Genomic DNA, 56,581 nt, shown 5'->3' with positions numbered 1-56,581 from the left:
CTTCGACCGCGCTGTCCAGATCGGCGTCGTCAAAGACGATGTAGGGGGATTTCCCGCCCAGCTCCAGCGTCAGCGCCTTGCCGGACCCGGCGGTCGCCTCGCGGATGCGGCGGCCGACGGCGGTCGACCCGGTAAAGGCGATCTTGTCGATGTCATCGTGATCCACGATCATTTCACCTACCGCACCGTCGCCGGTGACGATGTTCACGACACCCTTGGGCAGCCCCGCCTGACGGCAGATATCGGCAAAGAGCATCGCGGTCAGCGACGTGTATTCCGCCGGCTTCAGCACCACGGTATTGCCCATCGCCAGCGCGGGTGCGATTTTCCACGCCAGCATCAGCAGCGGAAAGTTCCACGGGATGATCTGGCCGCAGACCCCCAGCGGTGCGGCGTCGGGCAGTTCGGCCTCCATCAGTTGCGCCATGCCCGCGTGGTAGTAGAAATGCCGCTGCGCCAGCGGCACGTCGATATCGCGCGCTTCGCGGATCGGTTTGCCGTTGTCGAGGCTTTCAAGCACCGCGAACAGACGGCTGTGTTTCTGCAGCAGGCGCGCGATGGCATAGATATGGCGCGCCCGCCCATGCCCGCCGAGCTTTTCCCACCTGGGCTGCGCGGTGCGCGCCGCCCGGACCGCCGCATCCACATCCGCCTGGGTGGCTTGGGTCAACGTCGCCAGCACTTCGCCGTTGGCCGGGTTGCGGCTGTCGAAACCTTCGCCCGCGTCGGTAAAGGCACCGTCGATGAAATGGCCAAAGCGGTCGCCCTGATCCACCAGCCAGGCCAGCGCGTCTGCGGCCGATTCCGGTGCCGTGCCATAGTCCATCGTTTCAAAGATTTCGGAAACGCTCATCGCTTTACCCTTTTGCAAAGTCTTGTTCTGTCAGGCACCCCGCGGGGCGTCAGCTTGTGGCGTGGCGGTATCCGGCGGAATAGCTGCCCGTCACATGGTGTTCCAACTGCCGCTCGATATCGCCCAGAAGCGACGACGCGCCAAAGCGGAACAGATCCGGCATCAGCCAGCGATCGCCCAGTTCCTCCTTGATCAGCGCAAGATACGTGATCGCGTCCTTGGCCTTGGAAATCCCGCCCGCGGGTTTGTAGCCGACGCGAAACCCGGTGCGCGCATAATAGTCGCGGATCGCGCGGATCATCACCAGCGTCACGGGCAGGGTGGCGTTCACGCCTTCCTTGCCGGTCGAGGTCTTGATGAAATCGGCACCCGCCATCATGCAAACCAGCGATGCGCGCGCCACGTTGCGCAGGGATCCCAGCTCGCCCGTGGCCAGGATCGCCTTCACATGCGCCTCGCCGCAGGCCTCGCGAAAGGCGCGCATCTCGTCGTACAGCGCCTGCCAGTCGCCCGAGAGCACGTGCCGCCGCGAGATCACGATGTCGATCTCGGACGCGCCCGCCTTGACGCTTTCGCGGATCTCCTCGATCCGCAGGTGCAGCGGCGAAAGCCCGGCGGGAAAGCCGGTGCTGACGGCGGCGACGGGAATGCCCGTACCCCTGAGCGCCGCGACGGCGGTCGGCACCATCTCGTGATAGACACAGACCGCGCCGGTGGTGATTGGCTTCATTCCAAGCTGATCCAGAATGCCCTGCGATACCGGGTGCCGCGCCTTGGCGCAAAGCCGTTCGACCCGCCGCGCGGTATCGTCGCCCGCCAGTGTCGTCAGGTCGATGCAGGTGATCGCCCGCAGAAGCCATGCCGCCTGATGCGCCTTTTTCACCGACCGCCGCGCGGCGATGCTGCCGGCGCGCCGTTCGATCGCCGAGGTGTTGGCCTGTACCGACCGGACCCAGTCCATGTCGAGCGGCATGCCGGGATTGCGCGGCTCGGTCACCTGCGGCAACTGGTGCGTTGTGTTGCCGGTGGCGGTTTGGGTCGTTTGGGTCTGCATCGTGTCGGTGTCCCTTGCGGTTCAGGCGGGCAAATTCGCATGCGCATACCGGCTTGGCAAGCGACTGGGCCGTGGCGTCACCCGCGCAGACCCGGCAAAGACCGGCCGCTTAGCTGCCCCGGTAGGTCGAATACCCGAAAGGCGACAGAAGCAGCGGCACGTGGTAGTGGCTGTCCGGGTCCGAAATGCCAAAGCGGATCGGGATGATGTCCAGGAATCGCGGGTCTTCCGGCGGTGTGTTCGTCGCCTCCAGATAGGCGCCCGCCTCGAACACCAGCTCATAGGTGCCGGGCACGAAATCCGACTGCGGCAGGATCGGGCTGTTGGTGCGCCCGTCCGCATTCGTCACCATCTGGCTCAGGCGTTGCGGCTCGTTTCCGGCAATCCGGTACAGCGTCACGGTCAGCCCGCCCGCTGGAACCCCCCGCGCGGTATCAAGAACATGGGTGGTCAGGTATCCATTAGGCATCTGTGTCTCCTGCAATTGGCCGTGGGGCAGCATGTGCATGTTGCGTTGCCGGTTGCAAAGGGCGAAACAGGACAAAAGCCCAAAGCAGGGCGCGACACCAAGGATCCGGACCCCATGCAGCGCTATCCCCGCGATTTCACCGGCTACGGCCCCACGCCCCCCGATGCGGCCTGGCCGGGCGGCGCGCGGATCGCGGTGCAATTCGTGCTGAACTACGAAGAGGGCGGCGAAAACTGCCTGCTGCACGGCGATGCCGCGTCAGAGGCATTCCTGTCGGAAATCGTCGGCGCGCAGCCCTGGCCGGGGCAGCGGCACTGGAACATGGAATCGATCTATGACTACGGCGCGCGCGCGGGCTTTTGGCGGCTGCACCGGCTGTTCACCGGCGCGGGCATCCCGCTGACGATCTACGGCGTCGCCACGGCGCTGGCCCGCAGCCCCCTGCAAGTCGAGGCGATGCAGGCCGCCGGTTGGGAAATCGCCAGCCACGGGCTGAAGTGGATCGACTACAAGGATCATGAGCCGCAGGCCGAGGCTGCCGACATCGCCGAAGCGGTCCGCCTTCACACCGAAGTCACCGGGATCCCTCCGCGCGGGTGGTACACCGGGCGCTGTTCGGTCAATACCGTGGCGCTGGCGGCCGCCACCGGGCACTTCGACTACATATCGGACACATACGACGACGATTTGCCCTACTGGGCGCAGATCGGCGGGCGCGATCAACTCATCATTCCCTACACGCTCGATTGCAACGACATGCGCTTTGCCACGCCACAGGGGTTCAATTCGGGCGATCAGTTCTTTGCCTACCTGCGCGATACATTCGATGCGCTGTATGCCGAAGGCGGTGCAGGCAGCACCAAGATGATGTCGGTCGGTCTGCACTGCCGCCTGATCGGGCGGCCCGGACGGGTGCAGGCGCTGCGCCGTTTTGTCGACTATATCCAGGGGTTCGAGGGCGTCTGGTGTCCGCGGCGCATCGACATCGCCGACCATTGGCGCGCCACGCATCCCCGGCGACCGCGCCTGCGCCCCTCGCAGATGGACCGCGCCGAATTCGTCGCGACCTTCGGCGGCATCTTCGAGCATTCCGCCTGGATCGCCGAACGCGCCTTCGATCTTGAGCTAGGCCCGGCGCATGACAGCGCCGCGGGGGTGCACAACGCCCTTGCGCGCATGTTCCGCAGCGCCGGACCCGAAGAGCGGCTGGGCGTCCTGGCCGCGCACCCCGATCTGGCGGGCAAACTGGCCGCCGCCAAGCGCCTGACCGCCGACAGCACCGCCGAACAGGCCAGCGCCGGCCTTGACGCGCTGACCGATGCTGAGCGCGACGAGTTCCAGCAGATGAACGCGGCCTATGTGGAGAAGCATGGCTTTCCCTTCATCATCGCGGTCAAGGATCACGACAAGGCAGGGATACAGCGCGCGTTTCGCACCCGGATCGCCAATGACACCGAAACCGAATTCACCACGGCCTGCGCGCAGGTCGAACGCATCGCCCGCCTGCGGCTGGAGACCCTGCTATGACCTATGCCTTCCCACCCGGTGGTCTGCCCGACCAGAGCGTGCGCCCCGAAGGCACCGCGGTGTTCACCCCGGCCTATGCCGTGCTGCCCGCCGTGACACAGCGCGATATCGTCACCAGCTTCCTGCCCGGCTGGACGGGGACGCGCGCCTGGATTCTCGCCCGTCCGCTGTCCGGATTTGCCGAGACATTCGCGCAATATGCCGTCGAAATCGCCCCCGGCGGCGGATCGGATGCGCCCGAACCCGATTCCATGGCCCAGACCGTGATCCTTGTCGCGTCCGGCGCGCTGCGGCTGACCATCAAGGGACAGGGCCACGACATGACGCCCGGCGGTTACGCCTATATCCCGCCCGGCGCGGACTGGACCCTGCGCAATTCGGGCGATGCGGCGTGCCAGTTGCACCTGGTGCGCAAGCGGTACGCGCCCGCGCCGGGGATCGATGCGCCCGATGCCTTCGTCACCTCGGATCACGCGGTGGCGCCAACGCCCATGCCCGATTGCAATGGTGTCTGGTCGACGACCCGCTTTGTCGATCCCGCCGACCTGCGCCACGACATGCACGTCAACATCGTCACCTTTCAGCCGGGCGGGCGCATCCCCTTTGCGGAAACCCATGTGATGGAACATGGGCTTTACGTCCTGCAAGGCACCGCCGACTATCTGCTGAACACCGATTGGGTGCCCGTCGGCCCCGGCGATTTCATGTGGCTGCGCGCCTTTTGTCCGCAGGCGTGCATCGCCACGGGGACCGAACCGTTTCGCTATCTGCTCTACAAGGACGTGAACCGTCACCCGGTGCTATGACCCGGCGGATCACGACCCGGCCCCTGACGGCACGGCGGTTCGCCCCCTTCGGTGACGTTCTCGACTGTGCTGGCGAACCGGACAAGATCATCAACGCCGGGCTGTGTGGCCGCTACCACGACCGCGCAACGCTCGACTTCGGCCCGGATGGACGCGCGGGCATAAGCCTTTTCAACGCAACGCCGCGCAGTCTGCCCTATGCCCTCGACCTGCTGGAACGGCATCCCCAAGGCTCTCAGGCCTTTATCCCGATGACCGAACATCCGTTTCTGGTTATCGTCGCGCCGGACGACGGCGGGCGGCCCGGCGCGCCGCTGGCGTTTCTCACCGCACCGCACCAGGGCATCAACCTGCACCGCGGCACCTGGCATGGCGTGCTGACGCCACTCTTCGCGCCGGGGCTCTTTGCCGTGGTGGACCGGATCGGGGACACACCAAACCTCGAAGAATTTTTCCTTGATCCACCATATATTGTGGCCGCATAGTTTCGGATAACCGACCCGCTCCGATCCGCTCCGGCACATCGGGACCCTCAACAAGGATACCAGCATGACCGCATCGTCCATCGGTACTCCAGAGCAGCTTCGCGATCCCGACTACACCCCACCGCTCAGCCGCGCCATTCCACTGGGTATCCAGCACGTCATGGCGATGTTCGTCTCGAACGTGACGCCCGCGATCATCGTGGCCGGGGCGGCGGGCTTCGGGTTCGGGTCCAATTCGCCAGATTTTCCCGAACTGCTCTATCTCATCCAGATGTCGATGCTGTTCGCGGGCGTCGCCACGCTGCTGCAGACGATCACCCTTGGCCCGGTGGGCGCGGGTCTGCCGATCGTGCAGGGCACATCCTTCGCCTTCCTTCCGATCATGATCCCGCTGGTGGCCGGCAAGGGCGTCGATGCGCTGGCGGCGCTGTTCGGCGGTGTGGTGATCGGCGGGCTGTTCCACGCCTGTCTGGGGCTTTTCATCGGGCGCATCCGCTTTGCCCTGCCGCCGTTGGTCACCGGTCTGGTCGTGACGATGATCGGCCTGGCGCTGGTCAAGGTGGGCATCCAATACGCGGCGGGTGGCGTTCCCGCGATCGGCACGCCGGACTACGGCAGCCTGCTCAACTGGTCGGCCGCGCTGGTGGTGATCGTGGTCACGCTCGGGCTCAAGTTCTTCACCCGCGGTATGCTGTCGGTCTCCGCTGTGCTGATCGGTCTGCTGGTGGGGTATCTCTATGCGCTGGGCGTCGGCATGCTGACGGTCGAGGCGATCACCGGCTCGTGGTCGCGCTCCGCCGCCTTCGCCCTGCCGCAGCCCTTCCGGTACGGTTTCGAATTTTCCGCCGCAGCCGTGATCGGCTTTTGCCTCATGGCCTTCATTTCGGCCATCGAAACGGTGGGCGACGTATCGGGCATCACCAAGGGGGGCGCGGGCCGCGAAGCGACGGATACCGAGATTACCGGCGCCACCTACGCCGACGGTATCGGCACCGCCGTCGCCGGGGTCTTTGGCGGCTTGCCCAACACGTCGTTCAGCCAGAACGTCGGCCTGATCGCGATGACCGGAGTGATGAGCCGCCACGTCGTCACCTGCGGCGCGCTGTTCCTGATCCTCTGCGGTCTGGTGCCCAAGGTCGGCGGCGTGATCCGCACCGTCCCGATCGAAGTGTTGGGCGGTGGCGTCATCGTGATGTTCGGCATGGTCGTCGCCGCCGGCATTTCGATGCTGTCGGACGTCGACTGGAACCGCCGCAACATGGTGATCTTCGCGATTTCGCTCTCTGTGGGCCTTGGCCTGCAACTCGAACCGGGCGCCGTGCAGCACCTGCCCGACACCGCGCGCATCCTGATGACCAGCGGCCTGCTGCCCGCCGCGCTGATCGCCATCGTGCTGAACCTCGCATTGCCCCACGACCTGACCGGCGAGGCGACGGAGGAGGTCTCCGGCGGGCTGTCGGGCCAGGGCAAGGGCAGCTTGCCGCGCTGACCAAGGGATCGCCGCCTGCGCTTCTCTTGTTCAAAAATATCCCCGCCGGAGGCTCCGGCGATTGCCGCGCGCGCGATGTCTGGTATTGAACACCGGGCGACGACCTGCGCCCAGACCGACAAAGGACCCTGACCATGTACGACCTTGCCGCAACGGGCGCCTGGATCGAATTCGCCGTGCGCTGGCTGCATGTCATCACCGCGATCGCATGGATCGGGTCGTCATTCTATTTCATCGCGCTGGATCTGGGCCTGCACCGCGACCGCAACCTCGCTTCCGGCGCCGAAGGCGAGGAATGGCAGGTTCACGGCGGCGGCTTCTACCATATCCAGAAATACCTGATCGCCCCGGACCAGATGCCCGGCAACCTGGTCTGGTTCAAATGGGAAAGCTACGCCACATGGCTGTCGGGCTTTGCGCTGTTGGCGCTGGTCTATTACCTGGGGGCCGAATTCTATCTGATCGACCCCGCCGTAGCCGACCTGTCGGCGTGGCAGGCCATTGCGATCTCGGTGGCCTCGCTGGGGCTTGGGTGGCTCGTCTATGACCAGATCTGCAAATCGCGGTTCGGCAACGACAACACGCGGTTGATGCTTGGGCTTTACGTGATCCTTGTGGGCATGGCGTATTTCTATACCTCCGTCTTCACCGGGCGTGCGGCGATGCTGCACCTCGGGGCGTTTACCGCGACGATCATGTCGGCCAATGTCTTTGCCATCATCATTCCCAACCAGAAGATCGTCGTGGCCGATCTGATCGCGGGCCGCACGCCGGATGCGAAATACGGCAAGATCGCCAAGCAGCGCAGCACGCACAACAACTACCTCACCCTGCCGGTCATCTTCCTGATGCTCAGCAATCATTATCCGCTCGCCTTCGGTACTCAATACACCTGGATCATCGCCAGCCTGGTGTTCCTGATGGGGGTGACGATCCGGCACTGGTTCAATTCGCTGCATGCGCGTAGCGGGCGACCGACCTGGACATGGGCGGCGACGGTGCTGATCTTCATCGCGATCATGTGGCTTTCGACCGCGCCGATGTTTCGTGCCGATGACGATGCGGCGGCGCAGGGCGGCGGCGCGATCTTTGCCCGGGCGGCCGGGTTCGACCAGGTGCACGACATCATGCTGACGCGCTGTTCGATGTGCCACGCGGCGGACCCTGTCTGGCAGGGGCTTCTCTGGCCACCCAAGGGCGTCATGCTCGAGACCGAGCAGCAGATCGTCCGAAATGCCCGCGCGATCTATCTACAGGCGGGGATCAGCCACGCCATGCCGCCCGCCAACCTGTCCTATATCGAAGCCGAGGAACGGGCCGCGATCATCGCGTGGTACACCGCCGCGACGGGCTCCTGAACGGCGTGGGCAGCGTCCGATTCCGGTTTTAGAATCGCCGCCCGCCATGCTAGGTATAGCGGTATGGCGCATCCGAACCCCAATATCAGCGAAAACCGTCCCGTCATACGTCAGTTGGACGATGGCGCAATCAATCGCATCGCGGCGGGCGAGGTGGTGGAACGGCCCGCCTCCGCGGTCAAGGAACTGGTCGAGAACGCCATCGATGCCGGCGCGCGTCGGATCACGGTGGACTATGCCGACGGCGGCAAGACGCTGATCCGGGTCACGGACGACGGCTGCGGGATCGCCGCCGCGGATCTTCCGCTTGCCCTGTCGCGCCATGCGACGTCAAAGATCGACGGATCGGACCTGCTGGATATTCATACCTTTGGCTTTCGCGGCGAGGCGCTGCCGTCGCTTGGCGCGGTGGGCCGGCTGACCATCACCAGCCGCGTGCCCGGCGCGCAGGCCGCCGAAATTACCGTCGCGGGCGGGCAGGCGGGCGGTGTGAAACCGGCCGCGCTCAACGCGGGCACGACCGTCACGCTACGCGATCTGTTCTATGCCACGCCTGCGCGGCTGAAATTTCTGCGCACCGACCGGGCCGAGGCGCAGGCCATCGGCGACGTGGTCAAGCGGTTGGCGATGGCCGAACCCTTTGTGAGCTTCGTGCTGCGCGACACCTCGGGCGGGGGCGACGGGCGCGAGGTCTTTCGTGCACCCGCGCAGACCGGCGATTTGTTCGACGCGCTGCACGGGCGGCTTGCGACCGTGCTGGGGCGCGAATTTGCCGACAATTCACTGGCCATCGACGCCGAGCGCGAGGGACTGCACCTGACGGGCTACGCTGCCTTGCCCACCTATTCGCGCGGGTCGGCGGTGGCGCAGTACCTGTTCGTCAATGGCCGCCCGGTGCGCGACAAGCTGCTGACGGGCGCGCTGCGCGGGGCCTATTTCGATTTCCTGAGCCGCGACCGGCACCCGGCTGCGGCGCTGTTCGTCGATTGCGACCCCAGGTTGGTGGACGTGAACGTGCATCCGGCGAAATCCGAGGTGCGCTTTCGCGATCCGGGGCTGGCGCGCGGGTTGATCGTGTCGGGCCTGCGGCATGCACTGGCGAATGCGGGGCACCGCGCGTCGACCACGGTGGCCGATGCGACGCTGGGCGCGATGACACCGGAATCCCCCGGGGCGCGGATCTACCAGATGGATCGCCCCAGCGCGGGGGCGCGCCAGGCGGCCTATGACGCGCAGACGCCCGGCTTTGCCGAAACCGCCGGCATGTGGGGCCGGGTCGAGACACCGGCGCCGGCGTCGGATGAAGCACCACAGCAGACCCGCGACTATCCGCTGGGCACCGCGCGCGGGCAGGTGCACGAAAATTACATCATCGCCCAGACCGCGACGGGCATGGTCATCGTCGATCAGCACGCGGCGCATGAGCGGCTGGTTTACGAAAAGCTCAAGCGCCAGATGGCCGAAAACGGGGTTGCGGCGCAGGCGCTGCTGATCCCCGAAATCGTCGAACTGTCCTCGGGCGACTGCGCCCGCCTGCTGGATCTGGCAGAGGATCTGGCGCGGCTCGGCCTCGGGATCGAGGCCTTTGGCGGCAATGCCATCGCGGTGCGCGAAACGCCCGCGATCCTCGGCACGGTCGATGCCCGCGCGATGGTGTTCGATATCCTCGATGAATTGTCCGATCAGGACAGCAGCACGACTTTGCAGGCGCGGATCGAGGCGATCCTGAGCCGGGTGGCCTGCCACGGGTCGATCCGGTCGGGCCGCTGGATGCGCGGCGAGGAAATGAACGCGCTGCTGCGCGAGATGGAAGCGACCCCGCATTCAGGCCAGTGCAACCACGGTCGCCCCACCTACGTCGAGCTGAAACTGAGTGATATTGAACGGCTGTTCGGACGCACATGATCGAGATCGCAGGGCAGGTTTACGCATTTGACGATCCGCTGGTGATCGGGGTTCTGGCCGGGGCCGGGGTGATACTGTTGATCCTGGTACTGCTGGTCATCGCTGTGCTGCGCGCGGGCAAGACCGCTCGGATGACCGCGCCGCTGGCGCAGCAGATGGGCATCCTTGGCCAGAACGTGCAGCAATTGGGCATGGGGCAGGAACAGTTGCGCGGGGGGTTGCGGACGGTGTCGGACACGCAGGCCAACGCACAGGCGCAAGTCATCCAGGTGGTCGAATCGCGTCTTGCCGCCGTTCAGCAGCAGATGCAGGACAGGCTGGCCGACAATGCCGCCCGCTCTGCCCGGTCGCTGGCGGACATGCAGGAACGGATGAAGGAAACCCTGCACGGATCGTCGAAGCAGACCACCACCAGCCTGACGCAACTGCAGGAACGGCTGGCGGCCATCGACCGGGCACAGGACAACATCACCAAACTGTCGGGCGATGTGCTGAGCCTTCAGGATATCCTCAGCAACAAGCAGACTCGCGGCGCCTTCGGCGAGATCCAGTTGCACGACATCGTGTCCAAGGCGCTGCCGCGCGACAGCTTTACCCTGCAGGCGACGCTGTCCAACGGCAAACGCGCCGATTGCCTGATCCACCTGCCGAACCCGCCGGGGCCCATCGTGATCGACAGCAAATTCCCGCTGGAAGCCTACGAGGCGCTGCGCCGGGCCAAGACCGACTACGACACGACCGAGGCCGCCCGCGCCATGCGCACGGCGGTCAAGGCGCATATCAAGGCGATCAGCGAGAAATACATTCTGGAAGGCGAAACGGCGGATGGCGCGCTGATGTTCCTGCCGTCAGAAGCGGTCTATGCCGAACTGCACGCCAATTTCCCCGAACTGGTGCGCGACGGCTTTGCCGCCCGTGTGTGGATCGTGTCGCCAACGACCTGCATGGCCACGCTGAACACCATGCGCGCGATCCTGAAAGACGCACGGATGCGCGAACAGGCGGGCGCCATTCGCAAAACCCTCAAGCTGTTGCACCGGGATGTGGAGATCGTGGTCAGTCGAGTGGACAAGCTCAACACCCATTTCGGGCAGGCGCGGGCCGATCTGGACGGCATCACCACGGCCGCCGAGCGCGCGGGCAAACGGGCCGCGCGGCTCGACAATTTCGATTTCGAAGAGATCAGCCCCGAAGACGCGTCGCAGGTCGTGCCCCTGTCAAAGCCTGCCGGCTGACGGCCGCGCCGCCGGCAAGATCAGATGATCCGCACCTGCGTGCCCACCGGCGTGATCGCGAACAACTCTTCGATCTTCTCGTTGTAAAGGCCGATGCAGCCATCGGACGACCGTCGCCCGATCTTGCGCGTGTCATGTGTGCCGTGGATCAGGTAGGCGGGCCAGCCCAGGTACATCGCGTGCGTGCCCAGCGGATTGCCAGGGCCCGGCGGCATGTATTTCAGCTCGGGATTGCGTTCCATCATGCTGGCCGTTGGGGTCCAGTCCGGGCCGACGCGCTTGCGGATGATTTCCGTATATCCGCGCTTGGTCAGCTCGTCCGTCATCGGAACGGAGGTTGGATAGATGCGGTAATCGCTTGCGTCCGAATTCCAGTAATGCAGCGCCCGCGACACCGTATCCGCCACTATCGCACCCTTGCCCAGATCATCGAAGTGATCGCGCCAGTCCTGAGTGATGAAGCTTGAGATATTGTGACGCACGCCTTCCGCGTCGGCCTCGGGCCGGTCTTGCGCAAATGCGGTCGTCGAAACGAAGGGCGCGGCCAATGTGCCCAGCACAAAGCCGCGTCTGGAGAGGATGGTCATTTATCACTGCCTTCTTGTCTGCCTCGGGTCGATGCCCCGTGGCTAACGCGCGGCCAGGGGACTTGGCCACACACAAGCACGTGATATATTCGTTATTCTGAATAGCTTTCCGGCAAGCGGTCAGATCCGCAAAAACCGCTGTGCGATCTTGGGCAAAAGGCCGTCGAACTGCAGCGGCGCATCGGTCACCGCAAGGCAGATGCAATCCTCGTGGATGTCGGCCACGGGTGTGTGATGCAGATCGCTGTCGGCGATTTCGACGTCGCCGCGGGCGAAATAGTCGTCCTCGTCCTGAAACGCGCCCTGAAGGACAAGCGTCATTTCCTGCCCTCTGTGGCCGTGATCGGGCATCGCCGCGCCTGCGGGAATGTGCAGCAGACGTGCGGTGGCGCCCTTGGCCGTGGGCAGAATCGCCTGACGCACACCCATGCCGACGGGCCGCCATCTGACGTTCTCCAGCCCACCGCCCACGTAATCCTGCACCGGGCCGGGCAGAACCGCGTCCTTCGACCGTTTTACGGTGATCTGTTCGACCGGTCCGCCGGCGATCAGCGCCATCGTGGATCTGAGGCTCTGCGCGTCCATCCGAACGGGCGTGTCATCAGCATCGGCAGTGCCGCTCAGATGCTCAAGCACTTCGCCGCCCAACGCATCAAACGTCATCGCCTGGGCGCGACAGGTGTCGCACAGAGACAGATGCGCCGCGACGATCAAATTGAACGCTTCGGGCAGATTGCCGGCGGCATAATCCATCAACGTCGCGTCGTTCAGGTGGTGTTTGATCTTTTGTGTCATTTGCTCGTTACTTCATGTCATTGCGTGGCGCAGACGCTCTAGCGCCAGTCTCAGTCTCGATTTGATCGTGCCCAGCGGCAGACCGGTTTCCGAGGCGATTTCGCTGTGGGTCAGTTCCCCGAAATACGCCAGTTTGATCAACTCTTTCTGTGCTTCTGGCAGATCGGCCAAGGCCTTGCCCAAAAGCTCCGTATCTTGTTGCAGCGCCACGACGTCTTCCTGGTCGGGCTCCGCTTCTGGCCCCCAGGGCAGGTCGTCGGGTTCCGGCCTGCGCTGGCGGCGCAGAATGTCGATGCGGCGGTTTCGCGCAATCGTGAAGATCCACGTCGCCACCGATGCCCGCGAGGCATCGAACATGCCCGCCTTGTGCCAGCAGGTCGCCATGACGTCCTGCGCGCATTCCTCCGCCAGCGACGCATCTGCGCCGGACTTCATCAAGAACCCCTTGATGCGGGGCGCGAAATGCCCGAACAACTCCGCAAACGCGGCACGGTCCTTGTGATCGCGGATGCGGATCATGTGACCCACCCACAACAGCCTTTTCGCATCCGCTTCGTTTCTATCGTCCTTGCTCACGTGTCTTTTCTTATCAATTCCGACGAAACCCATGGCACAGGGCTGCCCGGCGGCGCCGGAGCGGCCCATCGTTGGTTTCTGATGTGTTTCTAGACCCGCTAACATGTACTGATTACGGCCCCGATGCGAAAGCGGATCAAAAAATAATAGTTTGCCCCATTTACATCCAGTCGGCGCGCGTCACCGTAACAGTCATAACGAACAAAAACACGGAACGAGTGCACATGCCTTTTGAAGCGCTGACTGTTGATCAGCATCCCCCGAGCATCAAGCCGGGTCTTTCCAGAAAAATCGCGGTGATCGGGGCTGGTATTTCCGGCATGGGCGCTGCCTATATGCTCAGCGACGATCACGACGTGACCTTGTTCGAGGCGGAGCCGCGCCTGGGCGGCCACGCGCGCACCGTGATGGCCGGCAAGGCCGGTGATCAGCCGGTCGATACGGGGTTTATCGTGTTCAACTACGCCAACTATCCGCACATGGCGGCGCTGTTTGCCGAGTTGGACGTGCCGGTCGTAAAGTCGAACATGAGCTTTGGCGCGTCCATCGGGGGCGGCAAGCTTGAATATGCGCTGACCTCTCTGGATGCGTTGTTTGCCCAACGGATCAATGCCGTGAACCCGCGGTTTCTGGGCATGGTGCGCGACATCTTCCGGTTCAACAAGAACGCCTTGCGCGTGGCCTCGCAGAACCCGACGCTGACGGTGCGGGAATTCCTGGCGCAATTGGGGGCGGGTGACTGGTTCCGTGATTTCTATCTTCTGCCGCTGTCAGGGGCCATCTGGTCCACGCCCACGGAACGGATCATGGACTTCCCGGCCTATGCGATGATCCAGTTTTTTGAAAATCATGCGCTGCTCAACACCACGGGACAGCATCAGTGGTACACGGTGGAGGGCGGATCGACCCAATATGTGCAGCGCCTCGAAGCGCGGATGGTGGCGCGCGGCGTGACGCTGCGGCTTGGCTGCCCGGTGCAGTCGGTCACACGCGACGCCGGCAAGGTACAGATCAAGGCATGGGGCGCCGACGCCGAGACATTCGACGAGGTGATTTTCGCCACCCATTCCGACGACAGCCTGCGCCTGCTGGGCGATCCGTCGGCACAGGAGCAAAGCGCGCTGGGTGCCATCGCCTATCAGCCGAACGATATCGTCCTGCACGCCGATACGTCGATCATGCCCCGGAAACGCCAGACATGGGCAAGCTGGGTCTATACCGAGGACAGCACGGTGAAATCCGAACGCATCGACCTGACCTATTGGATGAACTCGTTGCAGCCGATCCCGATGGACGACCTGCATTTCGTCACCCTCAACAGCAAGCGGACGATCCGCGAAGAGTTGATCTACGATCAGGTCACACTGCGCCACCCGGTCTACGATCTGGCGGCTCTGGCCGCGCAGGAGCGGTTGCGCGCCTTTAACGGTGCGCAGAACACCTGGTTCTGCGGTGCATGGATGAAAAACGGCTTTCACGAAGACGGTCTGTCCTCGGCGGTGGATGTCGTGGACGCCATCCAGGGCACCAACGTCCTGTCGGTCGCCGCCGAATGACGGCAACCGTCGATCATATCGCAGGCCAGACGTTTCATGGGCGCAAGGGAGCGGTGCAGAACGCCTTTCGCTATTCGGTCGACTACGTCTTGCTGGATGCCGAGGCGGAGCTTCGCACGCCGCGGCTTTTCAAGCGCAATGGTGGCGCGCTGACATCGGTGCATGACCGCGACCACGGCGGCGCGCCCGGTCAGGGACGCGGCGCGGTGTGGGTGCGCGAGGTTCTGGAGCAGCATCAGATTGCCGGCGTTGGACGGATCGAGCTTTTGGCGCAGCCGCGGATGTTGGGACACGTGTTCAACCCGGTCAGCTTTTGGCTCTGCCGTCGGGCCGATGGTGCGCTGATCGCGGTGATCGCGGAGGTGTCGAACACTTTTGGCGATCGGCACAGCTACCTGTGCCACCATACCGACCTGTCGCCCATCGCGGCCAGCGACACGCTGCATGCGACCAAGATCTTTCACGTCTCGCCCTTTCAACCGGTCGAGGGCGGTTATGCCTTCCGCTTCGATATCTCGGCGGATCGCATCGGTATCTGGATCGATTACAGCCAGGGAAACGGCGGCTTGATCGCCACGCTGACGGGCAAGCGCGCACCGCTCAGCAACGGGTCCATCCTGCGCTCGGCGCTGCGACGGCCCTTCGGCGCGCGGCGCGTGCTCGCGCTCATCCACTGGCAGGCGCTGGTGCTGTGGTGGAAAGGCGCGGGGTATCGCCCCCGCCCGGTTCCGCCGGCCAAAGACGTGTCTCGCGGATGACACATGCCGCCGCCGGCCCCGCGCGACTGCCCGCCTATTCGCTGTTTGCCGCCCTTTTGGCGGCCGCCGGGCTTCCGATCTATATCCACGCGCCGAAATTCTATGTCGATGAATATGGTGTGTCGCTGGCGGCGCTGGGCACGGTGCTGTTCGGGTTGCGCCTGCTGGACGTGGTGCAGGACCCGCTGCTGGGCCGCTTGTCCGAGATGTTTCGCGACCACCGGGCCGGGGCCGTGACACTGGGCTGCGGGGTGATCGCACTGGCAATGCTGGGGCTTTTCGCGGTGCCGCCGTTGCTGCCGCCGCTGGTCTGGTTCGGCGTGATGCTGACGCTCGTGTTCTCCGCCTTCAGCTTTCTGACGATCAATTTTTACGCCCAGGGCGTGATCAAGGCGGGCCGGCTTGGGGGGAAGGGGCACCTGCGCCTGGCGCGCTGGCGCGAAACCGGCGCGTTGTTGGGGGTTTGCGCGGCCTCTGTTGCACCGGTGGCGCTGGGCGCGGTGATGGGCGCGCCCTTTGCAGGGTTCGCGGCTGGGTTTGCGGTGCTGGCCGTGGCCGCGGGCTGGTCGATGCGCGCGGAGTGGAGCAGCAAGGGCGCGCCGCCCTCGACCGGGTTTGCCACGGTGCTGCGCGATCCGCTGGCGCGGCGGCTGCTGATCATCGCGCTGCTGAACGCGGCGCCGGTGGCCGTCAGTTCGACGATCTTCCTGTTTTTCGTGGAAAGCAGGCTGGAGGCACCTGGATACGAGGGGCCGCTGTTGCTGGTGTTCTTCTTGTCCGCGGCCCTTGCCGCCCCCGCCTGGGGCGCGCTTGCAGAAAGGGCAGGGGCCAAGCGCGTACTTATTTCGGCGATGGCACTGGCGATCGTCGCCTTTGGCTTTACATTGCTGCTTGGGCCGGGCGACTGGCTGGCCTTCGGCGTGATCTGCGTCGCCTCGGGCGCGGCGCTCGGTGCCGATCTGACGCTGCTGCCTGCGATCTTCGCGACGCGGATGGAGACCATATCGCCCTCCGCCGCCGAAGGCTTCGGACTGTGGTCGTTCGTATCCAAGCTGACGCTGGCGCTTGCGGCGGTGACCCTGTTGCCCGCGTTGGAGCAGGCAGGCTTCGAAAGCGGGGCTGCGGACAATCCGCAACAGGCGTTGTGGCTGCTGACACTTCTGTACGCGGCCCTGCCCTGCGTTCTCAAACTGGCGGCGATCGCGCTGCTGGCCATCACTAATCTGGAGGAGACCTGAGTTTTGGGTGTAGTTGGTTCATTCGGTCTTGGCGCCTTGGCAATGCTGATGCTGGTCTGGGCACGCAGCCGATTCTGGGGATTCCGGTCGCAGCGCCCAGACGAATACCTGGATGGCGATCCGCATTTCGACGTGCGGGAACGGCTGAATGGCATCACCCTGTGCGAGGGCGTGATCTATGGCCCGCTGGGGCGGGTCAGCAGCCGCTTCGTCGCGGAGTTCGAGGGGGAATGGACCGGCAACCGGGGCGTGATCAAGGAGCGGTTCCGCTACGACGATGGCAGCACGCAGGATCGCGAGTGGCATCTGGACGTGGACGACACCGGCGCGATCAGCGCGACGGCGCCGGACGTCGTGGGCGAGGGCAAGGGCCGCCAGTCGGGCGCGACCGTACAGTTGAAATACCGCATCCGTCTGCCCGAAAACTCGGGCGGGCACGTGCTGGACACGGTGGATTGGATGTACATGACCCCCAGCGGCACCATCATGAACCGGTCGCAATTCCGCAAATTCGGCATTCAGGTCGCGGAACTGGTCGCGACCATCAGACCAAAGGAAGCATCATGACCGATTGGGCCGGCAAGCATTACTGGCTGGTGGGCGCGAGCGACGGGCTTGGCGCGGCGTTGGCGCACAAGCTGAGCCGTGTGGGCGCGCGCGTCACCGTATCGGCCCGGTCCGAGGACAAGCTGAGCGCGCTGGTGGAGGCGCTGCCGGGTCCGGCCGGGTATCAGGTGGTCGACGTGTCCGACAACGACAGCGTGATCGCGGCAGCCAAGGCCGTCGGAGAGATCGACGGCGTGGTGTACCTGGCCGGGGTCTATTGGCCATTCGGCGCCAAGGCGTGGAACGCCGATCAGGCCAACGCGATGGCCGACATCAACTTTACCGGTCTGATGCGCGTGATGGGACAGGTCGTGCCTGGCATGGTGGAACGCGATTCCGGCCACATCATGATCACCAGCAGCCTGACGGGATTTCGCGGCCTGCCCGGATCCATCGGATACACCGCGTCAAAGGCGGCCACGATGTCGCTGGCGGAGTGCATGTATGCCGACCTGCGAAAGACCGGAATCAAGGTCCAGGTCGCCAACCCCGGTTTCATCAAGACGCAACTGACCGACAAGAACGACTTCAGGATGCCGTTCCTGATGACGCCCGACGTGGCGGCTGAGCATATGTTCGATCAGATGAGCGGCGATAGCTTCAAGAAAAGTTTCCCCTGGCTGTTTTCGCTGCTGTTCAGGGGCAGCCAGTTCCTGCCCGACTGGCTTTATTTCCGGATCTTCAGCTAAGCGTCAGGCCATCCGGCGGCGTCGCCTGCGGCGACATTACATGCTTGATCTGGGACATGCGGCATCCGTCACACCCGCGCCAGATGCGTGTCGAAGGTGGCGCGGGCGCGTGTCCAGACGCTGCTGTGGGGATCGTGAAGCGCGAGGAGCGTGGGCAGGAGCTGTTCGGCGTAATCCTGCGAGCTTTCCAGTGGCAACATCGACGGCAGATTGTCGATTGCAGTGACATCGAGCGGCGGGGTGTCGTGGACCCGCAGCGCGGGCGCGTCCCACGTGGTCGTGCGGTCATACACCTTGATCGGGGAAAAATCGCTGTCGGGATCGCAGGCGATATCGCCGATCACCGTGAGCTTGCGGGGGCTGTGGGGCGTGGACGGCGGCACAAAGACCGGCGTGCCGGGCCGCGCGAGGATGCAGTTGAAGAACAGATCATGCGCCAGGATTTCGGGAAACGGCCCGCCGTGTGCGGTTTCCGCCATGTCCCAGCAGGTCGTGGGCACACCCATCGCCGTGCACAGATCCGCAACACCCTGACCCACGCGTCCCAGCGCACCGATGATCAGCGCGATCGGGCGATGCGCGCCCAGGCCCACCAGTTCGCCCTGAAGATCGGCAAGCATGTGGGTGGAGCTGTCGTAGGGCCGGACCGGTGTCGCGATGCCCTGCCGCTGCTGCGCCGTCCAGCATTTCAGCGCCACCGCCGCGCCCGCGTATCCCGCCCAGTATCCGAATGCGGCCACCCGGCGGCCCGTGTCATCCAGCAGGTATTCCAGATCGTAGAGCGCACCGCCCCCGGCCCGGAACCGCCGCAAGAGGCGCAGGCCTGCGGGTTGCCCCTTGAACGCGTGGCCGAACATGATGTGGCGATGCACCAGCGGACTGTCCTCTTCGGGCAGTTCCTTGAGGCCGAAAACGAATGCGTCGCGGGGTGCGTCGGGCCAGCTGTGGCCGGGGACCATCCTGCAACCGGTGCGGATATAATCCGCGTCGGGGATCACCCGCGTGGGCGACCGTTCGACCGTGACGTCGATCCCCGCCTGCATCAGCGTCTGTACACCTTCGGGGGTGACGCCGACGCGGGCTTCGTTGTCGCGCTGTTCGGCCCGGACCCACAGATGCGTCATACCCGGATCATCCCGCCTTCGATCGCGGCCTGCACCGACGCGCGGGAGATCATGCGCCGCTGAAAGGCCGCGAATTTCGGATAGGAAGCGATATCGACATCATCGCCGCGCAGCCAGGTGCTCACCACGAACAGATAGGGGTCGGCCAAGCTGAAATCCTCGCCCATCACGTAATCGCCGCGCAGGGCGTGCTGTTCGATATGCGCGGCGCTGTCGGCCATCGTCCGCGGCACGGTCGCGGCCATGTCCGCGTGGCTTTCGGGTGCGCTGGCCCACCGGCTGCCGCGCATCTTGTGGGCGTGGTTCACGTGCATGGTGGAGGCGAGGTAGTACATCACGCCGCGCATATGCGCCGCGTCGCCGGCGTCGCGCGGGACCAGCCCCGCGTCGGGGGCGATCGCCGCGATATAGTCCAGCACAGCGCCGGTTTCGGTCAGGACCTGTCCGCTGTCCGCCTCGAGCGCGGGCACCCGGCCCTTGGGATTGATCGCCAGGTACTCCGGCTTGGTCTGCGCCGCCGACCGGAAATCGACCGCGATGGCCTCGAAGGGCAGATCCGCTTCGTGCAGCGCGATCACGACCGCGATGGAAATGGTGCCGGGGGCGTAATAGAGGCGCATGATCGGTGTCCTTTCGGGATGACGTCAAAGATGGGTCTGGGCGTGGTGACGATCCGGCGTGTCCAGATGCGGCACGGCGTTGAACATCGCGGGCGCCCAGGTTCCGGCAATGGGATAGAGCCGGTGCAGCGAGGTGTTGAAGATCGCCAGGGCCATGTTGGCCATCGCCGGTATCCCCAGCCCCAGCGTCAGCCGCATCGCCATGGAAATCAACCCGCCCGACGTGACGACCAGCGCTGGCCCCTCGCCGGCGGCGATGTCGTCGAGCGCCGATCTGACCCGCTCCTCGAAGGCGGAAAACGGTTCCGGCGCGGCGCGGATGCGATCGTTCTGCCAGGCGTCGAACACCTTGGGCAGATGCGCCACGAATCCTTCGCGCTCGGTCGGGATATCCAGCCCGTGTTCGGCCTGCATCGCGGCGGCGAGGGTAAAATACTCAAGCTCGTTCAGGCGGGCGTCGCGGGTGGCGGCAAGGCCGGTCGCCATGGCATCGGCGGTTTCGATATGGCGCGTCAGCGTCCCGGTATAGAGGCGCGCGTGATGCGGCCCGTTGGCGCGCAGATGATCGCCCAGCCAGGCCGACTGCTGGTGGCCCAGGGGGCTGAGCCGGTCATAGCTGGCCTCGTCCCGGGCGGTCGAATTCGCCTGGCCGTGGCGGATCAGGGTGATGTGCGACATAGGTCTGCCTTCAGTGGTTCGGTCTTTAGTAGGCGAGGTCCGCGCAGGTGGAAAGGGCGGGTGCCTCCGGCGGGGATATTTGGGAACAAAAGAAGCCGATAGCGGCTGGCGCGCGCCGATCGGAAACGAGGTGGCGCAAATTCGGGCCATCGTGTCGGGATTGAGCCCCCTGCACAGCCGCGCGCAATTGTATAGACTGGTGCCAAGACAGTGCAGGAGCGCGCCATGACCGACACAATTTCCTTTACGCTGGACGGGCAAGAGGTTCAGGCCGAGGCCGGGACGACCATCTGGGAGGTCGCCAATGGTCGCGGGCTGGTGATCCCGCATCTGTGTCACAAGCCGGCACCGGGATATCGGCCCGACGGCAACTGCCGCGCCTGCATGGTCGAGATCGAGGGGGAGCGGACGCTGGCCGCGTCGTGCATCCGCGAGCCCGCGCAGGGCATGGTCGTGACCACGCAGTCCGCACGGGCCGAAACCGCGCGCAAGATGGTGATCGAGATGTTGCTGGCCGACCAGCCGGAGCGGGCCCGTGCGCATGACGCGTCAAGCCATCTGTGGGACATGGCCGCGATGAACGGCGTATCGGAGAGCCGCTTTCCCAAGTTGGAGGAGGGGCGTATCCCGTTGCTGGATGACAGCCATGTGGCGATGTCCGTGAACCTGGACGCCTGTATCCAGTGCGGGTTGTGCGTGCGCGCCTGCCGCGAGGTGCAGGTCAACGACGTGATCGGGATGTCCGGTCGTGGCCACGACAGCTTTCCGACCTTCGACATGGGCGATCCGATGGGGGACAGCACCTGTGTGGCCTGCGGCGAATGCGTGCAGGCCTGCCCCACGGGCGCGCTTATGCCTGCCACGGTCCTGGACGACGCGCAGGTCGGCGACAGTGCCGATTTCGACAGCGAAGTCGACAGCATCTGCCCGTTCTGCGGGGTGGGTTGTCAGATCTCGCTCAAGGTCAAGGACGGCAAGATCAAATACGTCGAGGGCATCGACGGCCCCGCGAACGAAGGGCGGCTTTGCGTCAAGGGGCGCTTTGGCTTTGACTATATCCACCATCCGCATCGCCTGACCACGCCGTTGATCCGCCGCGAGGATGCGCCGGCCAAGGGGCTGAACGTCGATCCCGGCAACCATGCCGACGTGTTCCGCGAGGCGACCTGGGACGAGGCGCTGGAGTTCGCGGCGCGCGGCATGAAGGGGCGCGGCCGCGAAATCGCGGGCTTTGGCAGCGCGAAATGTACAAATGAAGAGGCCTATCTGTTCCAAAAGCTGATCCGGCAGGGGTTTGGCCATAACAACGTCGATCACTGCACGCGGTTGTGTCATGCCTCCTCCGTCGCGGCGCTGATGGAGAACGTGGGGTCGGGCGCGGTGACCGCCACCTTCAACGAGATCGAGAACGCCGATGTGGCGATCGTGATCGGCGCCAACCCGACCGAGAACCACCCTGTCGCGGCCACCTATTTCAAGCAGTTCGCGAAACGCGGCGGCAAGCTGATCGTGATGGATCCCCGGGGCCAGGCGCTCAAGCGGCACGCCAGCCACATGCTGCAGTTCCGTCCGGGTGCGGACGTGTCCATGCTGAATGCGATCATGCATGTGATCGTCGAAGAAGGCCTGTACGACCAGCAGTATATCGAGGCCTATACCGAGAACTGGGAGGCCGAAAAGGCGCATCTCACAGACTTCACGCCGGAAAAGATGTCGCAGATCTGCGGCATCGACGCCGATGTGCTGCGCGACGTGGCGCGGACCTTTGCGGGCGCGAAGGCGGCGATGATTTTCTGGGGGATGGGCATTTCGCAGCATATCCACGGCACCGACAATTCGCGCTGCCTGATCTCTCTGGCGCTGATGACCGGGCAGGTGGGCCGCCCCGGCGCGGGCCTGCACCCCTTGCGCGGACAAAACAACGTGCAGGGGGCCTCGGACGCGGGCCTGATCCCGATGTTTCTGCCCGACTATCAGCCGGTGACGGACGACGGCGTGCGTTCGGCATTTACCAAGGTCTGGGAATCGGCGGATTTCAGCAATGAGAAGGGCCTGACCGTGACCGAGATCATGGACGCGGTGCATGAGGGCAAGATCAAGGGCATGTACATACTGGGCGAGAACCCGGCCATGTCGGACCCGGATGTGGAGCATGCGCGCGATGCGCTGGCCAAGCTCGACCATCTGGTGGTGCAGGACATATTCCTGACCGAGACGGCGAATTACGCCGACGTGATCCTGCCCGCCAGCGCCTTTGCGGAAAAGGCGGGCACCGTGACCAATACCAACCGCCAGGTGCAGATGGGCCGCCCCGCCGTGCCACCGCCGGGCGACGCGCGCGAGGACTGGTGGATCGAGGTGGAACTGGCCAAGCGGCTGGGCCTCAACTGGACCTACACCAGTCCGGCGGAGGTGTTTGCCGAAATGAAGCTGAACATGAAGTCGCTCAACAACATCACCTGGGAACGGCTGGAGACCCAGGGGGCCGTGACATATCCGTCGCTGTCGCCGGAAGATCCCGGCCAGGCGATCGTCTTTGGCAACGGTTTTCCGCGCCCCGATGGCCGCGCGCGGTTCACGCCTGCAAGCATCATCGCGCCCGACGATGTGCCCGATGCGGACTATCCGATGATCCTGACCACGGGTCGCCAGCTTGAACATTGGCACACCGGTTCGATGACCCGCCGCGCCAGCGTGCTTGACGAGCTTGAGCCCGAGGCGAACTGTTCGCTGCATCCCTCGACCCTGCGCAAACTGGGTGTGGCACCGGGCGAACACGTTCGTCTGACGACCAAGCGCGGGTCGATCAGCATCATGGCGCGCGAGGACCGCGCGGTCGCCCCTGACATGGTGTTCTTGCCGTTTGCCTATGTCGAAGCTGCCGCGAACATCCTGACCAACCCGGCGGTGGACCCCTATGGCAAGATCCCGGAGTTCAAGTTCTCCGCCGTGCGCGTCGAGGCGGAGACGCAGACGGTGGCGGCGGAATAGGGCGGGGGGGCACGCCTGCCCGGACAGGGCACTGCCACCGCGCGTTATTTGATCGCCGTCACGACGTGCGCGCGGATTCCGGCCGACACGGTGCCCGAACCATGCCGCCGCTCGACCTCGGCGGTGGCGACATCGGTGACATGCTCCAGCAGATCCCGGTCGCGGGCTTCGATCTCGGTTCGAAGCGGGGTGCCCTGGCAATAGGCAATCGCCGCGTGTCTCGGTGACGGGGCGGTGCTGGTTTTCTCCACGGTGTCGATCGAGATGTCGGAAAACCCGGCGCGGGCCAGATCGGCGCGTATGGCGTCGTGGTCGAAATACCCGTGCGGCGTACGGGCCAGGAACCGGGGCGGATCGTCGGGAAAGACCCGCGCTGCCGCATCGGTGACGGCAGCCGCGAGTTCGTTCGATTCGATGCGGTCCCAGACGCTGAAGATATAGGTTCCGCCGCGCGTCAGGACCCGCGCGGCTTCGGTATGGCCTTTGGCCTTGTCGGGGAAAAACATCACGCCGTACTGGCAGATCACCACCTCGAAGCTGTTTTCGGCGAACGGCAGATCGAGGGCATCCGCCTGACGCCACTCGATGGCATGGCCGGGCTCCTGCCGCCGGGCGGCATGATCCAGCATCGGTTGGTTCAGATCGGTGACGACATACCGGGTATCTTCGTGCAGCCGTCCTGCCAGGGCGCGCGGGACGACGCCGCTGCCGGCTGCGATTTCCAGGACGGACCTGGGCGCAATCGCGGCGACGCGGTCGGCAAGATCCACGGCGTATTCGTCAAAGATCAGCGGCACCAGGTAGGTGTCGTAGAATTCGGGAATGGACCCTGCGAAATCCGTGTCGGTCGAAGTCATGTCATACCCCTCTTTTCGCGGATCACACCGGCGGCGGTTCACAGCCTCCGGGCCGATCGAACCTACACAGCCGCCAAACAGTACCACGAAACCACCCATCAAACTATTGGTCGCAAGGGCCTGTCCGGTGCCGCGCGGGGCCGGTTCCCTTCGCCGCGATCGCTGCTATTGTGGGCTTTCTTCACCAGCGGCAGCGACCGGCTGGAACGGGGCACTGCATATTCGGTACGCAGGGCACCTGTCGCGCGCCCTGTGCTTTCGCATTCAATGGCCGCTCGGGAATCTTCCGCCGGCGTGGCGGCGTCAACAGGAGTCAAGCGATGATAAATCCCACCCGTTTCCTTTCCGACCTTCATCATCTGCGCTCCTTCGGGCCTGCGGGTGTGGGCAAGGGCGTCGTCCGCCCCGCCTATTCAGACGCCGATGTCGCGGCGCGCGACTGGCTGGCCGGGCGCATGCGCGACGCCGGCCTGACTGTGCAGATGGATGGTATGGGCAACCTGTTTGGGCTGGCCGACGCACCGTCGTTGCTGATGGGGTCGCATTCGGACAGCCAGCCGGAAGGCGGGTGGCTGGATGGTGCGCTGGGCGTGATCGCGGCGCTTGAGATCGCGCGCGCCAGCCGCGAGGCCGGTGGGCCGCCGGTCTCTGTTGTTTCGTTTCAGGATGAAGAGGGCCGCTTTGGCGTGACCACCGGCAGTGCGGTTTGGTCCGGGCACCTGGGCCAGAACGAAGCGGATGTGCTGACCGATCATGCGGGCGTGGCGCTGGGCGACGCGCGCAAGGCGCTGGGCGACCGTGTCACCGGCCCCGTCGATCCGTCGCAGTTCACCGGCTTTATCGAGATGCACATCGAACAGGGACCGACGCTGGACAAAAGCGGAGAGCAGATTGGCGTCGTGACCGATATCGTCGGTATTCGCGATATGAAGATCACATTCGACGGTCAGCAGAACCACGCGGGCACGACGCCGATGCATCTGCGGCGCGATGCGTTTCAGGCGGTCAGCGCCTTCAACACCGCCCTGAACGATCGGTTCCGCAACGTGGTCACGCCGCAAACGGTCTGGACGATTGGCCACGTGTCGCTGCACCCCAATGCATCCTCCATCGTTCCGGGGCGCGCGGTTTTCTCGATGCAGTGGCGCGACGGCGACAGCGATCGATTGCTGCGGATGGAGGGTATCATCCGCGATCTGGCGGCGCAGGTGGCGCAGGACAGGGGGCTGGGCCTGAGCTTTGGGCCGCTTCTGGGGCTGGAGCCGGTGGCCATGGACGGCCGCCTGCGCCGCGCGCTTGAACAGGGGGCCGAAGCGGTGGCGCCGGGCAACTGGCGGACGATGCCGTCGGGTGCGCTGCACGATGCGACGAACGTGTCGCGCCTCATGCCGGTGGCGATGCTCTTTGTGCCGTCCATCGACGGGATCAGCCACGCGTTCGAAGAGGACACCGCCGAAGACGATCTGATTGCCGGGGTGCAGGTTCTTGAACGGGCGGTTCAGGCGCTGACGTGATCGGCGCGGGCATAGCCCCGGCGCAAGGCCATTTGACGGTAGGTGTCGGCGGCGTGCGACGCCTCGCGCAGGTTGCCGTAGCAATTGAGCACCATGCGCGGCTTGCCGCCCTGAACGCCCCATTCGCGCAGCACCGAGACCTCTGAAAAGAGGTTCATCGCGATCTCGACCCGGTAGAACGACGGGGCGCGCGCGCGGCCAAGACGGTAAAGCAGACAGTCGAGCATGGCGCGAATCGTAGCGTCACCGCGGCGCCCCTTCAACGGGAATATGCCGGGTCGCCCGACCGTCGGCGCGATTGGTCCCCGGTCAGCTTGCCGCTTTCATGTCCTTGGGCCCGCCCGTCGCGGGATCCGTGCCGATATAGGGCAGGCCGGCCGATTTCCACGCGCCGAACCCGCCCTCCAGATGGGCCACGCGGTCCACCCCCGCGGCCAACATCATCTGCGCCACTTTCTTGGACCGGATGCCCGAGCCGCAATGCAGCACGATGCGTTGCCTTGACCCGGTCGGCAGATGGCCCGCGTCAAAGCTTTGCATCGGGGCCAGAAGCGCGCCGCGGATCCGCTCCAGCGCGAATTCCTGCGGGGTGCGCACGTCGATCAGGACGATCTCGTTGCGCGCCATCGCGGCGGACACCTCCTGCGGGGTCATGTTGTCGAGCGTGCCATTCTCAAGTGTCTCGGATTTCATCGTTCGGTCCTTTCAAAAACGGTTGAGTGGAATTTTCAGGTAGCTGTTGCCATCGTCTTCGGGGGCGGGCGCGCGTCCGGCGCGCAGGTTCATCTGCAGCGCGGCAAGCATCCGGTCGGGCAGCGACAGCGTCGCGTCGCGCGCATCGCGCAGGGCGATGAAGTCACCGCGCGTCGTACCGCCGCCGACATGGATGTTATGGGCCTTCTGCTGCGCGACCGTCGCCTCCCACGCCGGTGACTCGCGGGTCTTGGTGCCGTAGTCGTGCCCGATGAACAGCCGTGTGTCGCCCGGCAGGGCAAGGATATCGTGGATGGAGGAGTAAAGCGCGTCCGACGATCCGCCGGGGAAATCCGCGCGCGCGGTGCCCGCGTCGGGCTGCATCAGCGTGTCGTGGACAAAGGCGGCGTCGCCACCCACCACATAGCTGATGGAGGCCAGCGTATGCCCGGCGGACAGCAGAACGCGCACCGGCAGATCGCCGATGCGAAAGCTGTCGCACTCCGCAAACAGATGATCGTAGTCCGCCGTCACGTCGAAGGCGTCCGGCATGTTGTAGAACTTGCGCCAAAGCGCCGCAATGTCCGGCACCCGCGCGCCGATGGCGGTTTGCGCGCCGGTTTTTCCCTTCAGATAGCTGGCTGCGCTGATGTGATCGGCGTGGGGGTGGGTGTCGAGGATCCACTGCACCTCGAGGTCCTGCGCGTGCACCAGATCCAGCAGGGCGTCGGCATGGGTGGTCCGGGTGCGTGCCGCGGCGGGGTCGAAATCGAGGACCGGGTCGATCAGCGCGCATTTCGCCGTGGCCGGGTCTGCCGCGACATAGGCGATGCTGCCGGTCGTGGCGTCATACAATCCCGTGACGGCGGCCGACCCGATACCGGTCGAAGGGCTCGTTTTGTGCAACATGGGGCGTCTCCCGGATCCTGACATATTCAATGTAACGCATATAATACGTTCGAGAGGCCGGATGAGTTCCGCTCAAATCCACTCCACGTCGCCAAGAAAAATATACCCCGCGCCATAGATCGTCTTGATCAGGCGCGGGTTCTTGGGGTCTTCGCGCAGTTTGGTGCGCAAGCGCGAGATCCGCACGTCCATCGCCCGGTCAAAGCTTTCGCTGGCCGCACCGCCAAGGTGCTCTTGCATCTGTGCGCGACTGATCAGCCGCTTGGGGCTGTCGAGGAACAGGCGCAGCACTTCGCCCTCGGCGTGAGAGATCGGGGTTTCGGTGCCGGTGTCGTCCTGCAACGCATAGCGGTCGAAATGCGCGGTCCACCCGTTGAACCGCGCGGTCTGCCCCGCGTGCGCCGGCGGGTTGGAACTGCGCAGGCGGGCGCGGATGCGCGCGACGACCTCGGCGGGGTCGAAGGGTTTGATGATGTAGTCGTCGGCACCCAGTTCCAGCCCGGTCACCCTGTCCTGCACCTGTGCGCGGCCAGAGATGATGATGACGATCGCGCCCCGCTCCAACGCCAGCCGGTGAACCAGCGTCAGGCCGTCGGTATCGGGCAGCGACAGATCGACAAGACACACATCGGGCGTCTGCGTGGCCAGCGCCGCCTCGAAGCTGCGCGCGCGGCCAAAGCTCAAGGTGCGAAAGCCCGCGTCCTCCAGCGCGTCCGACAGCATCGTGCGGATCGCGGGTTCGTCGTCGAGGATCGTGACCAGGGGCGCCTTCATTGCGCGGCCCTGACGGCGAGCGGCGACAACAGCGCGGCAAGGTCGTCTGCGCCAAAGGGTTTTTGCAGCACGGGGGCCAGGGCCTGCGCGGCGCGGGTCATCTCGTGCGTGGGCGGCAGCGAGGTCATCAGCACGACGGGCACATCGCCCAGGGCCACGCGCCGCGCAAGGTCGAGGCCGGTCGCGTCGCCTTCCAGCATCACGTCGGACAGGATCAGGGTAATATCCGGCAGATCGGCGATCAGGGCCGTGGCCTCGTCGGCGCTGGTGGCTTCGATCACTGAATGGCCCAGCCCCGTCAGCATCCCGCGGTACATCTCGCGCAGGTCCGTGCGGTCTTCGACCAGAAGGACCAGCCCCGTGGGCGCAATGACGGCGGGCCGGTAGGGCAGGCGAAGCGATACATGCGCGCCGCCCGTGGCGCCGTTGGACAACCGCAGGTCCCCGCCGGCCAGCTTGGTCATGTCATAGACCGTGGGCAGGCCAAGGCCCGACCCCTCGGCCCCCTTGGTCGTGAAAAACGGATCCAGCGCGCGCTTCAGCGCCGTGGTGGAAAACCCCGGCCCGGTGTCGGTGACGTCAAACGCGATCCAGGTGCCGCCCACCGCATGCGCCCGCACCGTGATCGCGCCCCGAGCGCCGCAGGCGTCGCGCGCATTCAGGATGAGGTTCAGCAGGCTGTCCTGCACCAGGCCGGGATCGAGCAGCAACGGCACATCGGCGTCGGCCCCGTTCGCGACCGTCAGCGTCACGCCCGGAGGCAGGGTCGGGGCGGCCAGTGTTTCGAGGTCGGCCAGCAATATACCCAGGTCGGTGGCGCGCGGCCGCAGGGTGCGCCGTCCGGTCATGCCCGCGATGCTGCCCAGCAGTGCACCGCCCCGGCGCGCGGCGGCCAGCGTGCCGTCGATCAGCGCTGCGGCACCCTCCGGCAGGGGCCCAAGCTGGGCCAGTTTCGACTGCAACCCGAGGATGATGGTAAGAAGGTTCGAGAAATCATGCGCCAGACCGGAGGTCATCTGCGCCGCCAGATCGCGTTTTCGGGTCTGTTGCAGGGCGACGCGCGCCTGCATCTCTTCGGTGACGTCCATCGACAGGATATACACCCCGCCGCGCGTATCGGGCGTAAAGGCGACGCGGATGCGCCGGGCGCTGTCGTCATCGGTGAATTCGAACACCGACGAGTGCCCGGAATACGCCCGTGCAAGGTGCGGCGCGATCCGGTCATGCGCGGACGGCCCCAGCGCGTGCCGGATATGCATCCCCAGGATATTGGAAGGCCGGCCGGGGATCACCCCGCTCAGCCGCCGGTTGGAATAGGTGTAATGCCCGCCGGCCTCCACGTGGGCGATATGGGCTGGCATCATCTCGGTCACCAGCCGGGTGCGGGCCTCCATCTCGGTCAGTTCGCGCTTGGCTTCCTCGAGCGCCGCGTTCATCGCCGCCAGTTCGCGGTTGGTGGCCGACAATTCCTCGGCGTGGGCGACCAGTTGCTCCGACAGCGCGTCGGATCGCGCGCGCAGCAGCGCCTCGTGCTGCTTGGTGCGGGTGATGTCGGTATAGACGGTGACCCATCCGCCCTGCGGCAGCGGCGATCCTTCGACGGAAATGGTGCGCCCGTTGGCGCGCGTACGCTCCATGTAATGCGCGCGAAAGGCGCGGGCCTGTTCGACGCGTTCGCCGACAAACGCGTCGACGTCGTCGACGGGGCCGTATTCGCCGCTTTGCGCGAGATAGCGGATCGTATCCTCGAAGGTGGCGCCGGGTGTGACCAGCGCGTCGGGCAGTCTGAACATCTGCTGAAAGGGCGCATTGCAGACCGCCAGCCGCAGATCGCTGTCGTAGATCGACAACGCCTGAGCGATGAGGTTCAGCCCGGCAGCGGTCAGCGCCTGTGTCTGCATCGGTGTGCTGGGCATTGCCGTCCTCCCTCGTGGATCACCGGTATCATCAAGCGGGGCCGCCCGCCAAGGGGCAAGCCGCGGCCGGTGATGCGCACCGGGTCGATGTTACAATTCGTAAGGATTGAGAAAACATCACGAAAAAGTTGACCCCGAGGGTGAAACGAACTTTGCTATAACCACGGAGAGTCGCAAAAAGCGACCTGCTTGCCACGAGGAGGTGGCGAGGTCTGGGAGGACACCAATTGACCAAGGGCCACGAGCGCGCCGACGGACCGCAGTCCGTGCCGGCGCTGTTGCATCGTAACGCAGTCAAGTTCGCGAACGCACCGGCGTATCGCGAAAAGGAATTCGGGATCTGGCAAAGCTGGACCTGGGCGCAGACACTGGAGGAGGTGGAGGCGCTTGCGCTCGGCCTTCTGGACATGGGCGCCAAGGAAGGCGATTTCATCGCCGTGATCGGGCGCAACCGGCCCAAGCTTTATTGGGCGATGGTCGCCGCCGAAATGGTCGGCGCCATACCCGTCCCGCTTTACCAGGACGCCAATGCCGAAGAGATGGCGTATGTTCTGGGTCACTGCGGGGCGCGCTTTGTGATCGTGGGGGATCAGGAGCAGGTCGACAAGGTCATCGAGGTGCAGGACGGGCTGCCGAATTTCGAGCAGATCATCTATCTCGACCCAAGGGGCCTGCGGAAATACGACCACTCCAAGCTGCATGAATATGACCATGTCCAGGCCGCCGGTCGCGCCAAGCGCGACGAATTGCTGCCGGAGCTGACCGCGCGTCAGGACAAGCTGGATTACGACAGCATCTGCGTGATGCTGTACACCTCCGGCACCACGGGCAAGCCCAAGGGCGTGGTCCTGAGCAACCGCAACGTGATCGAGACCTCAAAATCATCGTCGCAGTTCGACGATCTGCGCCAGACCGACGACATTCTGGCCTACCTGCCGATGGCATGGGTGGGCGATTTCATCTTTTCGGTGGGTCAGGCGATGTGGACCGGGTTCTGCACCAACTGCCCCGAAAGCGCCGATACGATGCAGACCGACCTGCGCGAGATCGGGCCGACCTATTATTTCGCGCCGCCGCGCGTGTTCGAGACGCAGCTGACCAACGTGATGATCCGCATGGAGGATGCGAGCCCCTTCAAGAAGCGGCTGTTCGACTATTTCATGGCCCACGCGCGCAAGGTGGGGCCGGATATCCTTGACGGCAAACCTGTCGGGCAATGGGACCGGATCAAGTACAAGCTGGGCGAATTGATGATCTATGGCCCGCTGAAGAATACGCTCGGCCTGAGCCGGGTACGCGTCGGGTACACCGCCGGCGAGGCGATCGGGCCGGAGATTTTCGATTTCTATCGCAGCCTCGGGATCAACCTCAAACAGCTCTACGGCCAGACCGAAGCGACGGTGTTCATCACCGCGCAGCCCGATGGCGAAGTGCGCAGCGACACCGTGGGCGTGACCTGCCCCGGTGTGGAGCTGAGGATCGCCGAGAACGGCGAGGTGTTCTACCGCAGCCCCGGCGTGTTCGTCGAATATTACAAGAACGCGGAATCGACCGCGGACACCAAGGACGCGGAAGGCTGGGTCGCCACGGGCGATGCCGGTTTCATCGAGGAAGGCACCGGCCACCTGCGCATCATCGACCGCGCCAAGGACGTGGGCCAGATGGCGGACGGGTCGCTGTTTGCGCCGAAATACGTGGAAAACAAGCTGAAGTTCTTTCCCAACATCCTTGAGGCCGTGGTGTTCGGCAACAAGCGCGATGAATGCACCGCATTCATCAACATCGACCTGACAGCGGTCGGCAACTGGGCCGAGCGCAACAACATCGGTTACGCCTCCTACCAGGAACTGGCCCGCCACCCGCAGGTGATGGACACGATCCAGAGCCATGTCGAAGAGGTCAACAAGTCGGTGGCCGAAGACGAGATGCTGTCGGGCTGCCAGGTGCATCGGTTTGTCGTGCTGCACAAGGAGCTTGATGCCGACGACGGCGAACTGACCCGGACCCGCAAGGTGCGCCGCCGCATCATCGAGGAGAAATACGACGATATCATCGCCGCGCTGTACGACGGGTCCAAATCCGTCAGCACGGTGACGGAAGTCACCTATGAGGACGGCCGCAAGGGCAGCATCAAGGCGACGCTGGAAATCCGCGAGGCCAAGACCTGGCCCACCGCACAGAAGATCGCGGCGCAATGATGGGCCGGGACACGAAAAGATTTAATGCCTCCGGCGGCGGTATTTTGACCATTTGGAAGGGCTGGGCATCGTGAAGGACGTGAACGAAGGCTACACCACCGAGGATGGCCGCAAGATCGGCGGCACGGTGATGGAGATGAAGAACATCACGCTGCGCTTTGGCGGCGTCGAGGCGATCAAGGACATCTCGTTCGACATCCACGAGGGCGAGATCCGCGCCATCATCGGGCCGAACGGGGCCGGCAAGTCGTCGATGCTGAACGTGATTTCGGGCTTCTACGTCCCGCAGGAGGGCGAGGTCTGGTACAAGGGCGCGCCGCGTCCGCAGATGAAACCGTTCGAGGTGGCGCAGCAGGGTATCGCGCGCACGTTCCAGAACATCGCGCTTTTCGAGGGCATGAGCGTTCTGGACAACGTGATGACCGGCCGTCTGACCCATATGAAGACCGGGCTTTGGGCGCAGTCGATCTGGAAGGGCAAGGCCGAGCGCGAAGAGATCGAGAACCGCGAAGTCGCCGAAAAGATCATCGATTTCCTTGAAATCCAGGCCATTCGCAAGACGCCCGTGTCGCGGCTGTCCTACGGGTTGAAAAAGCGCGTCGAACTGGCGCGCGCGCTGGCGGCCGAGCCGGCGATCCTGCTGCTGGACGAACCGATGGCGGGCATGAACGTCGAGGAGAAAGAGGACATGAGCCGCTTTATCCTGGATGTGAACGATGAATTCGGCACGACGATCGCGCTGATCGAGCATGATATGGGCGTGGTCATGGATCTGAGCGACCGGGTGGTCGTGATGGATTACGGCAAGAAGATCGGCGATGGCACACCGCATGAGGTGCGCAACAACCAGGACGTGATCGACGCTTACCTGGGGGTGGCCCATGACTGATGCGCGCGGCAAGGGTCTTTTGAATTTCGGAGGGTGCGATGCCTGATCAGTTTCTTTTCGCCATCGAGGTGATTCTCAACGGCCTGATGGCGGGCGTTCTCTATGCTCTCGTGGCGCTCGGTTTTGTGCTGATCTACAAGGCATCGGGGATTTTCAACTATGCCCAGGGGGTCATGGCGCTGTTCGCGGCGCTGACGCTGGTGGGGATCATGGAAGGACAGGTGCCGTTTTCGCACCTGATCAACGCCACCTTCGGCACGGATGTGCACCACTTCGGCTGGCACGTGCCGGCGCTGCTGGCGATCTTCCTCACGATGCTGGTGATGATCGCGCTGGCCTGGTGCGTGCAGCGGTTCGTGTTCCGCTTTCTGGTGGGGCAGGAACCGATCATCCTGTTCATGGCGACCATCGGCCTGGCCTATTTCCTCGAGGGGGTCGGCGACCTGATGTGGGGGTCGGACATCAAGACACTGGACGTGGGCCTGCCGCAGGGGGGATCCTTCTGGATCGAGGAGATGACGGTGGGCCTTGGTGGCGATGGCTTCTATGGCTTTTTCATCGACAAGCTCGACATCATCGCCACGGTGATCGCGGTGCTGCTGGTGGCGGGGCTGGTGGCCTTTGCGCAATACACCAAGCAGGGCCGCGCCATGCGGGCCGTGGCCGACGACCACCAGGCCGCGCTGTCGGTGGGGGTGTCGCTCAACTTCATCTGGATCCTGGTGTGGTCGCTGGCGGGGTTTGTCGCGCTGGTGGCGGGCATCATGTGGGGCGCCAAATCGGGTGTGCAGTTCTCGCTGTCGCTGATTGCGCTCAAGGCGCTGCCGGTGCTGATGCTGGGCGGGTTCACCTCGATCCCCGGCGCCATCGTCGGCGGGCTGATCATTGGGGTGGGGGAAAAGCTGTTCGAATTCCTGATCGGCGCGCCGTTCCTTGGCGGGGCCACCGAAAACTGGTTCGCCTATATGCTGGCGCTGCTGTTCCTCGTCTTCCGGCCGCAGGGCCTGTTTGGCGAAAAAATCATCGAGAGGGTCTGATCCATGTTCTACCGTGAAGCCGGTGATTTCAGCACCACCTACCAACAAGACAACCAGACCTTTCCGATCAAGTTCGACCGGTATCGCTATTACGTGGTGCTGTTCATCGCGATCTTCGTGGTGCCTTTCCTGATCAACGACTACTGGGTCAATTCGATCTTCATGCCGTTCCTGATCTATGCCATCGCGGCGATCGGGCTGAATATCCTCGTGGGGTATTGCGGTCAGGTCAGCCTTGGCACCGGCGGATTCATGGCGGTGGGGGCCTATGCCTGCTACAAGCTGATGACCGCCATGCCTGAGGTCAGCATGTTCATTCACGTTCTGCTGGCCGGCGTCATCACCGCTGCCGTGGGCGTACTGTTCGGCCTGCCTTCGCTGCGGATCAAGGGGTTCTACCTGGCCGTGGCCACGCTGGCGGCGCAATTCTTCCTGGTGTGGCTGTTCAACCGGGTGCCGTGGTTTTACAACTACTCCGCCTCGGGCCAGATCAGCGCGCCGGAGCGCGACGTGTTGGGCGTCTTTATCACCGGGCCGAATACGCAGGCCTGGGCCACCTATCTGTTCTGTCTCGTCTTCGTCATCTTTTCGGCCTATGTTGCGCGCAACCTGACGCGCGGGTCGGTGGGGCGGCAGTGGATGGCCATCCGCGACATGGACATCGCGGCCGAGATCATCGGGGTAAACCCCCTGCGCGCCAAGCTCACGGCCTTTGCCGTCAGCTCGTTCTTCGTGGGCATATCGGGGGCGCTGTTCTTTTCGGTGTATCTGGGCGCTGTCGAGGTGGGCGAGGTGTTCGGCATCTCCAAATCGTTCCTCGTTCTGTTCATGATCATCATCGGCGGGCTTGGCAGCATCTTTGGCTGCTTTGCGGGGGCGGCGTTCTTGGTGCTGCTGCCCGTGGCGCTCAAGATCGTGGGCGTCGATTGGCTTGGCTGGCCCACCGACATCGTCGCGCATTTGCAGCTTGTCATTGTCGGCGCTTTGATCATCGTGTTCCTGATCGCAGAACCGCACGGCCTTGCGCAGCTTTGGCGCGTGGCCAAGGAGAAACTGAGATTGTGGCCCTTCCCGCACTAGGGCGGGGTCATTGGCGGGTCGCACCCGCCGCACGGCACGACCGGGACAACCCGGCACAATCGGATATATCCAAGGGAGGACTTCACCGATGAAATTGAAACTGACCACACTGGCGCTGACTGCGCTGATGGCGGCAAGCCCCGCAGTGGCGGAGCTTGTGTTCCCGTCGCTCAGCTACCGCACCGGGCCTTATGCCGCCAACGGCATTCCCTTTGCGGATGGCTACGCCGACTATTTCACGCTGCTCAATGAACGCGATGGCGGCATCGGCGGCGAGCCCGTGCGCATGGTCGAGTGCGAAACCGGCTACAACACCGAAAAAGGCGTTGAATGCTATGAAAGCACCAAGGCGGAAGGCAGCCTTGTCTATCAACCGCTCAGCACCGGCATCACCTACCAGCTGATCCCCAAGGCGACGGCGGACGGCATCCCCGTGCACTCGATGGGCTATGGCCGGACTTCGGCCAAGGACGGCACGGTGTTCAAGAACATCTTCAACTATCCCGCGAACTACTGGGATGGCGCATCGATCGCCGTGACGCATCTGGCCGACCTCAACGGCGGCGATCTGTCAGGCAAGAAGATCGCGCTGGTCTACCACAACTCCGCCTATGGCAAGGAGCCGATCCGCACGCTCGAAGAGCTGGCGAAAAAGCATGGCTACGAACTGACGTTGCTGCCCGTCGACCACCCCGGTCAGGAGCAGAAATCCCAGTGGCTGCAAATCCGCCGTGAGCGTCCCGACTATGTTCTGATGTGGGGCTGGGGCGTGATGAACCAGGTCGCCGTGCAGGAAGCCGCGAACATCCGTTTCCCGATGGAGAACTTTATCGGAATCTGGTGGTCCGGATCCGAGAATGACGTGCGTCCTGCGGGTGCCGCTGCCAACGGATACAAGGCGCTGACCTTCCACAATGTCGGCGATGATTTCCCGGTGTTCGACGATATCCAGAAATATGTCGTGGATGCGGGCAAGGCCGCGGGTGCGGGCGACCAGATTGGTACGGCGCTTTACAACCGTGGTCTTTATGCCGCAATGCTGGCCGCCGAAGCCGCCAAGACGGCGCAAGAGATCCACGGAACCAAGACGCTGACACCGGCACAGATGCGCGACGGCATGGAAGCGCTTGAGATCACCGAGGCGAAGATGGCCGCACTTGGCCTTCCCAACTTTGGCCCGGAATTCACGGTGTCTTGTGAAAACCACGGCGGCAACGGCTACGGCGCCGTGGCGCAGTGGGATGCGGCCGCCGATGAGTGGAGCCTGATCACGGACTACGTGCAGTCCGACCAGGAAGTGCTGGCGCCGCTGGTCGCGGAAGACAGCGCGGCCTTTGCAGCCGAGAACGGCATCGAACCGTCCTGCGGCTAACCCCGCCGGACCCTCCGGCCGCGCCATCGCGGTGCGGCCGGAGGACACACAGAATTCTCAACAAAGGGTCACACCCCCATGCTGGACGCCGCCAAAACCACCGACACGCAGGTCGAGACGCTGCTCGAGGTCAACAACATCGAGGTGATCTACAATTCGGTGATCCTCGTGCTGAAGGGCGTCAGCCTGAATGTGCCCAAGGGCGGTATCACGGCCCTTTTGGGCGGTAACGGCGCGGGCAAGACCACCACGCTCAAGGCGATTTCGGGCCTGCTCGCCTCCGAGCGGGGCGAGGTGACCAAGGGGTCGATCAAGTATCGCGGTCAGCCCATTCAGCACACCGACCCGGCCGAGACGGTCAGGAAGGGCGTCGTTCAGGTGATGGAAGGGCGGCATTGCTTTGAGCACCTCACGATCGAGGAAAACCTGCTGACCGGGGCCTATACGCGCACCGATGGCAAAGCGGGCATCCAGAGAGACCTTGAAATGGTCTATGACTATTTCCCGCGCTTGCGCGAACGCCGCCGCAGCCAGGCCGGGTATACCTCGGGCGGAGAGCAGCAGATGTGCGCCGTGGGCCGCGCGCTGATGAGCCGCCCCGAGACGATCCTGTTGGACGAGCCGTCGATGGGCCTCGCGCCGCAACTGGTCGAGCAGATCTTCGAGATCGTCAAGACGATCAACGAGAAAGAAGGCGTGACCTTCCTTTTGGCCGAACAGAACACCAACGTGGCCCTGCGCTTTGCGCATTACGGCTATATCCTGGAATCCGGGCGCGTCGTGATGGATGGCCCCGCCAAGGACCTGCGCGAAAACCAGGACGTCAAGGAATTCTACCTTGGTGTGTCCGATGAGGGGCGCAAATCCTTCCGCGACGTGCGCAGCTATCGGCGCCGCAAGCGCTGGCTGAGCTGACCCGCCGCGCGGGGCATGACCCCCGCCTGACCCAATGACCCTGAAGGACGTGAGCGGGATGCAAAGCAAACCCTATTTCGACGAATTGGAAACCCGCAGCGCGGATGCCCGCGCCACGGACCTGGCCCGCGCGTTGCCGCAACAGATCGCCCGCGCGCAGGGCGTTCCGGGCTATGCCGGAGCACTGGACGGCTTGGACGCGACCACGGTCACGGATGCGGCGGCACTGGCCGCGCTGCCGGTACTGCGCAAGTCCGAACTTGGTGCGGCACAGGCCGCCGCCAGCCCCTTTGGCGGGTTCACGACCAAACCGCCGCAGGACTTCAGCCACATCTTCCAATCACCGGGTCCGATCTATGAGCCGTCCAGCACCGATCACGACTGGTGGCGCATGGGGCGTTTTCTGCACGCCCTTGGGATCGGTGCGGGTGATATCGTGCATAACTGCTTTGGCTATCACCTGACCCCCGCGGGCATGATCTTTGAATCCGGCGCAAGGGCCGTGGGCGCCGCCGTGCTGCCCGCCGGAACCGGGCAGACCGAATTGCAGGTCACCGCGGCGCGCGACATCGGCACGACGGCCTATGCGGGCACGCCCGATTACCTCAAGGTGATCCTTGACCGTGCCGAGGAGATGGGCGTCTTGCTGAAGATCACCCGGGCAGCGGTTGGCGGCGGCGCGCTGTTCCCGTCGCTGCGCGCGGAATACGCGGATCGCGGCATCACCTGCCTGCAATCCTATGCCACCGCCGATCTGGGCAATATCGCCTACGAATCACCCGCGATGGAAGGGATGATCGTGGACGAGCATGTGATCGTCGAGATCGTCACCCCCGGCACCGGTGATCCGGTCAAGCCCGGCGAGGTGGGCGAGGTCGTGGTGACCACCCTCAATCCCGACTATCCGCTGATCCGCTTTGCCACCGGCGATCTGAGCGCGGTGCTGCCGGGCATCAGCCCCTGTGGCCGCACGAACATGCGCATCAAGGGCTGGATGGGCCGTGCCGACCAGACGACCAAGATCAAGGGCATGTTCGTGCGCCCCGAACAGGTGGCCGCCCTTGTCGCGCGCCATCCGGAGGTGACGCGCGCAAGGGTCATCGCCACGCGCAAGGGCGAACAGGACGCCATGACGGTCCGGATCGAAAGCACGGGCGGTGACACGCAAAGCTATGCCGACAGCGTCGCGGCCACGCTCAAGCTCAGGGGCGCGGTCGAGGTGGTCGCGCCGGGCAGCCTGCCCAACGACGGCTTGGTGATCGAGGATCAGCGCAGCTACGACTGATCGACGCCGGCCTCTGGACTGCGGCGCTATGACCGGGCAAGCAGGGGCTGGCAATTCTGACTAAAACAGTCGAAAACGGGCGCATGGCGCAGCAGTCCTCCCTTCCCAACACGCCGCGGGTGATCCGTGGCAAGGCCCCGCGCGACGGTCAGCGCGGGCTGGCGGCGGTTGCGGTGCTGGTGGCGGCGGTCTGCGCGCTGCCGATGCTGGCGGTGGCGCTGGCGGCGCTCAGCGGCGGAACCGATACCGTGGCCCACCTGATGCGCACCGTGTTGCCGGGCTATGCGGGGACCACGCTCTTGCTGGTCGCGCTGGTGTCGCTGGGCACCTTTGCGGTGGGCGTCGGGGCGGCATGGCTGGTCACGATGACCCGCTTTCCCGCCGTGCGGCTGTTCGAGGTCGCGCTGGTCCTGCCGCTCGCCTTTCCGGCCTATGTGCTGGCCTATGCCTATACCCATGTTCTGGATCATCCCGGCATCGTGCAATCGACGTTGCGGGCGGTGATGGGGTGGGGCCCGCGCGATTACTGGTTTCCCGAAATCCGGTCTGTCGGGGGCGCCGCGGTGATGCTTGTGCTGGTGCTCTATCCTTATGTCTATCTTCTGGCCCGCGCCGCCTTCCTGCAACAAAGCGCCACGACTTTTCTGGCCGCCCGCGCCCTTGGCAGCAGCGCATGGGCCGCGTTTTTCAAGGTCAGCTTGCCGCTGGCGCGCCCGGCGATCGCCGGTGGCGTGCTGCTGGCGGTGATGGAAACGATCGCCGATTTCGGGACGGTCGCCTATTTCGGTGTGCAGACATTCGCCACCGGGATCTACACAAGCTGGTTTTCACTGGCCGACCGGGCCGGGGCCGCGCAACTGGCGCTGTGCCTGCTGAGCTTTGCGCTGTTGCTTGCCATGCTGGAACGGGCGCAACGCGGACGTGCGAAATACCACGATCCGTCGCGCCGCCAGCAGACGATGGAGCCCGCGGCGCTGCGGGGGCCGGCGGCGGCGGCGGCGGTGCTGCTATGCTCTGTTCCGGTCGTGCTTGGCGCTCTCTTGCCCATCGTCATCCTTTTGAACATGGGGCTCGGTTCTGAACAGAACCTGCTTAGCCCGCGCTACATGGGCTTTATCCGCAATTCGTTGACGCTGGCGGCCGTCGCGGCGGTGCTGACCGTCCTGGCGGCGATCAGCGTCGGCTTTTTCCAACGGCTTCGACCGGGGCGGCTGTCCAACGGCGCGGCCTATGTGGCGCGGCTGGGCTATGCGGTGCCGGGCGGCGTGATCGCGGTGGGCTTGCTGGTGCCCTTTGCGGGCTTTGACAACGCGCTGGATGCCTGGATGCGCGCCACGTTCGATATCTCGACCGGGCTGCTGGTGACCGGGTCGATCTGGTTGCTGGTGGTGGCCTATCTGGTGCGGTTTCTGGCCGCCGCGCTTGGCGCCTACGAGGGCGGACAGGCGATGGTCGCCGCGAACATGGATGCCGCCGCACGGTCGCTGGGCCAGACCCCCACCGGCACGCTGCGCCGCGTGCATCTGCCCATTCTTGCGCCCAGCCTGCTGACCGCGCTGCTTATCGTGTTTGTCGACGTGATGAAGGAATTGCCCGCGACGCTGATCATGCGGCCCTTCAACTACGACACGCTCGCGGTTCAGGCCTATCGGTTGGCGTCGGACGAACGGCTGGACGGCGCCGCGGTGCCCAGCCTCGTGATCGTCGCGATGGGGCTGCTGCCGGTGATCCTGATCTGCAGGCAGGTCGGCCGCCAGCGCTAACCCTTCAGATGCCGGTCGAAAAAGGCCAACGTCCGTTCCCACGCAAGTTCAGCCGCATCCGCGTCGTAGCGGGGGGTGGTATCGTTGTGAAAACCGTGGTTCACGCCCTCGTAGATATGCGCGGTATAGTCGACACCGGCGTCTTTCAGGGCGGCCTCGAAGGCGGGCCACCCCGCGTTGATCCGCTCGTCGAGTTCGGCATAGTGCAACAACAGTGGCGCCTTTATGTTGGGCACGTCGGCGGCATCGGGCTGGCGGCCGTAAAACGGGACGGAGGCCGCGAGATCGGCATAGGCCACCGCCAGCGCGTTGCACACGCCGCCGCCATAGCAAAAGCCCACCGCGCCGACCTTGCCCGTCGATCCGTCGTGGTCGCGCAAGACCTCATAGGCAGCAAAGAAATCCGCCATCAGTTTGGCGCCATCCAGCGTGCGCTGCATCTCGCGGCCTTCCTCATCGGTGCCGGGATACCCGCCCAGCGGAGAGAGGCCATCGGGCCCAAGCGCAAGGTATCCCGCCTTGGCGCAGCGGCGCACGACGTCCTGGATGTAGGGGTTCAGACCCCGGTTTTCATGCACCACCAAAACAGCCGGAAGCGGGCCGGCCACACCGGCGGGGCGCGCCATCAGGGCCGAAATCTCACCGTGACCCTCGGGGCTTTGGTACGTGATCGTCTCGGTCTCGATGGAGGGATCATCGGGGGGCACCTGCTGGGCCAGTGCATAGTTCGGCTGCAACTGTTCGAGCAGCATGGCGGCGGTCACGCCAGCGGTGGCATAGTGACTGGCACGGGACAGGAATTCGCGCTTGGTGATCGCGCCATGCACGTATCCGTCAAAAATCTCCAGCAGCCGGGGGTCGAAATCGGCGGCGGTCCTGCGGGGGCCTTGGGTCATGCTGACCTCCTGTGATGACTCGTTTGCAATTCCCAAAAGAATAGGCCGCAACGATGCCAGATCGTTACGGCCTTTTTTTCACATTGGGGTGATCTGCCCCCGGCGCGGGATTACTCCCAGCCCGCCTCGTCAAAGATGCGTTGTGCGGTGGGAATGTTTGCGGCCACCTCCGACAGGTCCACATCGTCGGGCTTGAAGAAGCCAAGTTCGGCCACCGAGGGCGACAGCGCGACACCCGGCACGGCGGGGTATTCGTCGTTTCCGGCCGAGAAGTATTTCTGCGCCTGGTCGGAGGCGAGGTATTCAAGGAACTTCACCGCGTTGTCGCGATTGGGCGCATGGGCGGCCACGCCGCCACCGGACAGGTTCATGTGCGCACCCGTGCCGCCCTGGTCGGGAAACACCCAGCCGATGTCACCGATGGAGGCGCTGACGCCGTCCACATCCGTGCGGATGGCGCGGGCAAAGTAATAGGTGTTCGAGACCGAGATATCGCATTCGCCCGATACCAGCCCGCGCAGCTGGTCGGTGTCGCCGCCCTGCGGCGCGCGCGCCATGTTTGCCACGACGCCCTTGGCCCAGTCCCGCGCGGCCTCTTCGCCGTGGTGGGTGACCATCGCGGCCAGCAGCGTCTGGTTGTATTCATTCGACGACGACCGGATGCAGATCAGCCCCTTGTAGGCGGGATCGGCCAGATCGAGGTAGTTTTGCGGCGGATTGTCCACGCGCGCGGGATTGTAGAAGATGATGCGTGCGCGCTGCGACAGGCCGAACCACTGGTTGTCGCTGTCTTGCAGGTAACCGGGCACGCGGCGTTCCAGCACGTCGCTGTCCACGGTTTGCAGCAGGCCCAGATCCTTGGCCCGCGCCAGCCGCGATGTATCGACGGTCAGCAACACGTCCGCCGGGCTGTTGGCGCCCTCGGCCTGCATCCGGGCCAAAAGCTCGTCCGCCTTTCCTTCGATGCGGTTGATGGTGATGCCGGTGGCATCGGTGAAGTCCGAATAAAGCCGCTCGTCGGTGTCATAGTGGCGCGACGAGTAGAGGTTCACCTCGCCATCGGCCAGGGCGGGCATGGCGACGGCCACGAGGGCCAGCGTCGCGACGGAAGATTTGATAAGGGTCATGAGTGGGTCCGTTTTGTGACTTCAGGAGCGGGCAAATACCCGACTAAAACCATAAGAAACAGATTCTCATGCCTCGTGCAAGCTATCTTGAGTAATTTACTCGGAAAACGGCCCCCGCAGCGTCTGGCACGTCGCGGGGGCCGAGCTGATCAGGCCGGATCGCCGATCTTGTCCTGTGTCTTGGTCTCGAAATCGCTGGCATCATGGCGCTGGTGAAGCTGCGTTTCCGGCTCGCCGAATGTGCGGTTGACCATACGGCCGCGCTGCACCGCCGGGCGGGCATCGATCGCCTTGGCCCAACGCATGACGTTCTCGTAGCTTTCCACGTCGAGAAACTCTGCCGCGCTGTACAGACGGCCCAGAACAAGCTGGCCGTACCACGACCAGATTGCCATGTCTGCGATGGTGTATTCGTCGCCGGCGATGAACTCGTGCTCGGCCAACTGCCGGTCAAGCACGTCAAGCTGCCGCTTGGTTTCCATCGTGAAGCGGTTGATGGGGTATTCGAACTTTTCAGGCGCATAGGCATAGAAATGGCCAAAGCCGCCGCCAAGATAGGGTGCGCTGCCCATCTGCCAGAACAGCCAGGACAAGGTTTCGGTGCGCTTTGCCGTATCGGTCGGCAGGAATTTCCCGAATCGTTCGGCAAGGTGCAGAAGAATCGCACCTGATTCGAACACGCGCTGCGGCGTGTCGCCGCTGTGATCCATCAACGCGGGAATTTTCGAGTTTGGATTGACCGCGACAAAACCGCTGCCAAATTGATCGCCGTCGCCGATGTTGATCAGCCAGGCGTCATATTCCGCCTCCTTGATGCCAAGCTCCAGCAGCTCTTCAAACATCACGGTGACCTTGACGCCGTTCGGCGTGGCCAGTGAATAAAGCTGAAACGGATGCTTGCCGACCTGAAGATCCTTGTCATGGGTCGGGCCGGCGATGGGGCGGTTGATATTGGCGAACTTGCCGCCGCTTTCCGCATCCCAGGTCCAGACGTCGGGGGGCGTGTATTCAGTCATGTGGCATTGCCTTTCGCGATTGCGCGCCGCCGCGTGCGGCGCATTGATCCCACACCTAAGCCATGGCCTGCGGCAAACAAGCCCGCGCGGGGCACCTGTGCAAATTCGAAGGGCTGCGCAAACGAAAAAGGCCGCCCCGAAAACGGAGCGGCCTCGATCTAGACGAATGCGGCGGGTTCAGCCCTGGCGGGCTTTGAACCGGGGCTGCGTTTTGTTGATCACGTAAACGCGGCCTTTGCGACGCACAATGCGGCAGTCACGATGCCGACTCTTGAGCGAGCGGAGCGAATTGCGAACCTTCATGGTCGTTCTCCTTGTATCTTCTTCTCATCGGCGCGCGGACCAGCGCCTGGGTTGCGGGTGGCCTGACGGAGGATCCGACCAGACCAGTGAATAGGTGGTGGGCGATACTGGGATCGAACCAGTGACCCCTTCGATGTCAACGAAGTGCTCTACCGCTGAGCTAATCACCCACTATGGCCGACGTGGTATTCAGTGCCCCAAACAAAAACGGGGCGCGAAATCTCCGCGCCGGTGTGGGGTCTATAAAAGGAGTCGCAGGGGGGATCAAGGGCTTTTGGCTTTGTCATTTCATGCGCTATGTATGATGCACAAAGGACAACAAATGCCCAAGACCGCCTATCACGTCCTGCACCCCGACCGCCAGCGGTCCTGCGTGGTGTTCGCGTCGCCCCATTCCGGGCGCGACTACGGCTGGCGGTTCTTGCGGTCCAGCGTTCTGGATGAACATGCGATCCGCTCGTCAGAGGACGCGTTCGTCGACCAACTCTTTGATTGCGCGCCGAAATTCGGGGCGAGTTTTATCAAGGCGGGCGCGCCGCGCGCCTTTGTTGACATGAACCGCAGCGCTGACGAGCTAGACCCGGCGCTGATCGAGGGCGTGCGGCGTCAGGGGCACAACCCGCGCATCGCATCGGGCCTTGGGGTGATTCCACGTGTCGTGGCCAACGGGCGCGCGATCTACAGCGGCAAGATGACCCTGGAGGAGGCGACGCGGCGGATCGACACCTATTGGCGTCCCTACCACGAGATGTTGCAGCGCCTGTTGGATCAGGCCCGTCAACGCCACGGCCAGGCGGTGCTGATCGACTGCCATTCGATGCCGCACGAGGCGATGGACGGTGTTGTCCGCTCGGGCATGACGCGCCCCGATGTCGTGCTTGGCGACCGCTTTGGCGCGGCCGCCAGCGGCGAAGTGATGGACCGGGTCGAGGCGGCCTTTGCCGCCGCGGGGTTCGTCGTCACGCGCAACGCGCCCTTCGCGGGGGCGTACATCACGCAGGCCTACGGACGCCCGTCGCGCGCGCAGCACGCGGTGCAGGTGGAAATCGACCGTTCGCTTTACATGAACGAGCGGTTGATCCGCCCCAACGGTGATTTCGACAGCGTCAAGGCCGCCCTGCGCACGGTCATTGCCGAAGTCGCACAGATCGGCCAGGGCCGCGTGCCGCTGGCCGCCGAATAACGGCTAGCGCAACGCACGCCCCTTCAGAATAGCATCCGGCCCAAAGCGTTCGCGGATCTTGTCGGTGGCGCGTTCGGCGGTGGCGCGGCGGGTCGCACCGGGGTCGAGCAGATCGCCCGACATGTCCGCCGCATCGGCCGTGCACAGATCCGACAACCCACAGCCCAGCAGCCGGTAAGGCCCCTGTTCGCCCACCTGATCGAACAGCCCGCGGGCGGTGCGGTACACCGTGTCGGCCATCTGCGTCGCATCCCGAAGGCTGACCCGGCGCGACAGCAGCGAATGATCGGCGCGCTTGAGCTTGAGCGTCACGACGCGCCCCGCCAACCCCTTTGCCTTGGCTCTGTCAGAGACTTTTTCAGCCATGCGCCACAGATGCCCGTCCAGAATGTCGGCATCGGAGGTGTCGTCGTGAAAGGTCGTCTCGTTGCTGATGGATTTCATCGGCGCGTTGGCCGACACGCGCCGCCGGTCCTGGCCGCGGGCGAGATGCCAGAGCCGATCGCCCATCGATCCGAACCGCGCCACCAGATCGGTCCGGTCCCAGCGCAGCAGATCGGCAAAGGTGCGAATCCCCGCCTTGTCGAGCGAGGCCTGCGCGGCGGCCCCCACGCCCCAGATCATCCGCACGGGTTTGTCGCGCAGAAACGCGTCCGTTTCGGCCCGGCCAATCACCGAAAAGCCGCGCGGCTTGTCCAGATCCGACGCCACCTTGGCCAGGAACTTGTTGTGCGACAGCCCGATGGAGCCGGTCAGCCCGAGATCGTCGCGCATCCGTTTGACCATCCGCGCCAGCATCACGGCGGGCGGTGCGCCGTGCAGTCGCGCGGTGCCGGTCAGGTCCATGAACGCCTCGTCCAGCGACAGCGGCTCGATCGAGGGCGTCAAATCCTGCATCATCGCCTTGATGGCCCGCGATGCCGCGACATAGGCATCCATGCGCGGCTTGATGATGACCGCCTCAGGGCACAGCTTGAGCGCCTGAAACATCGGCATCGCGGACCGCACGCCCCGGATGCGCGCCACATAGCAGGCGGTGGACACGACACCGCGCCGCCCGCCGCCGATGATCACCGGTTTGCCTTCGAGGCTGGGATCGTCGCGTTTTTCCACCGAGGCATAGAAGGCATCGCAATCCATATGCGCGATCGACAGCGAAAAAAGCTCGGGGTGGGACGTGATCCGCGGGCTGCCGCAGGTCGGGCACCGACGGGCCGCATCAAAAGTGCTGGTGCAATCGCGACAAAGGGCGGGCATGGGCGTTCGGATCGGTTATAAGGCGAATATGTCCCGATATTACCTGACCGATCCGCAAATGAACATGCCGTTCGCAGGGGCCAAGCTGGCGCTTTACCTTGGGCGTCGGCTGGCCGTGATCCTGCGCGACGACCGGTCCGCTATACCCTTTCCCGACCATTGGGACCTGCCCGGTGGGGGCCGCGAACCGGGCGAATCCCCGCTCGCCTGTGCCTTGCGTGAAACGCGCGAGGAACTGGGGCTGACCGTGCCGCCAGCGGCGGTGCACTGGGGGCGACCGTTCCGCGAAGGGGGGCTGATCAAGTGGTTCTTTGTCGCGACCCTGGGCGCGCAGATGTCCCGCGATGTGGTGCTGGGCGACGAAGGCCAGACCTGGACCATGATGGAGGAGGCGGAATTTCTGGCCCATCCGCGCGCCGTGCCGCAGTTCAAGTCGCGGCTGGGCATCTTCGTGGCGGAGCGTGACACAACGAAAAGCCCCCCGCTACCTTAAGCGGGGGGAGGTAACGAACCTCAGGAAGATAAGGGTCGTTGGGGAGTATCACCTGACCTTAGGTTAGCATTGATGGGCAAAATGACATAGCGAGGTTTTACCGATGACACGTTGACCGTGCATTCTGTTGTCGAGAAGGCACATAATCTGGTCGAAACTGTGCAGATACACTCAAGCTGCGGTGGTCCGAGGCAGTGTATCCAGAACGGCGCGCGCCGCATCGGCAGGGTTCTCGGCCTGCCAGATCGGTCGGCCGATGACGATGTGGTCCGCCCCGTCGCGGATCGCCTTTGCGGGTGTCGCGACGCGTTTTTGATCGCCAAGCGCCGTGCCGTCGGGGCGCACGCCCGGCGTCACGATCAGGCGGCCCTCGGCCTGCGGCAGCGCCCGGATCATCGCCGCCTCTTGCGGCGACGCGATGACACCGTCCGCGCCTGCCTCGAAAGCGCGGGCCGCGCGGGTCGTCACCAGATCCGGAATATCGCCGGGCTGGATCATGCAGGCGTCAAGATCGGCTCGGTCGAGCGATGTCAGGATCGTCACCGCGAGGATTTTCATGTCGGAGCCCGCCGCGCCCTGTTTGGCCGCGTTCACCACATGCGGATCGCCGTGTACCGTCAGGAAATCAAGGTCGAACTGCGCCAGCCCACGCACCGCGGCTTCGATTGTCGCGCCGATATCGAACAGTTTCATGTCGAGGAAGATGCGTTTGCCATGCTCGTGCTTGAGTTCATTGGCAAGCGCGAGGCCACCGCCGGTCAGCATCCCAAGCCCGATCTTGTAAAAGCCGACACTTGCGCCCAGCTTTTCCGCGAGGTCCAGGCCCGCAACCGCATGGGGCACATCGAGGGCAACGATCAGGCGGTCGTCGGCAGAGGCGGAAAGCATTGCGATACTCCTTTTTCGCGTCGGTCGCGCCTGAGTACTGCATAGGGCGTGGAGCGTCTATCGGTGCATATCGCGGCCTGCGTGAAAAATTTGCAGGACTGGTGCGCTTTCGCTGCGGGCGCGGTCAGCGCGGCCCGCAAGCCTGATATGGGACAAAAAAACCGGATGCGCGGGGCGGCGGCATCCGGTGAAACTTGGGGCAGTCGCGATCGCGTCAGGTGACCACGCCACTGGGACAAGTGGCAGGGCGACGCCGTCGCTTGGGCGGCAGGGTCACGCCGCCCGGTCGTCGCGAAGGGTCGACAGCGATTTGATCCAGGTGCTGAGTGTCCGGGGCGCGCGACCGGCGCGCGGCGCTGGACGGTTCGGACTGATTACTGAAAACATGCCTGTCTCGGCCTTGTGGCGGCGCAGGGCCTGGCGTTTCAATCCTGCCGCGGCCTCCTCGAAGGGCAGGGCGATGGGCGCGTCGATGGAGCAGGCGTATTTGCGCGGCATATGTTCGCCGTAAACAGTGACCAGGGCCTCGAAGCTGCTGGTCGCCGCATTGTAGATGACGTCGGAAATCTTTACTTTGCTCGTCTGCATCTTGTTACCTCACAGGGTGTTGGCCCAACATTTCGCGCAGGGCGATCTTGACGTTCTGCAAAGTAAACGCGAGAGCGATAGAAAAGGTTTCCCAAAAGAAATAATTTTGTGGATAAGTTGGAAATATACTTTAGTAACAAATGCTTGCGGCTGGAAAAATTTGTGCGAAATCGCAGGCGGAGCGCGTGGTTTTCGAGACCCGACACCGAATTTGGCATGGACGCGTTGTCGTTCAGCCGATCACAACAGGCCGGCTTGACGCGCGGCCGGACCAAAAATGCTGGCTCGCGTGGTCTTGAACGGTTTTGATCCTGTCCCCAGATTATTCACGAGGCCTGAACCGCTGACGTGCCGCCAAGACGGGCGCAGCGATCAAGACAGGCGCTTTTTGAAAAGGAGAACACCATGGACTTGAGCAAGTTCACGGAACGGTCGCGCGGTTTCATTCAGGCCGCGCAGACGATTGCTACACGAGAGAGCCACCAGCGGCTGGCACCGGAGCACATTCTCAAGGCATTGATGGACGACGATCAGGGGCTTGCCAGCAACCTGATCACGGCTGCCGGCGGCGACGTTGGACGCGTCGTGCAGGCGATGGACGTGACGCTGGCCAAGATGCCAAAGGTGACGGGCGAAGCCGCGCAGGTCTATCTGGACAACAACACGCAAAAGGTTCTGGCCGAGGCGCAGGCACTGGCCAAGAAAGCGGGCGACAGTTTTGTCCCGGTCGAGCGTGTTCTGATGGCGCTTTGCATGGTGAAATCCGGGGCCAAGGACGCGCTGGACGCCGGCAAGGTCACGGCGCAGGGGCTCAACAAGGCGATCAACGATATTCGCAAGGGCCGCACCGCCGATACGGCCTCGGCCGAGGAAGGGTACGACGCGCTCAAGAAATACGCGATGGATCTGACCGAACGCGCCGAAGAGGGCAAGATCGACCCGATTATCGGCCGCGACGAGGAAATCCGCCGCGCCATGCAGGTGCTGAGCCGCCGGACCAAGAACAACCCCGTACTGATCGGGGAGCCGGGCGTGGGTAAAACGGCGATCGCCGAGGGTCTTGCGTTGCGCATCATCAATGGCGACGTGCCGGAAAGCCTGCGCAACAAGCGGTTGCTGGCGCTGGATATGGGTGCGTTGATCGCGGGTGCGAAATACCGCGGCGAATTCGAGGAACGCCTGAAGGCCGTGCTGACCGAGGTCACGCAGGCGGCCGGAGAGATCATTCTGTTTATTGATGAGATGCACACGCTGGTGGGCGCGGGCAAGGCTGATGGCGCGATGGATGCCGCCAACTTGATCAAGCCGGCGCTCGCGCGCGGCGAACTGCATTGCGTGGGCGCGACCACATTGGATGAATATCGCAAGCACGTGGAAAAGGACGCGGCCCTCGCGCGACGGTTCCAGCCCATCATGGTGCTTGAGCCGACGGTGGAAGACACGGTCTCGATCCTGCGCGGGATCAAGGAGAAATACGAACTGCACCACGGTGTGCGGATTTCCGACAGCGCGCTGGTCGCGGCGGCCACGCTTAGCCACCGCTACATCACGGACCGGTTCCTGCCCGACAAGGCGATCGACCTGATGGACGAAGCGGCCAGCCGTCTGCGCATGGAAGTCGACAGCAAGCCCGAGGAACTGGATGCGCTGGACCGGCAGATCCTGCAATTGCAGATCGAAGCCGAAGCACTGCGGGCCGAGGATGACGCGGCCAGCAAGGACCGGCTCGAGACGCTGGAAAAGGATCTGGCCGACCTGCAGGAACGCAGTTCGGAGATGACCGCGAAATGGCAGGCGGAGCGTGACAAGCTGGCCGGTGCGCGCGACATCAAGGAAAAGCTGGACCACGCCCGCGCCGAACTGGACATCGCCAAGCGCGAAGGCAACCTGGCCAAGGCAGGCGAGCTGTCCTACGGCGTGATCCCGCAGCTTGAAAAGCAGCTCGAAGCCGCCGAAGGCACTGACGAGGATGACGTCATGGTCGAGGAAGCCGTGCGCCCCGAGCAGATCGCCAGCGTGGTCGAGCGGTGGACGGGTATCCCCGCGGGCCGCATGTTGGAAGGTGAGCGGGACAAGCTGTTGCGCATGGAAGAAGGCTTGCACAAGCGGGTCATCGGCCAGGATACGGCCGTGCGCGCGGTGGCCAACGCGGTGCGCCGTGCGCGCGCTGGTCTGAGCGACGAAAACCGCCCGCTCGGGTCTTTCCTGTTTCTTGGGCCGACCGGTGTCGGCAAGACCGAGTTGACCAAGGCGCTGGCCGAATTTCTGTTCGACGACGACAACGCGATGGTGCGCATCGATATGTCGGAATTCATGGAAAAGCACAGCGTGGCCCGGCTGATCGGGGCACCTCCGGGGTATGTCGGCTATGACGAGGGCGGCGTCCTGACCGAAGCTGTCCGGCGCAGACCCTATCAGGTGATTCTGTTCGACGAGGTCGAAAAGGCACATCCGGATGTGTTCAACGTGCTGTTGCAGGTTCTGGACGATGGCGTTCTGACCGACGGTCAGGGCCACCGTGTGGATTTCAAGCAAACGCTGATCGTGCTGACCTCAAACCTCGGGGCGCAGGCACTGAGCCAGATGCCCGAAGGGGCCGACCCGGCACAGGCAAAGCGCGACGTGATGGATGCGGTCCGGGCGCATTTCCGACCGGAATTCCTGAACCGGCTGGACGAGATGGTCGTGTTCGACCGCCTGACCCGACAGGATATGACCGGCATCGTGACGATCCAGATGGATCGCCTGCTCAGGCGGCTGGCGTCGCGCAAGATCACGCTGGATCTGGACGATGACGCGCGCAAGTGGCTGGCCGACGAAGGGTATGACCCGGTGTTCGGGGCGCGACCGCTCAAGCGCGTGATCCAGCGCGCCTTGCAGGATCCGCTGGCCGAAATGCTGCTGGCCGGCGATATCCGCGATGGAGACAGGGTGCCGGTCACGGCAGGGGCGGATGGCTTGATCATCGGCGACCGGATCGCGGCCAGCAACCGGCCCAAACCCGATGACGCAGTGGTGCACTGACCTCTGCCGAGGTCGAGACGCGAAAAAAAAGGCCCGGCAGAGCGATCTGCCGGGCCTTTGATGTCAGTCAGGCACGGTGAAGGCTATGCGAAAATCGTATCGTCGACCTGAACGAAGTCGGTGTTGTCGATCGACGCAATGTCGGTGTTGAGCAGGATGACCATCTCGGTCGACGAGGCGCCCAGATGCACATCGGTACCCACCTGGCTGATCGTCATCTGCGAAATGTCGTCGTAGCCGAAAGCGGTCACGTCGAACTTGTCCACGCCATCCTCGAAATCGGTGATGGTGTCGATGCTCATCGCGCTGTCGAAGACGAACACGTCCGCCCCGTCACCGCCCGCGATGGTATCGCGCCCGTAGCCGCCGATCAGGATGTCATTGCCGCCGTCACCGATCAGGATGTCGTTGCCGGACCCGCCGAAAAGCTCGTCGTCGCCGTTGCCGCCATACAGCTTGTCGTTGCCGGTGTCGCCATACAACGCGTCCTGACCGTCGTTGCCGTAAACCCGGTCATTGGATCCGCCGCCCTTGACCGTGTCGTTGCCATTGCCGCCCGACATGACGTCGTTGCCACCCTGGCCAAACATCAGATCGTCGCCGTCCTGACCATAAAGCCGGTCCTTGCCGTCACCGCCATCGACCATATCGTTGCCCGCGCCGCCCAGCACCTTGTCGTCGCCCGCGCCACCAAAGGCATTGTCGTCGCCGCCGCGTGCGCTGATATAGTCGTTGCCGGCGCCGCCATCGATGTTTTCGGCATAGTCGGTTCCGTAAATCGTGTCATCCGAACCCGTGGCCGCGATCACGGGGGCATCGTCGAGGATGAAATCCCCCGCATCCATATCCGCCAGTGCGGTTCCGGTCAGTTCGAGGGTGTCGATCCCGCCCCAGGACAGCAGAACCCCACCGTCACCGGTTTCTGTCAGGGTCAATTGCGCGAAATCCCAAAAGCCGAGGCCGGACATGTCGATCCTGTCCGCGCCCTGCTCGAAGTCCAGGATCTGATCCTGGCCTGCATCGCTGGTGACGTAGTAGACGTCTTTGCCCGCGCCGCCGATCAGCACGTCGTTGTCCTTGTGGCCGACCAGCGTATCGTCGCCCGCGCCGCCGTCCAGCGTGTCGGCGCCCTTGTCGCCGCTCAGGTAATCGTCGCCGTCGCCGCCGTCGAGGATGTCGTCGTTGTTGTCGCCGGTCAGGTGGTCGTTGCCGATGCCGCCGACAAGCCAGTCGTTGCCGTTGCCGCCGGTCAGGGTGTCATTGCCCGCGTCGCCGAACAGGCGGTCGTTGCCGCACACGCCGTGAATCAGGTCGTTGCCGTCGCCACCGGTCACGACGTCGGAGCCGCCAAGCGCGACATAGACGTCATCGCCCGCCATCAGATCCACCCGGTCCGATGTCATGTTTCCGACAAGATCGTCATCGCCCAGCGATGGCGCGCCGGCCGCGGCCACTTCGATCAGGGTGACGGTGTAATCGGTCGAGGAGACGCCGCCGGCGAACGCCGCCGACAGATCGAAAGTCAGTACGCCCGTCGCCGAGGCGCGGAAGGAAAAGGTCATCGTGCCGGATGTGTCGTCCGCGGTGTGCGTCGCCAGGCTGATAAGGGTCCCGTCGGCATCTACCGCCTGCGCGAACAGATCCACGCCAGAGGCAAAGCCCGTCACGGTGAATGTATAGGTCTGTCCTTCGACCGCGTTGATCGAAAACCGATCGTTGGTATCGACGTCGTTGCCGCCGCGCGGACCCATGTTGCCCTGAAGCGTGTCGCCCACGAGCAGATCGAGAGCGCCCGGGTTCGTTCCATCCGGGCTGAAATAGTCCCATGTCGGAGTAGTTGAATTGGTGATCTCGTTATAACTTGTCATTTTCTGTCCCCAAAAAGGCTTATTTATGACCGTAAGTCGCCCTATTTCCGCCCTATTGTGAGCAGATAACACAGGGAAATCGCCGGACATTGGTTTCGGCGGATGGCAGCCCGCGCGTTACACCCCTTTTCCAAGGGCACTGCACCCATTGGTAGCATGTCCTGGTGGTATCTGTGCAAAGAAAAAGCGCCCGATGCACAGATTAATTGTGCATTTTCGGGCGCTTAGCCTGTTCATTGTCGCCGGGCGGGCGACAATGTCCGCCCGGCGACCGCTTTGATCAGAAATGTGCTTATTCGGGGATGATCACAGTGTCGATGACGTGAATCACGCCGTTCGATGCCTCGATGTCTGCGGTCGTGACCGTGGCGCCGTTCACCTTTACGCCATCACTGAGGTCAACCATCAAGTTTCCGCCTTGAACGGTTGCCGCTTCCATGCCGTCGGACAGGTCAGACGACATCACGGCGCCCGGTACGACATGGTAGGTCAGGATCGACACAAGCTGATCTTTGTTCTCAGGCTTGAGCAGATCTTCGACCGTGCCTTCGGGCAGGGCGGCAAAGGCCTCGTCCGTCGGTGCGAAGACGGTGAACGGGCCTTCGCCCTTCAGCGTGTCTACGAGGCCTGCGGCTTCGACAGCGGCCACCAGCGTGGTGAAATTGCCCGCGTCGATCGCGGTGTCCACGACATCCTTGGAGTGTGCGGCCGAAAATACCGCCGTGCCGGTCATTGCGGCGGCGGCAGAAAGTGCGAGTACGGTTCTACGAAGCATTGGAGTCTCCCATTCAGGTTTCGATGCAAATGCCCATGTGGCATTGACGGTAGAACGCGGTGAACGGCTGTTTGGATCACGGGGGGTTTCCGCCGATGCCGTTTGAAGTGGGCCAAAGCCGCGCTAAGCCGCGATACCGCGCAGTTTCCAGTCACAAATTTGTGAACCTGTGGTTGAATTTGGTGCCCGGAGATTGGCGGATTTTGCCCGAAACCGGCACAGGCAACATCAATCCGCCAGGCGCGCGCACGCTCTCGTCACAGCGCAGGTTACAGACCGCTATCCGAAAAGTGACGCAAAGTCGGTTGGTGGCGTCCGGCGCAGGCCCTACGTTTCCCATCAACACCGACGAAGTAACAGGAGTGCCCGATGGCCAACCGCTGGACCAATACACTGACCGCTGCCGATGCCACGCCCGAAGCCGCGTTTCTCAACCGACGCCAGATCATGGCGGGGCTGGCGGCAGGTGCGGGCCTTGCCGGGATCGGATCGCCCGCGCGGGCCCAGGAGGAGTTGGAGCCGAACCCGTGGGAGGACATCACCCAGTACAACAACTACTACGAGTTCGGCACAGGCAAGGACGACCCCGCGGCCTACGCCGACGCGCTGACGATATCGCCATGGTCCGTCCGGATCGATGGGCTGGTCGATAACCCCGGCGATTTCGGCTTTGACCAGATCCTCAGCAGCATGACGATAGAAGAGCGCATCTATCGGTTCCGCTGTGTCGAAGCCTGGTCAATGGTTGTCCCTTGGAACGGTTTCGAATTGGCCGACCTTCTGGCGATGGCGGGTGTGAAGCCCGAAGCGAAATACGTGGCCTTTGAAACGGTGCTGCGGCCCGATGAAATGCCCGGCGTCCGCTACCCCGTGCTGGACTGGCCCTATGTCGAAGGCCTGCGGCTGGACGAGGCGATGCATCCGCTGACGATCATGGCGACGGGCATCTACGGCAAGGATATCCCCAAGCAGAACGGTGCGCCGCTGCGGCTGGTCGTTCCCTGGAAATACGGGTTCAAGTCGATCAAGTCGATTGTCCGGATCACCCTGACCGACGCAGAGCCGCCGACCAGTTGGAACAAGGCCAACCCGCGCGAATATGGGTTTTACAGTAACGTGAACCCCACGGTGGATCACCCGCGCTGGAGCCAGGCAACCGAGCGCCCCATCGGCGGCGGATTGTTCGCCGGCCGGGAGCCGACCCTGATGTTCAACGGGTACGAGGCGGAAGTCGCCAGCCTGTACGACGGCATGGACCTGACCAAGAACTTCTGATGCGGATACGGCGACACCATATCAGCAGCCCGGACGGCCCGCGTTCGCAAGGAGGTGCGGCATGAACCTTGTGGACGGCATAAACCGCCTGGCGCGCAAGCTCCCCACATGGGTCGTCTATATAGTGTATGCGCTGCCCGCTCCCTATCTGCTCTATCTGGGGCTGACAGGCGGGTTGGGGCGCGAACCGATCAAGGCGCTGGAGCATGAGCTGGGCGAGATCGCGCTGCAGCTCTTGATCATCGGCCTTACGATCACCCCGCTGCGGCGTTACCTGGGCGTGAACCTGATCCGGTTCCGCCGCGCCTTTGGGTTGCTGGCCTTCTCTTATGTGTTCTTGCATCTGCTGGTCTGGCTGGTGCTCGATGTCGGGATCCTCAGCCAGATCTGGGCCGACATTCTCAAGCGGCCCTACATCACGATCGGCATGGCGGGGTTCGTCTGCCTGATCCCGCTGGCGCTGACCTCGAACAACTGGTCGGTGCGCAGGCTGGGGCCAAAATGGCGCAGCCTTCACAGGCTGACCTACGTCGCCGTTCTGCTGGGCGGGCTGCACTACATCATGCTGGTCAAAGGATTCCAGATCGAACCGCTCGCCTATATGGCGATCATCTTGGCCTTGCTGGCCCTGCGCCTTCCCGGGAAACGCCGGACGCAAACGCGACGGGCCTCGCGGATCTAGCCGCGCCACGCCTTTGAGTCGTGAATCGCGATGCAATCCGACCGACTCGCGGCGCAAAATGGTGGCGCAAACAGCCTTTGGGCCAATCGGTCTTGGGGGCGGCGGAGAACGGACCCCCATATGTTGATAATGGGGTGCCAAGCCTGACCTTTGGTCAAAGCAACAATCCTGTCCCAAATGCGTCGCCGGCGAAACTTTCATTAAGCAAAGTGCTGTTTTCACGAGAAAAAACCGAATTCACTAAAAAAGATCAAGAACCCCGAAAAAAGGGGTTGCGGGTCTCGGCCACTAACTCTAGAACCCACTTCACCGGCGGCGCAGAGATGCACCAAGGGGGCGCCAGACGGGCGGGACGGAGTGGAGACGCGAAGTTTCGAGACGAGGCGGAACGATAAAATCAGAGGTATTTGAGGCGGGGCGCGCCGGTAAGATAGGGCGCATCTCAGTCACTTTTGTCTCTACGCTCTTTGACATTGATATATATCTGAAGAGATATGTGGGCGGTTTGGTTCATTCGATGGATCAACGTCTGTATATCGCGCCACTAGGGTTTCGGTCCGATGATGTGGTGTCAGCTTCACTGTTTGTTCGGCTTCTGGTTACTT

The 56,581-nt window shown here is 63.9% G+C and carries 51 protein-coding genes and 1 tRNA gene (1 of these 52 cut by a window edge); 27 read left to right on the top strand and 25 right to left on the bottom strand.

The window, feature by feature from the left end:
- The 3 genes from FDT80_RS08630 to uraH all read right to left on the bottom strand — a co-directional run.
- A protein-coding gene (locus tag FDT80_RS08630) for an aldehyde dehydrogenase family protein (protein ID WP_138661885.1) crosses the window boundary here: on the bottom strand, positions 1-853 show its start. It extends 1,493 nt beyond the left edge of the window; only the first 853 of its 2,346 coding nucleotides appear in the window; it begins with the start codon at positions 851-853; its stop codon lies beyond the left edge, outside the window.
- Positions 854-902: 49 nt separating this feature from the next.
- On the bottom strand, positions 903-1,907 hold the full coding sequence (gene deoC, locus FDT80_RS08625) for a deoxyribose-phosphate aldolase (protein ID WP_138661884.1): 1,005 nt from the start codon (positions 1,905-1,907) through the stop codon (positions 903-905).
- 109 nt (positions 1,908-2,016) lie between these two features.
- Positions 2,017-2,376: a hydroxyisourate hydrolase gene (uraH, locus tag FDT80_RS08620; RefSeq protein WP_138661883.1), complete on the bottom strand. Its 360-nt coding sequence runs from the start codon at positions 2,374-2,376 to the stop codon at positions 2,017-2,019.
- A 114-nt stretch (positions 2,377-2,490) separates the two neighbouring features.
- Between uraH and puuE the strand changes: the two genes are divergently transcribed.
- The 7 genes from puuE to FDT80_RS08585 all read left to right on the top strand — a co-directional run bounded on the left by puuE (position 2,491) and on the right by FDT80_RS08585 (position 11,181).
- A complete protein-coding gene (gene puuE / locus FDT80_RS08615) occupies positions 2,491-3,903 on the top strand; it encodes an allantoinase PuuE (protein WP_138661882.1) in 1,413 nt (470 codons plus the stop codon).
- Positions 3,900-4,709: a bifunctional allantoicase/(S)-ureidoglycine aminohydrolase gene (locus tag FDT80_RS08610; protein ID WP_138661881.1), complete on the top strand. Its 810-nt coding sequence runs from the start codon at positions 3,900-3,902 to the stop codon at positions 4,707-4,709. Before puuE ends, FDT80_RS08610 begins: the two co-directional genes overlap by 4 nt.
- Entirely contained in the window at positions 4,706-5,194 is a 489-nt protein-coding gene (locus tag FDT80_RS08605; protein ID WP_138661880.1) for an ureidoglycolate lyase, read from the top strand. Before FDT80_RS08610 ends, FDT80_RS08605 begins: the two co-directional genes overlap by 4 nt.
- Positions 5,195-5,258: 64 nt before the next feature.
- Positions 5,259-6,683 (top strand): uracil-xanthine permease family protein, encoded by a 1,425-nt coding sequence (locus tag FDT80_RS08600; RefSeq protein ID WP_138661879.1) that lies wholly within the window; start codon positions 5,259-5,261, stop codon positions 6,681-6,683.
- Between the two features lie 134 nt (positions 6,684-6,817).
- Positions 6,818-8,041: a urate hydroxylase PuuD gene (locus tag FDT80_RS08595; protein WP_138661878.1), complete on the top strand. Its 1,224-nt coding sequence runs from the start codon at positions 6,818-6,820 to the stop codon at positions 8,039-8,041.
- A gap of 63 nt (positions 8,042-8,104) precedes the next feature.
- On the top strand, positions 8,105-9,946 hold the full coding sequence (mutL, locus tag FDT80_RS08590) for a DNA mismatch repair endonuclease MutL (protein WP_138661877.1): 1,842 nt from the start codon (positions 8,105-8,107) through the stop codon (positions 9,944-9,946).
- The gene (locus tag FDT80_RS08585; protein ID WP_138661876.1) at positions 9,943-11,181 is read left to right on the top strand and encodes a DNA recombination protein RmuC; all 1,239 of its coding nucleotides are present in this window, start codon (positions 9,943-9,945) and stop codon (positions 11,179-11,181) included. Before mutL ends, FDT80_RS08585 begins: the two co-directional genes overlap by 4 nt.
- A gap of 20 nt (positions 11,182-11,201) precedes the next feature.
- Here the strand turns inward: FDT80_RS08585 and FDT80_RS08580 are convergent, their stop codons facing one another.
- The 3 genes from FDT80_RS08580 to FDT80_RS08570 all read right to left on the bottom strand — a co-directional run bounded on the left by FDT80_RS08580 (position 11,202) and on the right by FDT80_RS08570 (position 13,082).
- Positions 11,202-11,768: a L,D-transpeptidase gene (locus FDT80_RS08580; protein WP_138661875.1), complete on the bottom strand. Its 567-nt coding sequence runs from the start codon at positions 11,766-11,768 to the stop codon at positions 11,202-11,204.
- 120 nt (positions 11,769-11,888) lie between these two features.
- Positions 11,889-12,563: a ChrR family anti-sigma-E factor gene (locus tag FDT80_RS08575; RefSeq protein WP_138661874.1), complete on the bottom strand. Its 675-nt coding sequence runs from the start codon at positions 12,561-12,563 to the stop codon at positions 11,889-11,891.
- Between the two features lie 12 nt (positions 12,564-12,575).
- Positions 12,576-13,082: a sigma-70 family RNA polymerase sigma factor gene (locus FDT80_RS08570; protein WP_246039933.1), complete on the bottom strand. Its 507-nt coding sequence runs from the start codon at positions 13,080-13,082 to the stop codon at positions 12,576-12,578.
- A 281-nt stretch (positions 13,083-13,363) separates the two neighbouring features.
- Here FDT80_RS08570 and FDT80_RS08565 point away from each other — a divergent pair, with 281 nt between their 5' ends.
- The 5 genes from FDT80_RS08565 to FDT80_RS08545 are packed head-to-tail and all read left to right on the top strand — an operon-like array spanning position 13,364 to position 17,986.
- Positions 13,364-14,695, top strand: a complete 1,332-nt coding sequence (locus tag FDT80_RS08565; RefSeq protein ID WP_138661872.1) for an NAD(P)/FAD-dependent oxidoreductase — start codon at positions 13,364-13,366, stop codon at positions 14,693-14,695.
- A complete protein-coding gene (locus tag FDT80_RS08560) occupies positions 14,692-15,453 on the top strand; it encodes a DUF1365 domain-containing protein (RefSeq protein ID WP_138661871.1) in 762 nt (253 codons plus the stop codon). The genes FDT80_RS08565 and FDT80_RS08560 overlap by 4 nt, the downstream gene beginning before the upstream one ends.
- Positions 15,450-16,691, top strand: a complete 1,242-nt coding sequence (locus tag FDT80_RS08555; RefSeq protein ID WP_138661870.1) for an MFS transporter — start codon at positions 15,450-15,452, stop codon at positions 16,689-16,691. The genes FDT80_RS08560 and FDT80_RS08555 overlap by 4 nt, the downstream gene beginning before the upstream one ends.
- A gap of 42 nt (positions 16,692-16,733) precedes the next feature.
- Positions 16,734-17,258: a DUF3833 family protein gene (locus tag FDT80_RS08550; protein WP_138661869.1), complete on the top strand. Its 525-nt coding sequence runs from the start codon at positions 16,734-16,736 to the stop codon at positions 17,256-17,258.
- Positions 17,255-17,986, top strand: coding sequence for an SDR family NAD(P)-dependent oxidoreductase (locus FDT80_RS08545; RefSeq protein WP_138661868.1), 732 nt, complete (start codon positions 17,255-17,257; stop codon positions 17,984-17,986). The genes FDT80_RS08550 and FDT80_RS08545 overlap by 4 nt, the downstream gene beginning before the upstream one ends.
- A gap of 68 nt (positions 17,987-18,054) precedes the next feature.
- Here FDT80_RS08545 and FDT80_RS08540 read toward each other — a convergent pair whose 3' ends face one another.
- The 3 genes from FDT80_RS08540 to FDT80_RS08530 are packed head-to-tail and all read right to left on the bottom strand — an operon-like array spanning position 18,055 to position 20,408.
- Entirely contained in the window at positions 18,055-19,110 is a 1,056-nt protein-coding gene (locus FDT80_RS08540) for a saccharopine dehydrogenase (RefSeq protein ID WP_138661867.1), read from the bottom strand.
- Positions 19,107-19,730 (bottom strand): glutathione S-transferase family protein, encoded by a 624-nt coding sequence (locus FDT80_RS08535; protein ID WP_138661866.1) that lies wholly within the window; start codon positions 19,728-19,730, stop codon positions 19,107-19,109. Before FDT80_RS08535 ends, FDT80_RS08540 begins: the two co-directional genes overlap by 4 nt.
- A gap of 24 nt (positions 19,731-19,754) precedes the next feature.
- On the bottom strand, positions 19,755-20,408 hold the full coding sequence (locus tag FDT80_RS08530; protein WP_138661865.1) for a histidine phosphatase family protein: 654 nt from the start codon (positions 20,406-20,408) through the stop codon (positions 19,755-19,757).
- Positions 20,409-20,633: 225 nt separating this feature from the next.
- On the opposite strand from FDT80_RS08530, the gene fdhF reads away from it, so the two are divergent.
- A complete protein-coding gene (gene fdhF, locus FDT80_RS08525) occupies positions 20,634-23,399 on the top strand; it encodes a formate dehydrogenase subunit alpha (protein WP_138661864.1) in 2,766 nt (921 codons plus the stop codon).
- 44 nt (positions 23,400-23,443) lie between these two features.
- Here fdhF and FDT80_RS08520 read toward each other — a convergent pair whose 3' ends face one another.
- Positions 23,444-24,256, bottom strand: a complete 813-nt coding sequence (locus tag FDT80_RS08520) for a class I SAM-dependent methyltransferase (RefSeq protein ID WP_138661863.1) — start codon at positions 24,254-24,256, stop codon at positions 23,444-23,446.
- Between the two features lie 320 nt (positions 24,257-24,576).
- On the opposite strand from FDT80_RS08520, the gene FDT80_RS08515 reads away from it, so the two are divergent.
- Entirely contained in the window at positions 24,577-25,770 is a 1,194-nt protein-coding gene (locus FDT80_RS08515; protein WP_138661862.1) for a Zn-dependent hydrolase, read from the top strand.
- Here FDT80_RS08515 and FDT80_RS08510 read toward each other — a convergent pair.
- The 5 genes from FDT80_RS08510 to FDT80_RS08490 form a co-directional block, all read right to left on the bottom strand.
- Positions 25,755-25,997 carry a WGR domain-containing protein gene (locus FDT80_RS08510; protein ID WP_138661861.1) on the bottom strand — a complete coding sequence of 81 codons (243 nt, stop codon included), beginning with the start codon at positions 25,995-25,997 and terminating at the stop codon, positions 25,755-25,757. The two genes, FDT80_RS08515 and FDT80_RS08510, sit on opposite strands and share 16 nt — an antisense overlap.
- Before the next feature lie 82 nt (positions 25,998-26,079).
- Positions 26,080-26,463 carry a rhodanese-like domain-containing protein gene (locus FDT80_RS08505; RefSeq protein WP_138661860.1) on the bottom strand — a complete coding sequence of 128 codons (384 nt, stop codon included), beginning with the start codon at positions 26,461-26,463 and terminating at the stop codon, positions 26,080-26,082.
- Between the two features lie 12 nt (positions 26,464-26,475).
- Positions 26,476-27,372 (bottom strand): MBL fold metallo-hydrolase, encoded by an 897-nt coding sequence (locus FDT80_RS08500; RefSeq protein WP_138661859.1) that lies wholly within the window; start codon positions 27,370-27,372, stop codon positions 26,476-26,478.
- A 72-nt stretch (positions 27,373-27,444) separates the two neighbouring features.
- Complete coding sequence (locus tag FDT80_RS08495) at positions 27,445-28,146, bottom strand: response regulator transcription factor (protein ID WP_138661858.1); 702 nt, start codon at positions 28,144-28,146, stop codon at positions 27,445-27,447.
- A complete protein-coding gene (locus tag FDT80_RS08490; RefSeq protein ID WP_138661857.1) occupies positions 28,143-30,062 on the bottom strand; it encodes a PAS-domain containing protein in 1,920 nt (639 codons plus the stop codon). The genes FDT80_RS08495 and FDT80_RS08490 overlap by 4 nt, the downstream gene beginning before the upstream one ends.
- Positions 30,063-30,289: 227 nt before the next feature.
- Here FDT80_RS08490 and FDT80_RS08485 point away from each other — a divergent pair, with 227 nt between their 5' ends.
- The 8 genes from FDT80_RS08485 to FDT80_RS08450 all read left to right on the top strand — a co-directional run bounded on the left by FDT80_RS08485 (position 30,290) and on the right by FDT80_RS08450 (position 40,601).
- Positions 30,290-32,260, top strand: a complete 1,971-nt coding sequence (locus FDT80_RS08485) for an AMP-binding protein (protein ID WP_138661856.1) — start codon at positions 30,290-30,292, stop codon at positions 32,258-32,260.
- A 130-nt stretch (positions 32,261-32,390) separates the two neighbouring features.
- Positions 32,391-33,149, top strand: a complete 759-nt coding sequence (locus tag FDT80_RS08480) for an ABC transporter ATP-binding protein (protein WP_425472003.1) — start codon at positions 32,391-32,393, stop codon at positions 33,147-33,149.
- A 38-nt stretch (positions 33,150-33,187) separates the two neighbouring features.
- Entirely contained in the window at positions 33,188-34,186 is a 999-nt protein-coding gene (locus FDT80_RS08475; RefSeq protein WP_138661854.1) for a branched-chain amino acid ABC transporter permease, read from the top strand.
- Between the two features lie 3 nt (positions 34,187-34,189).
- Positions 34,190-35,266 carry a branched-chain amino acid ABC transporter permease gene (locus tag FDT80_RS08470; RefSeq protein ID WP_138661853.1) on the top strand — a complete coding sequence of 359 codons (1,077 nt, stop codon included), beginning with the start codon at positions 34,190-34,192 and terminating at the stop codon, positions 35,264-35,266.
- 88 nt (positions 35,267-35,354) lie between these two features.
- The gene (locus tag FDT80_RS08465; RefSeq protein WP_138661852.1) at positions 35,355-36,638 is read left to right on the top strand and encodes an ABC transporter substrate-binding protein; all 1,284 of its coding nucleotides are present in this window, start codon (positions 35,355-35,357) and stop codon (positions 36,636-36,638) included.
- Between the two features lie 78 nt (positions 36,639-36,716).
- Positions 36,717-37,553 (top strand): ABC transporter ATP-binding protein, encoded by an 837-nt coding sequence (locus FDT80_RS08460; protein ID WP_138661851.1) that lies wholly within the window; start codon positions 36,717-36,719, stop codon positions 37,551-37,553.
- Positions 37,554-37,611: 58 nt separating this feature from the next.
- Positions 37,612-38,838 carry a phenylacetate--CoA ligase family protein gene (locus FDT80_RS08455; protein WP_138662551.1) on the top strand — a complete coding sequence of 409 codons (1,227 nt, stop codon included), beginning with the start codon at positions 37,612-37,614 and terminating at the stop codon, positions 38,836-38,838.
- A gap of 83 nt (positions 38,839-38,921) precedes the next feature.
- Entirely contained in the window at positions 38,922-40,601 is a 1,680-nt protein-coding gene (locus tag FDT80_RS08450) for an ABC transporter permease (RefSeq protein WP_138661850.1), read from the top strand.
- Here the strand turns inward: FDT80_RS08450 and yghX are convergent.
- The 5 genes from yghX to FDT80_RS08425 form a co-directional block, all read right to left on the bottom strand.
- On the bottom strand, positions 40,598-41,497 hold the full coding sequence (yghX, locus tag FDT80_RS08445; RefSeq protein WP_138661849.1) for a YghX family hydrolase: 900 nt from the start codon (positions 41,495-41,497) through the stop codon (positions 40,598-40,600). The genes FDT80_RS08450 and yghX overlap by 4 nt on opposite strands.
- Positions 41,498-41,607: 110 nt before the next feature.
- Positions 41,608-42,624 carry a Fe(3+) ABC transporter substrate-binding protein gene (locus FDT80_RS08440; protein ID WP_138661848.1) on the bottom strand — a complete coding sequence of 339 codons (1,017 nt, stop codon included), beginning with the start codon at positions 42,622-42,624 and terminating at the stop codon, positions 41,608-41,610.
- Positions 42,625-42,773: 149 nt separating this feature from the next.
- Positions 42,774-43,640 (bottom strand): glutathione-dependent disulfide-bond oxidoreductase, encoded by an 867-nt coding sequence (yghU, locus tag FDT80_RS08435; protein WP_138661847.1) that lies wholly within the window; start codon positions 43,638-43,640, stop codon positions 42,774-42,776.
- 177 nt (positions 43,641-43,817) lie between these two features.
- Complete coding sequence (ykgO, locus tag FDT80_RS08430; protein WP_085850311.1) at positions 43,818-43,943, bottom strand: type B 50S ribosomal protein L36; 126 nt, start codon at positions 43,941-43,943, stop codon at positions 43,818-43,820.
- 95 nt (positions 43,944-44,038) lie between these two features.
- Positions 44,039-44,113: transfer RNA gene (locus tag FDT80_RS08425), tRNA-Val, on the bottom strand.
- 152 nt (positions 44,114-44,265) lie between these two features.
- On the opposite strand from FDT80_RS08425, the gene FDT80_RS08420 reads away from it, so the two are divergent.
- Positions 44,266-45,126 (top strand): N-formylglutamate amidohydrolase, encoded by an 861-nt coding sequence (locus FDT80_RS08420; RefSeq protein WP_138661846.1) that lies wholly within the window; start codon positions 44,266-44,268, stop codon positions 45,124-45,126.
- 3 nt (positions 45,127-45,129) lie between these two features.
- On the opposite strand, the gene FDT80_RS08415 is transcribed toward FDT80_RS08420, so the two are convergent.
- Positions 45,130-46,383 (bottom strand): DNA polymerase IV, encoded by a 1,254-nt coding sequence (locus FDT80_RS08415; protein ID WP_138661845.1) that lies wholly within the window; start codon positions 46,381-46,383, stop codon positions 45,130-45,132.
- 28 nt (positions 46,384-46,411) lie between these two features.
- On the opposite strand from FDT80_RS08415, the gene FDT80_RS08410 reads away from it, so the two are divergent.
- A complete protein-coding gene (locus FDT80_RS08410; protein WP_246039912.1) occupies positions 46,412-46,876 on the top strand; it encodes an NUDIX hydrolase in 465 nt (154 codons plus the stop codon).
- 171 nt (positions 46,877-47,047) lie between these two features.
- Here FDT80_RS08410 and pyrF read toward each other — a convergent pair whose 3' ends face one another.
- Both pyrF and FDT80_RS08400 read right to left on the bottom strand, forming a co-directional pair.
- Complete coding sequence (gene pyrF / locus FDT80_RS08405; RefSeq protein WP_138661844.1) at positions 47,048-47,764, bottom strand: orotidine-5'-phosphate decarboxylase; 717 nt, start codon at positions 47,762-47,764, stop codon at positions 47,048-47,050.
- A 273-nt stretch (positions 47,765-48,037) separates the two neighbouring features.
- On the bottom strand, positions 48,038-48,352 hold the full coding sequence (locus FDT80_RS08400; protein ID WP_138661843.1) for an orotidine 5-phosphate decarboxylase: 315 nt from the start codon (positions 48,350-48,352) through the stop codon (positions 48,038-48,040).
- 405 nt (positions 48,353-48,757) lie between these two features.
- Between FDT80_RS08400 and clpB the strand changes: the two genes are divergently transcribed.
- Positions 48,758-51,376, top strand: coding sequence for an ATP-dependent chaperone ClpB (gene clpB / locus FDT80_RS08395; RefSeq protein ID WP_138661842.1), 2,619 nt, complete (start codon positions 48,758-48,760; stop codon positions 51,374-51,376).
- Positions 51,377-51,459: 83 nt separating this feature from the next.
- Here the strand turns inward: clpB and FDT80_RS08390 are convergent, their stop codons facing one another.
- Together FDT80_RS08390 and FDT80_RS08385 are read right to left on the bottom strand one after the other, a co-directional pair.
- Complete coding sequence (locus FDT80_RS08390) at positions 51,460-53,244, bottom strand: calcium-binding protein (RefSeq protein WP_170311828.1); 1,785 nt, start codon at positions 53,242-53,244, stop codon at positions 51,460-51,462.
- Positions 53,245-53,536: 292 nt separating this feature from the next.
- Positions 53,537-54,019, bottom strand: coding sequence for a fasciclin domain-containing protein (locus tag FDT80_RS08385; RefSeq protein WP_138661840.1), 483 nt, complete (start codon positions 54,017-54,019; stop codon positions 53,537-53,539).
- Positions 54,020-54,388: 369 nt separating this feature from the next.
- Here FDT80_RS08385 and msrP point away from each other — a divergent pair, with 369 nt between their 5' ends.
- On the top strand, positions 54,389-55,294 hold the full coding sequence (gene msrP / locus FDT80_RS08380; protein ID WP_138661839.1) for a protein-methionine-sulfoxide reductase catalytic subunit MsrP: 906 nt from the start codon (positions 54,389-54,391) through the stop codon (positions 55,292-55,294).
- Positions 55,295-55,355: 61 nt separating this feature from the next.
- Positions 55,356-55,976, top strand: a complete 621-nt coding sequence (gene msrQ, locus FDT80_RS08375) for a protein-methionine-sulfoxide reductase heme-binding subunit MsrQ (protein ID WP_138661838.1) — start codon at positions 55,356-55,358, stop codon at positions 55,974-55,976.
- The last annotated feature ends 605 nt before the right edge of the window (positions 55,977-56,581 follow it).

It is taken from the genome of Sulfitobacter sabulilitoris (assembly GCF_005887615.1).
Classification (GTDB): domain Bacteria; phylum Pseudomonadota; class Alphaproteobacteria; order Rhodobacterales; family Rhodobacteraceae; genus Sulfitobacter_E; species Sulfitobacter_E sabulilitoris.
This window is presented reverse-complemented; position numbering and strand designations above follow the sequence as displayed.

What these genes read in the sequence shown, in the direction of transcription:
- FDT80_RS08515 (WP_138661862.1), top strand. Translation starts at nt 24,577, where the DNA reads ATGATAAATCCCACCCGTTTCCTTTCCGACCTTCATCATCTGCGCTCC.
- FDT80_RS08470 (WP_138661853.1), top strand. Translation starts at nt 34,190, where the DNA reads ATGTTCTACCGTGAAGCCGGTGATTTCAGCACCACCTACCAACAAGAC.
- FDT80_RS08520 (WP_138661863.1), bottom strand. Translation starts at nt 24,256, where the DNA reads ATGACTTCGACCGACACGGATTTCGCAGGGTCCATTCCCGAATTCTAC.
- FDT80_RS08565 (WP_138661872.1), top strand. Translation starts at nt 13,364, where the DNA reads ATGCCTTTTGAAGCGCTGACTGTTGATCAGCATCCCCCGAGCATCAAG.
- ykgO (WP_085850311.1), bottom strand. Translation starts at nt 43,943, where the DNA reads ATGAAGGTTCGCAATTCGCTCCGCTCGCTCAAGAGTCGGCATCGTGAC.
- FDT80_RS08595 (WP_138661878.1), top strand. Translation starts at nt 6,818, where the DNA reads ATGTACGACCTTGCCGCAACGGGCGCCTGGATCGAATTCGCCGTGCGC.
- FDT80_RS08600 (WP_138661879.1), top strand. Translation starts at nt 5,259, where the DNA reads ATGACCGCATCGTCCATCGGTACTCCAGAGCAGCTTCGCGATCCCGAC.
- FDT80_RS08540 (WP_138661867.1), bottom strand. Translation starts at nt 19,110, where the DNA reads ATGACGCATCTGTGGGTCCGGGCCGAACAGCGCGACAACGAAGCCCGC.
- FDT80_RS08465 (WP_138661852.1), top strand. Translation starts at nt 35,355, where the DNA reads ATGAAATTGAAACTGACCACACTGGCGCTGACTGCGCTGATGGCGGCA.
- FDT80_RS08410 (WP_246039912.1), top strand. Translation starts at nt 46,412, where the DNA reads ATGTCCCGATATTACCTGACCGATCCGCAAATGAACATGCCGTTCGCA.
- FDT80_RS08605 (WP_138661880.1), top strand. Translation starts at nt 4,706, where the DNA reads ATGACCCGGCGGATCACGACCCGGCCCCTGACGGCACGGCGGTTCGCC.
- FDT80_RS08575 (WP_138661874.1), bottom strand. Translation starts at nt 12,563, where the DNA reads ATGACACAAAAGATCAAACACCACCTGAACGACGCGACGTTGATGGAT.
- FDT80_RS08390 (WP_170311828.1), bottom strand. Translation starts at nt 53,244, where the DNA reads ATGACAAGTTATAACGAGATCACCAATTCAACTACTCCGACATGGGAC.
- deoC (WP_138661884.1), bottom strand. Translation starts at nt 1,907, where the DNA reads ATGCAGACCCAAACGACCCAAACCGCCACCGGCAACACAACGCACCAG.
- yghU (WP_138661847.1), bottom strand. Translation starts at nt 43,640, where the DNA reads ATGACTGAATACACGCCCCCCGACGTCTGGACCTGGGATGCGGAAAGC.
- mutL (WP_138661877.1), top strand. Translation starts at nt 8,105, where the DNA reads ATGGCGCATCCGAACCCCAATATCAGCGAAAACCGTCCCGTCATACGT.
- FDT80_RS08415 (WP_138661845.1), bottom strand. Translation starts at nt 46,383, where the DNA reads ATGCCCGCCCTTTGTCGCGATTGCACCAGCACTTTTGATGCGGCCCGT.
- uraH (WP_138661883.1), bottom strand. Translation starts at nt 2,376, where the DNA reads ATGCCTAATGGATACCTGACCACCCATGTTCTTGATACCGCGCGGGGG.
- FDT80_RS08545 (WP_138661868.1), top strand. Translation starts at nt 17,255, where the DNA reads ATGACCGATTGGGCCGGCAAGCATTACTGGCTGGTGGGCGCGAGCGAC.
- pyrF (WP_138661844.1), bottom strand. Translation starts at nt 47,764, where the DNA reads ATGCTTTCCGCCTCTGCCGACGACCGCCTGATCGTTGCCCTCGATGTG.
- yghX (WP_138661849.1), bottom strand. Translation starts at nt 41,497, where the DNA reads ATGACCCAAGGCCCCCGCAGGACCGCCGCCGATTTCGACCCCCGGCTG.
- clpB (WP_138661842.1), top strand. Translation starts at nt 48,758, where the DNA reads ATGGACTTGAGCAAGTTCACGGAACGGTCGCGCGGTTTCATTCAGGCC.
- FDT80_RS08555 (WP_138661870.1), top strand. Translation starts at nt 15,450, where the DNA reads ATGACACATGCCGCCGCCGGCCCCGCGCGACTGCCCGCCTATTCGCTG.
- FDT80_RS08505 (WP_138661860.1), bottom strand. Translation starts at nt 26,463, where the DNA reads ATGAAATCCGAGACACTTGAGAATGGCACGCTCGACAACATGACCCCG.
- FDT80_RS08455 (WP_138662551.1), top strand. Translation starts at nt 37,612, where the DNA reads ATGCAAAGCAAACCCTATTTCGACGAATTGGAAACCCGCAGCGCGGAT.
- msrP (WP_138661839.1), top strand. Translation starts at nt 54,389, where the DNA reads ATGGCCAACCGCTGGACCAATACACTGACCGCTGCCGATGCCACGCCC.
- FDT80_RS08560 (WP_138661871.1), top strand. Translation starts at nt 14,692, where the DNA reads ATGACGGCAACCGTCGATCATATCGCAGGCCAGACGTTTCATGGGCGC.
- FDT80_RS08420 (WP_138661846.1), top strand. Translation starts at nt 44,266, where the DNA reads ATGCCCAAGACCGCCTATCACGTCCTGCACCCCGACCGCCAGCGGTCC.
- FDT80_RS08530 (WP_138661865.1), bottom strand. Translation starts at nt 20,408, where the DNA reads ATGTCGCACATCACCCTGATCCGCCACGGCCAGGCGAATTCGACCGCC.
- FDT80_RS08570 (WP_246039933.1), bottom strand. Translation starts at nt 13,082, where the DNA reads ATGATCCGCATCCGCGATCACAAGGACCGTGCCGCGTTTGCGGAGTTG.
- FDT80_RS08495 (WP_138661858.1), bottom strand. Translation starts at nt 28,146, where the DNA reads ATGAAGGCGCCCCTGGTCACGATCCTCGACGACGAACCCGCGATCCGC.
- FDT80_RS08500 (WP_138661859.1), bottom strand. Translation starts at nt 27,372, where the DNA reads ATGTTGCACAAAACGAGCCCTTCGACCGGTATCGGGTCGGCCGCCGTC.
- msrQ (WP_138661838.1), top strand. Translation starts at nt 55,356, where the DNA reads ATGAACCTTGTGGACGGCATAAACCGCCTGGCGCGCAAGCTCCCCACA.
- FDT80_RS08490 (WP_138661857.1), bottom strand. Translation starts at nt 30,062, where the DNA reads ATGCCCAGCACACCGATGCAGACACAGGCGCTGACCGCTGCCGGGCTG.
- fdhF (WP_138661864.1), top strand. Translation starts at nt 20,634, where the DNA reads ATGACCGACACAATTTCCTTTACGCTGGACGGGCAAGAGGTTCAGGCC.
- FDT80_RS08400 (WP_138661843.1), bottom strand. Translation starts at nt 48,352, where the DNA reads ATGCAGACGAGCAAAGTAAAGATTTCCGACGTCATCTACAATGCGGCG.
- FDT80_RS08440 (WP_138661848.1), bottom strand. Translation starts at nt 42,624, where the DNA reads ATGACCCTTATCAAATCTTCCGTCGCGACGCTGGCCCTCGTGGCCGTC.
- FDT80_RS08535 (WP_138661866.1), bottom strand. Translation starts at nt 19,730, where the DNA reads ATGCGCCTCTATTACGCCCCCGGCACCATTTCCATCGCGGTCGTGATC.
- puuE (WP_138661882.1), top strand. Translation starts at nt 2,491, where the DNA reads ATGCAGCGCTATCCCCGCGATTTCACCGGCTACGGCCCCACGCCCCCC.
- FDT80_RS08460 (WP_138661851.1), top strand. Translation starts at nt 36,717, where the DNA reads ATGCTGGACGCCGCCAAAACCACCGACACGCAGGTCGAGACGCTGCTC.
- FDT80_RS08475 (WP_138661854.1), top strand. Translation starts at nt 33,188, where the DNA reads ATGCCTGATCAGTTTCTTTTCGCCATCGAGGTGATTCTCAACGGCCTG.
- FDT80_RS08580 (WP_138661875.1), bottom strand. Translation starts at nt 11,768, where the DNA reads ATGACCATCCTCTCCAGACGCGGCTTTGTGCTGGGCACATTGGCCGCG.
- FDT80_RS08510 (WP_138661861.1), bottom strand. Translation starts at nt 25,997, where the DNA reads ATGCTCGACTGTCTGCTTTACCGTCTTGGCCGCGCGCGCGCCCCGTCG.
- FDT80_RS08585 (WP_138661876.1), top strand. Translation starts at nt 9,943, where the DNA reads ATGATCGAGATCGCAGGGCAGGTTTACGCATTTGACGATCCGCTGGTG.
- FDT80_RS08385 (WP_138661840.1), bottom strand. Translation starts at nt 54,019, where the DNA reads ATGCTTCGTAGAACCGTACTCGCACTTTCTGCCGCCGCCGCAATGACC.
- FDT80_RS08550 (WP_138661869.1), top strand. Translation starts at nt 16,734, where the DNA reads ATGCTGATGCTGGTCTGGGCACGCAGCCGATTCTGGGGATTCCGGTCG.
- FDT80_RS08610 (WP_138661881.1), top strand. Translation starts at nt 3,900, where the DNA reads ATGACCTATGCCTTCCCACCCGGTGGTCTGCCCGACCAGAGCGTGCGC.
- FDT80_RS08450 (WP_138661850.1), top strand. Translation starts at nt 38,922, where the DNA reads ATGGCGCAGCAGTCCTCCCTTCCCAACACGCCGCGGGTGATCCGTGGC.
- FDT80_RS08480 (WP_425472003.1), top strand. Translation starts at nt 32,391, where the DNA reads ATGGAGATGAAGAACATCACGCTGCGCTTTGGCGGCGTCGAGGCGATC.